Annotated in this window: 53 protein-coding genes (1 of these 53 running past the window's edge); 16 read left to right on the forward strand and 37 right to left on the reverse strand. The window is 56.7% G+C overall.

The genetic code is table 11. The features are described 5' to 3' along the window. The first annotated feature begins 96 nt into the window (after nt 1–96). Nucleotides 97–294, forward strand: a complete 198-nt coding sequence (locus tag BLT77_RS20100; RefSeq protein ID WP_143026679.1) for a hypothetical protein — start codon at nt 97–99, stop codon at nt 292–294. Nucleotides 295–372: 78 nt separating this feature from the next. Here BLT77_RS20100 and glmS read toward each other — a convergent pair whose 3' ends face one another. The 4 genes from glmS to BLT77_RS17945 form a co-directional block, all read right to left on the reverse strand. Continuing rightward, complete coding sequence (glmS, locus tag BLT77_RS17930) at nt 373–2,205, reverse strand: glutamine--fructose-6-phosphate transaminase (isomerizing) (RefSeq protein ID WP_090367969.1); 1,833 nt, start codon at nt 2,203–2,205, stop codon at nt 373–375. A 13-nt stretch (nt 2,206–2,218) separates the two neighbouring features. Beyond that, nucleotides 2,219–2,992 carry a DeoR/GlpR family DNA-binding transcription regulator gene (locus tag BLT77_RS17935; protein WP_090367971.1) on the reverse strand — a complete coding sequence of 258 codons (774 nt, stop codon included), beginning with the start codon at nt 2,990–2,992 and terminating at the stop codon, nt 2,219–2,221. 111 nt (nt 2,993–3,103) lie between these two features. Further along, complete coding sequence (gene glmU / locus BLT77_RS17940; RefSeq protein ID WP_090367973.1) at nt 3,104–4,465, reverse strand: bifunctional UDP-N-acetylglucosamine diphosphorylase/glucosamine-1-phosphate N-acetyltransferase GlmU; 1,362 nt, start codon at nt 4,463–4,465, stop codon at nt 3,104–3,106. A gap of 60 nt (nt 4,466–4,525) precedes the next feature. Continuing rightward, nucleotides 4,526–5,452 carry a LysR substrate-binding domain-containing protein gene (locus BLT77_RS17945; protein ID WP_090367975.1) on the reverse strand — a complete coding sequence of 309 codons (927 nt, stop codon included), beginning with the start codon at nt 5,450–5,452 and terminating at the stop codon, nt 4,526–4,528. A 134-nt stretch (nt 5,453–5,586) separates the two neighbouring features. Between BLT77_RS17945 and xapA the strand changes: the two genes are divergently transcribed. Then, on the forward strand, nt 5,587–6,411 hold the full coding sequence (gene xapA / locus BLT77_RS17950; protein WP_090367977.1) for a xanthosine phosphorylase: 825 nt from the start codon (nt 5,587–5,589) through the stop codon (nt 6,409–6,411). Between the two features lie 76 nt (nt 6,412–6,487). Then, nucleotides 6,488–7,372, forward strand: coding sequence for a DMT family transporter (locus BLT77_RS17955; protein ID WP_090367978.1), 885 nt, complete (start codon nt 6,488–6,490; stop codon nt 7,370–7,372). Nucleotides 7,373–7,434: 62 nt separating this feature from the next. Here BLT77_RS17955 and BLT77_RS17960 read toward each other — a convergent pair whose 3' ends face one another. The 19 genes from BLT77_RS17960 to rpmH all read right to left on the reverse strand — a co-directional run bounded on the left by BLT77_RS17960 (nt 7,435) and on the right by rpmH (nt 23,885). Continuing rightward, nucleotides 7,435–7,863 carry a F0F1 ATP synthase subunit epsilon gene (locus tag BLT77_RS17960; RefSeq protein ID WP_090367980.1) on the reverse strand — a complete coding sequence of 143 codons (429 nt, stop codon included), beginning with the start codon at nt 7,861–7,863 and terminating at the stop codon, nt 7,435–7,437. A gap of 21 nt (nt 7,864–7,884) precedes the next feature. After that, entirely contained in the window at nt 7,885–9,288 is a 1,404-nt protein-coding gene (gene atpD, locus BLT77_RS17965) for a F0F1 ATP synthase subunit beta (RefSeq protein WP_028113207.1), read from the reverse strand. Nucleotides 9,289–9,321: 33 nt separating this feature from the next. Further along, a complete protein-coding gene (gene atpG / locus BLT77_RS17970) occupies nt 9,322–10,182 on the reverse strand; it encodes a F0F1 ATP synthase subunit gamma (RefSeq protein WP_090367982.1) in 861 nt (286 codons plus the stop codon). Nucleotides 10,183–10,198: 16 nt separating this feature from the next. Next, nucleotides 10,199–11,740, reverse strand: coding sequence for a F0F1 ATP synthase subunit alpha (gene atpA, locus BLT77_RS17975; protein ID WP_090367985.1), 1,542 nt, complete (start codon nt 11,738–11,740; stop codon nt 10,199–10,201). Between the two features lie 13 nt (nt 11,741–11,753). After that, on the reverse strand, nt 11,754–12,287 hold the full coding sequence (gene atpH / locus BLT77_RS17980) for a F0F1 ATP synthase subunit delta (RefSeq protein ID WP_028113204.1): 534 nt from the start codon (nt 12,285–12,287) through the stop codon (nt 11,754–11,756). Nucleotides 12,288–12,302: 15 nt separating this feature from the next. Then, nucleotides 12,303–12,773 carry a F0F1 ATP synthase subunit B gene (atpF, locus tag BLT77_RS17985; protein WP_028113203.1) on the reverse strand — a complete coding sequence of 157 codons (471 nt, stop codon included), beginning with the start codon at nt 12,771–12,773 and terminating at the stop codon, nt 12,303–12,305. A 77-nt stretch (nt 12,774–12,850) separates the two neighbouring features. After that, entirely contained in the window at nt 12,851–13,072 is a 222-nt protein-coding gene (atpE, locus tag BLT77_RS17990) for a F0F1 ATP synthase subunit C (RefSeq protein ID WP_028110369.1), read from the reverse strand. Between the two features lie 42 nt (nt 13,073–13,114). After that, nucleotides 13,115–13,918 (reverse strand): F0F1 ATP synthase subunit A, encoded by an 804-nt coding sequence (gene atpB, locus BLT77_RS17995; RefSeq protein WP_090367987.1) that lies wholly within the window; start codon nt 13,916–13,918, stop codon nt 13,115–13,117. Nucleotides 13,919–13,921: 3 nt separating this feature from the next. Then, nucleotides 13,922–14,314, reverse strand: a complete 393-nt coding sequence (locus BLT77_RS18000; RefSeq protein WP_028113201.1) for an ATP synthase subunit I — start codon at nt 14,312–14,314, stop codon at nt 13,922–13,924. 422 nt (nt 14,315–14,736) lie between these two features. Further along, nucleotides 14,737–15,666: a ParB/RepB/Spo0J family partition protein gene (locus tag BLT77_RS18005; protein ID WP_090367990.1), complete on the reverse strand. Its 930-nt coding sequence runs from the start codon at nt 15,664–15,666 to the stop codon at nt 14,737–14,739. Between the two features lie 9 nt (nt 15,667–15,675). Continuing rightward, nucleotides 15,676–16,467 carry a ParA family protein gene (locus tag BLT77_RS18010; protein ID WP_090367992.1) on the reverse strand — a complete coding sequence of 264 codons (792 nt, stop codon included), beginning with the start codon at nt 16,465–16,467 and terminating at the stop codon, nt 15,676–15,678. A gap of 17 nt (nt 16,468–16,484) precedes the next feature. Further along, the gene (gene rsmG, locus BLT77_RS18015) at nt 16,485–17,108 is read right to left on the reverse strand and encodes a 16S rRNA (guanine(527)-N(7))-methyltransferase RsmG (RefSeq protein WP_090367994.1); all 624 of its coding nucleotides are present in this window, start codon (nt 17,106–17,108) and stop codon (nt 16,485–16,487) included. Nucleotides 17,109–17,192: 84 nt separating this feature from the next. Beyond that, complete coding sequence (mnmG, locus tag BLT77_RS18020) at nt 17,193–19,082, reverse strand: tRNA uridine-5-carboxymethylaminomethyl(34) synthesis enzyme MnmG (protein WP_090367996.1); 1,890 nt, start codon at nt 19,080–19,082, stop codon at nt 17,193–17,195. A gap of 421 nt (nt 19,083–19,503) precedes the next feature. Then, entirely contained in the window at nt 19,504–19,941 is a 438-nt protein-coding gene (gene mioC, locus BLT77_RS18025; RefSeq protein WP_090367998.1) for an FMN-binding protein MioC, read from the reverse strand. A gap of 115 nt (nt 19,942–20,056) precedes the next feature. Then, nucleotides 20,057–21,424 (reverse strand): tRNA uridine-5-carboxymethylaminomethyl(34) synthesis GTPase MnmE, encoded by a 1,368-nt coding sequence (mnmE, locus tag BLT77_RS18030; protein WP_090368000.1) that lies wholly within the window; start codon nt 21,422–21,424, stop codon nt 20,057–20,059. Between the two features lie 104 nt (nt 21,425–21,528). Then, nucleotides 21,529–23,145, reverse strand: a complete 1,617-nt coding sequence (gene yidC, locus BLT77_RS18035; RefSeq protein ID WP_090368002.1) for a membrane protein insertase YidC — start codon at nt 23,143–23,145, stop codon at nt 21,529–21,531. A gap of 18 nt (nt 23,146–23,163) precedes the next feature. Beyond that, the gene (gene yidD, locus BLT77_RS18040) at nt 23,164–23,382 is read right to left on the reverse strand and encodes a membrane protein insertion efficiency factor YidD (protein ID WP_084144436.1); all 219 of its coding nucleotides are present in this window, start codon (nt 23,380–23,382) and stop codon (nt 23,164–23,166) included. Continuing rightward, nucleotides 23,337–23,741 carry a ribonuclease P protein component gene (gene rnpA / locus BLT77_RS18045; RefSeq protein WP_090368004.1) on the reverse strand — a complete coding sequence of 135 codons (405 nt, stop codon included), beginning with the start codon at nt 23,739–23,741 and terminating at the stop codon, nt 23,337–23,339. The genes yidD and rnpA overlap by 46 nt, the downstream gene beginning before the upstream one ends. Nucleotides 23,742–23,750: 9 nt before the next feature. Continuing rightward, entirely contained in the window at nt 23,751–23,885 is a 135-nt protein-coding gene (rpmH, locus tag BLT77_RS18050) for a 50S ribosomal protein L34 (protein ID WP_084144434.1), read from the reverse strand. 415 nt (nt 23,886–24,300) lie between these two features. Between rpmH and dnaA the strand changes: the two genes are divergently transcribed. Genes dnaA through gyrB form a run of 4 tightly spaced genes read left to right on the forward strand, consistent with a single transcriptional unit; the run spans nt 24,301 to nt 30,293 of the window. Further along, nucleotides 24,301–25,680, forward strand: a complete 1,380-nt coding sequence (gene dnaA / locus BLT77_RS18055; protein WP_028113192.1) for a chromosomal replication initiator protein DnaA — start codon at nt 24,301–24,303, stop codon at nt 25,678–25,680. Between the two features lie 16 nt (nt 25,681–25,696). Next, nucleotides 25,697–26,797 (forward strand): DNA polymerase III subunit beta, encoded by a 1,101-nt coding sequence (gene dnaN / locus BLT77_RS18060; protein ID WP_090368006.1) that lies wholly within the window; start codon nt 25,697–25,699, stop codon nt 26,795–26,797. Continuing rightward, on the forward strand, nt 26,797–27,864 hold the full coding sequence (recF, locus tag BLT77_RS18065) for a DNA replication/repair protein RecF (protein WP_090368008.1): 1,068 nt from the start codon (nt 26,797–26,799) through the stop codon (nt 27,862–27,864). Before dnaN ends, recF begins: the two co-directional genes overlap by 1 nt. 14 nt (nt 27,865–27,878) lie before the next feature. Continuing rightward, nucleotides 27,879–30,293, forward strand: coding sequence for a DNA topoisomerase (ATP-hydrolyzing) subunit B (gyrB, locus tag BLT77_RS18070; protein ID WP_090368010.1), 2,415 nt, complete (start codon nt 27,879–27,881; stop codon nt 30,291–30,293). Between the two features lie 299 nt (nt 30,294–30,592). Here gyrB and BLT77_RS18075 read toward each other — a convergent pair whose 3' ends face one another. From BLT77_RS18075 to glyQ, 3 genes are all read right to left on the reverse strand, one after another. Next, complete coding sequence (locus tag BLT77_RS18075; RefSeq protein ID WP_090368012.1) at nt 30,593–31,630, reverse strand: GMP reductase; 1,038 nt, start codon at nt 31,628–31,630, stop codon at nt 30,593–30,595. A 229-nt stretch (nt 31,631–31,859) separates the two neighbouring features. Continuing rightward, nucleotides 31,860–33,932 (reverse strand): glycine--tRNA ligase subunit beta, encoded by a 2,073-nt coding sequence (gene glyS, locus BLT77_RS18080; RefSeq protein WP_090368013.1) that lies wholly within the window; start codon nt 33,930–33,932, stop codon nt 31,860–31,862. Between the two features lie 7 nt (nt 33,933–33,939). After that, nucleotides 33,940–34,851 carry a glycine--tRNA ligase subunit alpha gene (glyQ, locus tag BLT77_RS18085; RefSeq protein ID WP_090368015.1) on the reverse strand — a complete coding sequence of 304 codons (912 nt, stop codon included), beginning with the start codon at nt 34,849–34,851 and terminating at the stop codon, nt 33,940–33,942. 122 nt (nt 34,852–34,973) lie between these two features. Between glyQ and BLT77_RS18090 the strand changes: the two genes are divergently transcribed. Continuing rightward, nucleotides 34,974–35,552: a DNA-3-methyladenine glycosylase I gene (locus BLT77_RS18090; RefSeq protein WP_090368017.1), complete on the forward strand. Its 579-nt coding sequence runs from the start codon at nt 34,974–34,976 to the stop codon at nt 35,550–35,552. Between the two features lie 45 nt (nt 35,553–35,597). Here BLT77_RS18090 and BLT77_RS18095 read toward each other — a convergent pair whose 3' ends face one another. From BLT77_RS18095 to fadB, 4 genes are all read right to left on the reverse strand, one after another. After that, nucleotides 35,598–38,771 (reverse strand): amidohydrolase family protein, encoded by a 3,174-nt coding sequence (locus BLT77_RS18095; RefSeq protein ID WP_090368019.1) that lies wholly within the window; start codon nt 38,769–38,771, stop codon nt 35,598–35,600. A gap of 226 nt (nt 38,772–38,997) precedes the next feature. Beyond that, on the reverse strand, nt 38,998–39,243 hold the full coding sequence (gene tusA, locus BLT77_RS18100; protein WP_176819381.1) for a sulfurtransferase TusA: 246 nt from the start codon (nt 39,241–39,243) through the stop codon (nt 38,998–39,000). 152 nt (nt 39,244–39,395) lie between these two features. Beyond that, nucleotides 39,396–40,559 (reverse strand): acetyl-CoA C-acyltransferase FadA, encoded by a 1,164-nt coding sequence (gene fadA, locus BLT77_RS18105; RefSeq protein ID WP_090368021.1) that lies wholly within the window; start codon nt 40,557–40,559, stop codon nt 39,396–39,398. Between the two features lie 11 nt (nt 40,560–40,570). Continuing rightward, on the reverse strand, nt 40,571–42,724 hold the full coding sequence (gene fadB, locus BLT77_RS18110) for a fatty acid oxidation complex subunit alpha FadB (protein WP_090368023.1): 2,154 nt from the start codon (nt 42,722–42,724) through the stop codon (nt 40,571–40,573). A 197-nt stretch (nt 42,725–42,921) separates the two neighbouring features. Between fadB and pepQ the strand changes: the two genes are divergently transcribed. Genes pepQ through hemG (BLT77_RS18130) form a run of 4 tightly spaced genes read left to right on the forward strand, consistent with a single transcriptional unit; the run spans nt 42,922 to nt 46,880 of the window. Beyond that, nucleotides 42,922–44,241, forward strand: a complete 1,320-nt coding sequence (pepQ, locus tag BLT77_RS18115; RefSeq protein ID WP_090368025.1) for a Xaa-Pro dipeptidase — start codon at nt 42,922–42,924, stop codon at nt 44,239–44,241. Then, a complete protein-coding gene (locus BLT77_RS18120; protein ID WP_090368027.1) occupies nt 44,241–44,852 on the forward strand; it encodes a YigZ family protein in 612 nt (203 codons plus the stop codon). Before pepQ ends, BLT77_RS18120 begins: the two co-directional genes overlap by 1 nt. Nucleotides 44,853–44,887: 35 nt before the next feature. Beyond that, nucleotides 44,888–46,345 (forward strand): TrkH family potassium uptake protein, encoded by a 1,458-nt coding sequence (locus BLT77_RS18125; RefSeq protein WP_090368029.1) that lies wholly within the window; start codon nt 44,888–44,890, stop codon nt 46,343–46,345. A gap of 10 nt (nt 46,346–46,355) precedes the next feature. Next, the gene (gene hemG / locus BLT77_RS18130; protein ID WP_176819382.1) at nt 46,356–46,880 is read left to right on the forward strand and encodes a menaquinone-dependent protoporphyrinogen IX dehydrogenase; all 525 of its coding nucleotides are present in this window, start codon (nt 46,356–46,358) and stop codon (nt 46,878–46,880) included. 35 nt (nt 46,881–46,915) lie between these two features. Here hemG (BLT77_RS18130) and BLT77_RS18135 read toward each other — a convergent pair whose 3' ends face one another. Then, nucleotides 46,916–47,230 (reverse strand): ArsR/SmtB family transcription factor, encoded by a 315-nt coding sequence (locus tag BLT77_RS18135; RefSeq protein ID WP_176819383.1) that lies wholly within the window; start codon nt 47,228–47,230, stop codon nt 46,916–46,918. 182 nt (nt 47,231–47,412) lie between these two features. On the opposite strand from BLT77_RS18135, the gene hemG (BLT77_RS18140) reads away from it, so the two are divergent. After that, nucleotides 47,413–47,952 (forward strand): menaquinone-dependent protoporphyrinogen IX dehydrogenase, encoded by a 540-nt coding sequence (hemG, locus tag BLT77_RS18140; protein WP_090368033.1) that lies wholly within the window; start codon nt 47,413–47,415, stop codon nt 47,950–47,952. Nucleotides 47,953–48,017: 65 nt separating this feature from the next. On the opposite strand, the gene BLT77_RS18145 is transcribed toward hemG (BLT77_RS18140), so the two are convergent. From BLT77_RS18145 to def, 5 genes are read right to left on the reverse strand one after another with little or no spacing between them, the layout of a single operon-like run. After that, nucleotides 48,018–49,460, reverse strand: a complete 1,443-nt coding sequence (locus BLT77_RS18145) for a TrkH family potassium uptake protein (protein WP_090368035.1) — start codon at nt 49,458–49,460, stop codon at nt 48,018–48,020. Nucleotides 49,461–49,474: 14 nt separating this feature from the next. Continuing rightward, on the reverse strand, nt 49,475–50,875 hold the full coding sequence (trkA, locus tag BLT77_RS18150) for a Trk system potassium transporter TrkA (RefSeq protein WP_090368037.1): 1,401 nt from the start codon (nt 50,873–50,875) through the stop codon (nt 49,475–49,477). Between the two features lie 6 nt (nt 50,876–50,881). Continuing rightward, nucleotides 50,882–52,186 (reverse strand): 16S rRNA (cytosine(967)-C(5))-methyltransferase RsmB, encoded by a 1,305-nt coding sequence (rsmB, locus tag BLT77_RS18155; RefSeq protein WP_090368039.1) that lies wholly within the window; start codon nt 52,184–52,186, stop codon nt 50,882–50,884. Next, nucleotides 52,183–53,127 carry a methionyl-tRNA formyltransferase gene (gene fmt / locus BLT77_RS18160; RefSeq protein WP_090368041.1) on the reverse strand — a complete coding sequence of 315 codons (945 nt, stop codon included), beginning with the start codon at nt 53,125–53,127 and terminating at the stop codon, nt 52,183–52,185. The genes rsmB and fmt overlap by 4 nt, the downstream gene beginning before the upstream one ends. Nucleotides 53,128–53,136: 9 nt before the next feature. After that, nucleotides 53,137–53,649 carry a peptide deformylase gene (gene def / locus BLT77_RS18165; protein ID WP_090368043.1) on the reverse strand — a complete coding sequence of 171 codons (513 nt, stop codon included), beginning with the start codon at nt 53,647–53,649 and terminating at the stop codon, nt 53,137–53,139. A 134-nt stretch (nt 53,650–53,783) separates the two neighbouring features. Between def and BLT77_RS18170 the strand changes: the two genes are divergently transcribed. The 3 genes from BLT77_RS18170 to BLT77_RS18180 are packed head-to-tail and all read left to right on the forward strand — an operon-like array spanning nt 53,784 to nt 56,304. Then, complete coding sequence (locus BLT77_RS18170) at nt 53,784–54,770, forward strand: LysM peptidoglycan-binding domain-containing protein (protein WP_090368045.1); 987 nt, start codon at nt 53,784–53,786, stop codon at nt 54,768–54,770. Further along, entirely contained in the window at nt 54,751–55,827 is a 1,077-nt protein-coding gene (dprA, locus tag BLT77_RS18175) for a DNA-processing protein DprA (protein ID WP_090368046.1), read from the forward strand. Before BLT77_RS18170 ends, dprA begins: the two co-directional genes overlap by 20 nt. Before the next feature lie 3 nt (nt 55,828–55,830). Beyond that, complete coding sequence (locus BLT77_RS18180) at nt 55,831–56,304, forward strand: DUF494 family protein (protein WP_090368049.1); 474 nt, start codon at nt 55,831–55,833, stop codon at nt 56,302–56,304. A gap of 58 nt (nt 56,305–56,362) precedes the next feature. On the opposite strand, the gene BLT77_RS18185 is transcribed toward BLT77_RS18180, so the two are convergent. After that, on the reverse strand, nt 56,363–57,671 hold the 3' portion of the coding sequence (locus BLT77_RS18185; protein WP_245709993.1) for a collagenase. 446 nt of this gene lie beyond the right edge of the window; only the last 1,309 of its 1,755 coding nucleotides appear in the window; the start codon falls outside the window, past its right edge — the gene reads right to left on this strand; it ends in the stop codon at nt 56,363–56,365.

A 57,671-nucleotide genomic window follows, 5' to 3' on the forward strand; every position in this document is an offset into this window, starting at 1 on the left:
CTTTGGTTACCCTCACAGTCTCAACGGTAACACCGAAAACATGGTGGGGGTACAGGGCAGGGGGAGTTATTCCAGCCCCACCAGGCAGGATAAGTTTTGATCAGCGCCAGCATGACCAAATCCACTCCCGGCAGCAATCTGCGGAGACTCAATCTGGGGGCAGGGCAGGGGCAGGGGCAGGGGCAGGGGCAGGGGCAGGGGCAGGGGCAGGGGCAGGGGCAGGGGAGTAAAACGACTCTTTTCTATGGTCAGGACAAACATCCCTTATCGATGACCGGACATTGGCGAGAGTGAACCAAATAAGTTAAATATCAATAATTAAAAGCAAAAACGCCACCTGAACAGGTGGCGTCTTCGCAACTTCGACCGGCGTTATTCCACGGTCACGGACTTGGCCAGGTTACGAGGCTGGTCCACGTCGGTGCCTTTGATCAGCGCCACGTAGTAAGACAGCAGCTGCAGCGGCAGGGTGTAGATGATCGGCGCGATGAACTCGTCGCAGTGAGGGACCGGCACCACCTTCATGGTGTCGTCGGACTCAAACTGCGCATCGACATCGGCAAACACGTACATCAGACCGCCGCGGGCCCGCACCTCTTCCACATTGGACTTCAGCTTCTCCAGCAATTCATTGTTGGGTGCCACCACAATCACCGGCATGTCGGCATCAATCAGTGCCAGCGGGCCGTGCTTCAGCTCGCCGGAGGCATAGGCTTCGGCATGGATGTAGGAGATCTCTTTCAGCTTCAGAGCCCCCTCCATGGCGATGGGGTACTGATCGCCCCGGCCCAGAAACAGGGCGTGGTGCTTGTCGGCGAAATCCTCGGCCATCGCTTCGATGTCATCGTTCAGACTCAGTGCCTGCTCAATCTTGGCTGGCAGGGACTGCAGTCCCTGTACCAGAGAGGAGAGGCACTCTTGCGCCATGCCATTATGCTGACCGATGGCACCGGTCAGCATCAGCAGGGCCGCCAACTGTACGGTAAACGCCTTGGTGGAAGCTACGCCAATCTCGGCCCCGGCTTTCATCATGTAGGCCATGTCAGATTCGCGCACCAGAGAGGAGCCCGGTACGTTACAGATAGTCAGGCTGGAGTTGTAGCCCATCTCCTTGGCCAGACGCAGGGCGGCCAGGGTGTCAGCGGTTTCACCAGACTGAGAGATGGTGACCAGCAGGCTATCGGGGAACACATGGGATTTGCGGTAGCGGAACTCGGACGCAATCTCCACATTGCAGGACACGCCGGCGTGCTGCTCCAGCCAGTAGCGGGCCACCATGCCGGCGTGGTAGCTGGTACCACAGGCGATGATCTGCACATGTTTGACGCTCTTCAGCAGCTCCGCCGAGCCCTCACCAAAGGCATCATCGGCAATGCCACCGGCAAGCAAACGGCTTTCCAGTGTCCGCTGCAACGCCAGAGGTTGCTCGTGGATCTCTTTCATCATGTAGTGACGATACGGGCCTTTGTCGCTGGCTTCGTGGGACACTTCAGACTCTTTGACTTCGCGCTCAACGGCGTTGCCAGCACTGTCAAAGATGCGCACTTCGCGACGGGTCACCTCCGCCACGTCGCCCTCTTCCAGGAAGGCAAACTTGCGGGTCACCGGCAGCAACGCCAATTGATCGGAGGCAATGAAGTGCTCACCCACGCCGTAGCCGATCACCAGAGGACTGCCGGAACGAGCCACCACCACACGAGAGGGGTCACGACGGTCGGTAATCACGGTACCATAGGCCCCTTCCAGCTGCTTAACCGTGGCCTGAACCGCCGCCAGCAGGCTGTCGGCACTTTTCAGCTCATGGTGCACCAGATGACCGATCACCTCGGTGTCGGTGTCGGACTCAAACTGGTAACCCAAGCCCTTCAGCCGTTCACGCAGCGGGCCGTGGTTTTCGATAATGCCGTTGTGCACCACCGCGATGTCACCGCAGGACTGGTGGGGGTGGGCGTTACGCTCATTGGGTTCACCATGGGTGGCCCAGCGGGTGTGGGCGATGCCGGTGCCGCCACTGACCGGCTGCTCCGCCAGCGCGTTGGCCAGCTCCTGAACCTTACCGACCCGACGCAGACGCTGAAGGTTTTGGGCTTCATCGACAATGGCGATGCCCGCGGAATCGTAACCGCGATACTCCAGTCGCTTCAGGCCTTCCACCAGAATCTCTGCCACATCCCGTTGGGCAACCGCCCCTACAATGCCACACATAGTTTATTCTCCATCAATCTTTAAACGGTGCCCGGATAACCCGAACCCCATGAATCTCTATTTGCGACGCGGTGTCATCGGACAACTCATCATCGGTAATCAGATAGCGGACCTTGGCCCAGGGCAGCTCCAGATTGGGAATTTTTCGGCCAATCTTGCTGGACTCCACCATCACCACCACGTCGCGAGCCACATCGGCCATCACCTTGGATAAGCCTATCAGTTCATTAAATGTGGTCGTTCCACGTGAAACGTCGATGCCGTCGGCACCGATAAACAACAGGTCAAAATCGTACGAGCGCAGCACCTGCTCCGCCACCTGCCCCTGAAACGACTCGGAGTGGGGATCCCAGGTGCCGCCGGTCATCAATAAGGTCGGTTCGTTCTCCAGCTCCCGCAGGGCGTTGGCGCCATTGAGGGAGTTGGTCATCACCACCAAGCCACGCTTGTTGCCCAGTTCGGCAATCATCGCCGCGGTGGTGCGGCCGGAATCGATAATGATGCGCTGGTGATCGCCAATCAAGGCTGCCGCTGCCGCGCCGATGGCCTGCTTACGTCCAGACACCTTGTGGCCCGGGTCATCGGAGACAATCTCCTGCGGCACCGGTACCGCCCCACCATAGCGGCGCAGCAACAACCCACTGGCCTCCAGGGTGGCCAGATCTTTTCGAATGGTGACTTCCGAAGTCTGAAACTCCCGCGCCAGATGGTCCACACTCACTTCCCCCTGCTGGGTCAGCAAAGCCATGATGGTGTGGCGGCGTTGTTGGGTATTTCGTTTCGACATGATGCCCTAAGTTTCGTTTCGAAAGTTATGAAGTATAAAATCAAAACTCATTGATGCAAGAAAAAGTCATAAAAAAAGCGGCCATCAGGCCGCTTTCTCTGTGCTATCGGTCTATTTCGGCGCCTTTACCGGCCGCTGCCAGCCGGTGATGTGGCGCTGCTTGCTGCGGGTCAGCACCAGCTCGCCATCGCCCACCTCTTTGGTTACCGTGGACCCGGCCGCCACCGTCGCCCCTTCACCAATAGTGACCGGCGCCACCAGCTGGCTATCGGAACCGATAAAGGCGTTGTCCTTAATCACCGTCAGGTGCTTATTGGCACCGTCGTAGTTACAGGTGATGGTGCCGGCACCAATGTTGACCTTTTCCCCCACCTCGGCATCACCGATGTACGCCAGGTGGTTGGCCTTGGAGCCTTTACCCAGGCGGGCCTTCTTCATTTCGACAAAGTTACCGATGTGGCTATCGTGCACCAGTTCAGCGCCGGGACGCAGACGGGCAAACGGACCGGCGGTGCAGATCTCACCCACGGTGGCGTTTTCCACCAGGGTATAGGGCTTGAGCACACTGCCATCGCCGATACGACAATCCTTGAGCACACAGCCGGCACCGATGGTGACGTTGTTGCCAATGCTGACCTGTCCTTCAATCACCACATTGACGTCGATAAACACATCCTCACCGACGCTCAGATCTCCACGCACGTCAAACCGGGCCGGGTCCGCCAGGGTGGCGCCGCTGAGCATCGCCTGTTCCGCCGCCCGCGCCTGGAAGGCCCGTTCCAACGCCGCCAGTTGAACCCGGTTGTTAGCGCCCTCCACCTCGATGGCGGTCTGAGGCTGGGCCGTAGCCACACCGCCTTCGGCCGCCGCCATGGCAATCACATCGGTCAGGTAGTATTCACCCTGAGCATTGTCATTGGACAGGTTCGCCAACCAGCGCTTCAGTGCCTTACCCGGTGCCACCAGAATGCCAGTGTTCACCTCGTTAATGGCCCGCTGCGCCTCGCTGGCATCTTTGTGTTCCACAATGGCGGTCACGGTGCCGTTATCACGAACGATGCGGCCATAGCCACTGGGATCGTCCAGATTCACGGTCAACAGGCCGATGCCATTGTCTGGCTGTACCGCCAGCAACCGTTGCAGGGTCTCGGTCTGAATCAGCGGCACGTCACCGTAAAGCACCATCACCTGGCTGTCGTCGCTCCAGTCTGCCGACGCCTGATCCACCGCATGACCAGTTCCCAACTGGTCCGCCTGCAGGGCCCAATTTACCGAATTATGAGCCAGCGCCGTCTGCAATTGCTCGCCACCATGGCCGTACACCAGATGAGTGCGCACCGGCCGCAAAGCTGAGGCAGCATCAATGACGTGCTGCACCATGGGTTTACCGGCGATACCATGAAGCACCTTCGGCAGGGCGGAACGCATACGGGTGCCTTTACCCGCAGCCAAGATGACGATTTCCAAACTCATGCTGATCCATTGATAGTTAGTCGTTAAGGCGCAAAAGTATACCCAGTCTGGGCCGTAAAATCAGCCGTCAGTGCAGTTTCCAATCGTTAACAGGGTGTCGATAAAGGTCGCTACCAGCCGGTGGGACTGGCGCGAGTCGTGCACCACGCACAGATCCGCGGCCAACGGATCCTGCAGGGGAACAAAGCGAACCTTGTGCCATTGCTGGCGCCGAAAACACTCGGGCACCAGTGCCAGAGCCTGATTGGCCGACACAAACGCCATCATGGTTTGCGGCTCCACCACCTGGTGGCGAACCCGGGGCACAAAGCCCAGTTGGCGACAATGGTCCTGCACCATGGCGGCGCTTCCGGAACGCTTAGGATCAAACATCACCCAGTCCTGATGCTGCAGTTGCCGCAGCGACAGTACCGGCTCCAAAGCCAATGGGTGCCGCTCCGACAGCACCACCCACATCGACTCCGATTTAACCCGTTGCACCGAAAAGGGCGCCATCGCCTGGCGGTCACCATCGCGACACAACCCCACATCGATGCGTTGCTCCCTCAACGCCTGCCGTTGCTCCGACGGCGCCAATTCGATGAAGTTGACCGCCACCTGGGGCCGCTGGGCTCGAAAGGACTCGATGGCAGAAAACAGTCCATCCCAGACTGCCGAGCTGATCAGGCCGATGTTGAGCGTCTGGCTTTGACTGCGCCCGACCTGCAGCACTCGGTTCAGCGACTGTTCCATGGCCGCCAGCAACTGCTCACACTCCAGTTTCATCACTGCCCCCGCCGCCGTCAGTGTCACCCGCTTGTGGCTGCGGTCCAGCAAACTCAGTCCCAATACCGACTCCAGTTCTCGCACCTGGGTGCTGAGTGCCGATTTAGAGATGCACAGATCCGATGCCGCCAGACCAAAGTGCAGGCGCTGTGCGACTGCCGCAAAATAACGAAGCATTTTCATACTGATGCGGCCACTATCCAGCAGATGATTCACCGTCACCTCTCGATCATCGTTTTACCAATGGCGCCATTATCGTTCTGATTCACCAAACAAACGAGCAAAAAATCGTCCTTCCTTCATGGCCAGCGGCTCCCCTATAGTGGCCGGGTCTTTATCAACCGAGCGAACCGATTATGATCCACGACGCCCCTCACCGCGCCCTAGCCACCATCTTGTCCCATAAACCCGATTTCGCCCCCCGCTGCGCCTTTATTCTCGGATCCGGACTCGGCGTACTGGCCGACCAGATGCAGGACAAGGTGATAATCCCCTACGAACAACTGACGGGGTTTCCGGCCAGCGGCGTCGCCGGCCACAGTGGCGAACTGGTACTGGGAAAGATGCATGGCATCGACGTGGTGTGCATGAAGGGGCGCGGTCATTTCTATGAAGGTCAGGGCATGACCGTGATGACCTCCCCGGTACGCACTTTCAAGCTGCTGGGGTGTGAAATGCTGTTTGTCACCAACGCCGCCGGCTCTCTGCGGCCGGAGCGCATCGATGTCGGCTCGCTGGTGGTGTTTAACGATCACATCAACACCATGCCTGGCACCCCAATGGTCGGGCCCAATGACGACTTCTATGGCGATCGTTTTTTCAGTCTGGCCAACGCCTACGACGCCAGCCTCAGGCAGCAATTGAAAGCCGTCGCCGCCGACCGCAACATTCATCTCAACGAAGGGGTCTTTGTTTCCTACCCCGGCCCCTGCTTTGAAACCGCCGCCGAGATTCGAATGATGCAGACCATCGGCGGAGACGTGGTCGGCATGAGCGTGGTACCCGAGGTAATCAGTGCCGCCCACTGCGGCCTGCCGGTACTGGCGGTGTGTGCCATCACCAACCTGGCGGAGGGGCTGGGAGAGACGGCCCTGTCCCATCAGCAGACCCTGAACTGTGCCAAGCTGGCAGAGCAGGACTTTATTCAATTGATTGAAGCCTTTGTCCGCCACCACTTCTGACGCTCAGGCCGGAACGTGCTATAACTCCCTCAGGGTGGAAACGCCACCCTGACTGATTACCACCTGCGGACCCACTATGAAACACCAACCCGTTGTCAGAGCCCATCTGGGACTGCTGCTGTATGCGGTGCTGATCAGCACCTCGTTTCCCATCGCCAGCTTTATGGGCAGCAGCTACTCTCCGCTGTGGGCCACCTGGGGCCGCTTTACCATCGCCGCCGCCGGCTTTGTGCTGCTGATGCATCACCGGCGCCAGCTACGCTGGCCAGGCTGGGCCAATGTCGGGCGTTACAGTCTGATCAGTTTGCCGTTAACCGGCTTCTTCCTGCTGATGTTTATGGCCGGTAAAACCGCCACCTCTCTGGCCATGGGCAGTCTGTCGACGCTGATTCCCTTGTGCAGCTGCCTGTTTGCCTGGCTGTTTTGGCGTCAGGTTCCACAGCGGTTGCGACTGCTGGCACTGTGTTGTGGGGTCGCCGGCGCCCTGTGGGTGCTGACCGGAGGACAGCTGCACCAGCTGGGGCAGGGCGGATGGCCGCCGGGAAACAGCTTGTTTGTGGTGGCGTGTTTGTTGATGGGAGCCTACCCGCTGGTATTGAAATCCCTGCACCGGGGCGAGCCGATGTTAACGGTCACCGGTTGGTCACTGATCACCGGCTGCCTGTGGCTGAGTCTGGCGCTGGCACTGCTGCAGCCTCAGTGGGCCATACCAACGGCACCTCAATTGGCAGCCATCTTGTGGCTGGCAACCGCCACCACCATGTTGACCTTTTTCCTGTTTCAGTCCGCCAGTCTGGTGGTCGGCGGCAGCTCCGCCAACGCTTACAGCCTGCTGACGCCGGCGTTGGTGCTGGTCATCAATCTGCTGGAGGGGAAACCGTTGCCGTCGCTGTGGGTGCTGCCCGGAGTCGGGCTGATCGTCATGACCCTGTTGGTGCTGTTGAAACTGGACAGCGACTGAGCAGATAAAAGAGGCAATAAAAAAGGCGGCCCATGGCCGCCTTTTTGATGAGGTCTCCAGGCTTACTTGCCCAGGCCTCTTCGGATGGTATCAACAACGCGAAGTTGTGCCATCGCTTTCGCCAGTTCGATTACGGCTGCTTCGTAGTCCATGTCCACAGAGGCGGTTGCCATCTGCTCTTCGGCTGCGCGCTTGGCTGCTTCTGCAGCCTCCACATCGATATCTTCACCACGTACGGCTACATCGGCCAGCACGGAGACATTATCGGGTTGAACCTCGAGAATGCCGCCTGACAGGTAGATTACCTCTTCACTGTCGTCCTGCTTTTTGATGCGAACCATGCCTGGCTTGATGGCGGTGAGCAATGGAGTGTGGCCATGCATAATACCCAGTTCACCCTCGGTACCTGTTACTTGCAGGTACTGAGCACGACCAGAATAAATGCTTTCTTCCGCACTGACTACATCCAAATGAAGTGTCATAGCTGCCATCTCATCCTCCCCGAAGCCGGGTTATACAGTCTTCGCTTTCTCGACTGCTTCGTCGATGCCACCAACCATGTAGAACGCCTGCTCAGGCAGTTCATCGTACTCGCCGGACAAAATGCCCTTAAAGCCTGCGATGGTGTCTTTCAGCGACACGTACTTACCAGGTGCACCGGTAAATACTTCGGCTACGAAGAATGGCTGAGACAGGAATCGCTCAATCTTACGAGCACGGGCAACGGTCTGCTTATCTTCTTCAGACAGTTCGTCCATACCCAGAATCGCGATGATGTCTTTCAGCTCTTTGTAGCGCTGCAGTACAGTCTGTACGCCACGGGCAGCTTCGTAGTGCTCCTGACCGATGACCAGAGGATCCAGCTGACGAGAGGTGGAATCCAGTGGGTCAATCGCAGGGTAAATACCACGAGCGGCGATGTCACGGCTCAGTACAACGGTCGCATCCAAGTGAGCGAAGGTGGTAGCTGGAGACGGGTCAGTCAAGTCATCCGCAGGTACGTATACCGCCTGTACAGAAGTAATGGAGCCTGTCTTGGTGGAGGTAATACGCTCCTGCAGAACACCCATCTCTTCAGCCAGAGTCGGCTGGTAACCTACCGCTGAAGGCATACGGCCCAGCAGTGCGGATACCTCGGTACCGGCCAGGGTGTAACGGTAGATGTTGTCCACGAACAACAGTACGTCACGACCCTCGTCACGGAACTTCTCGGCCATGGTCAGGCCGGTCAGAGCTACGCGCAGACGGTTTCCTGGTGGCTCGTTCATCTGACCGTAAACCATGGCTACTTTAGACTGTACTTTGTCATCCAGGTTTACAACGCCGGATTCAGCCATTTCGTAGTAGAAGTCGTTACCTTCACGGGTACGCTCACCAACACCAGCGAATACAGACAGACCGGAGTGTGCCTTCGCGATGTTGTTGATCAACTCCATCATGTTTACGGTTTTACCTACACCCGCACCACCGAACAGACCAATTTTACCACCCTTAGCGAATGGGCAAACCAGGTCGATTACCTTGATGCCGGTTTCCAGCAGTTCAGTCGCGCTGGACTGATCTTCGTAGCTAGGTGCTTCGCGGTGGATTTCCCACTGCTCTTCCTCACCGATAGAGCCACACTCATCGATAGGGTCACCCAGCACGTTCATAATACGACCCAGGGTCGCAGTACCTACTGGAACTTTAATTGCGCTACCAGTGTTGGTAGCTACCAGTCCGCGACGCAGACCTTCTGACGCACCCATCGCAATAGTACGAACAACACCGCCACCAAGCTGCTGCTGAACTTCCAGCACCAGCTTGCCACCGTCATTGTCGATATTCAGGGCGTCGTATACCTTCGGTACGGAATCTTGTGGAAACTCCACGTCAACAACCGCACCAATCACTTGAACGACAGTACCTGTGCTCATGATTAATCCTCTGATTATCTCGTTTCCGCTGCCTTAAACTGCCGCAGCACCGGCACAAATCTCAGACAGTTCCTGCGTAATCGCAGCCTGACGAGCCTTGTTGTATACCAGTTCCAGGTCATTGATCAGGTCACCTGCGTTATCGGTTGCAGATTTCATTGCAACCATACGGGCGGCCTGTTCAGACGCGACATTCTCTACAACACCTTGGTAAACCTGAGATTCGACGTAGCGAACCAGCAGTTTATCCAACAAAGCTTTCGGATCGGGCTCATAAATGTAGTCCCAAGCGTGGCTTCGTTGTTCAGTGTCGTCTTTCGGCAACGGCAGAAGCTGATCGATCACTGGGTCCTGCTTCATGGTGTTCACAAACTTGTTGTACACCAGATACAGGCGGTCCAGCTTGCCCTCGTTGTAGGCATCCAGCATCACCTTAACGGAACCAATCAGGTCCGTCAGGGATGGCGCATCACCCAGGCCAGAGGCCTGTGCAGCAACGTCGCCACCAAAGCTCTGGAAGAATCCTGCGCCTTTGGAACCGATGGCGGCATAAGAGACGTTAATGCCCTTTTGCTTCCATTCGGTGGTTGCCTGAGCAACCTGCTTGAACAAGTTAATGTTCAAACCACCACACAGACCACGGTCAGTAGAGATGACGATGTAACCGACATTCTTTACTTCACGCTCTTCCAGGTAGGGATGCTTATACTCCAGAGAGCCCTGCGCTACGTGACCAATCACCTTACGCATGTTCTCTGCGTATGGACGGCTGGCGTGCATGCGATCCTGCGCTCTGCGCATTTTCGATGCCGCTACCATTTCCATGGCAGAGGTGATCTTCTGAGTGTTTTTTACACTCCCGATCTTGGTACGGATCTCTTTAGCGCCGGCCATCTTCTATCTCCCCCTGTTACCAGGTTTGAGTCGCAACGAACTTGTCCATAGCCGCTTGCAGCTGAGATTCGATGTCGGAGTTGTAGTCTCCAGTCTCGTTGATCAGCTTCAGCAGGTCAGCGTGTTCGGCGTTCATGTAGGAGAGCAGAGACGCTTCGAAGTCACCAATCTTGTTTACTGCGATTGCGGACAGGAAGCCTTTTTCTGCTGCGAAGATGACAACGGCTTGATCAGCAACGCTCATTGGGGCGTACTGCTTCTGTTTCATCAGTTCGGTTACACGCTCACCATGCTCCAGCTGGGCACGGGTGGCGTCGTCCAAATCGGATGAGAACTGAGCGAAGGCCGCCAATTCACGGTACTGTGCCAGAGCGGTACGAATACCACCGGACAGCTTCTTGATGATCTTGGTCTGAGCCGAACCACCTACACGAGATACCGAAATACCTGGGTTAACCGCAGGGCGCAGGCCCGCGTTAAACAGGTCGGTTTCCAGGAAGATCTGACCGTCGGTAATGGAGATTACGTTGGTCGGTACGAACGCAGATACGTCACCAGCCTGGGTTTCAATGATTGGCAGAGCGGTCAAAGAACCGGTCTGACCCTTCACTTCACCGTTAGTGAAACGCTCAACGTAGTCGGCGTTAACACGTGCTGCACGTTCCAGCAGGCGGGAGTGGAGGTAGAAAACATCACCAGGGTAAGCTTCACGGCCCGGAGGACGCTTCAGCAGCAGTGAGATCTGACGGTAAGCAACGGCTTGCTTGGACAGGTCATCATAGATGATCAGGGAGTCTTCACCGCGGTCGCGGAAATACTCACCCATAGAACAACCAGAGTAAGGAGCCAGGTACTGCAGGGCAGCAGCTTCAGAAGCGGAGGCGACAACCACGATGGTGTTCTTCAGCGCATCGTGCTCTTCCAGCTTGCGTACCACGTTGGCGATGGTAGAGGCCTTCTGGCCAATCGCAACGTACACACACTTAATGCCGGAATCTTTCTGGTTGATGATGGCGTCAATGGCCATCGCAGTCTTACCAGTCTGACGGTCACCAATCACAAGTTCACGCTGGCCACGACCAATTGGGATCATGGAGTCAACGGACTTATAACCGGTTTGTACAGGCTGAGATACAGACTGACGGTCAATAACACCCGGTGCGATAACTTCTACAGGAGAGAAGCCGTCGTTTTCGATTGGGCCTTTGCCATCAATCGGCTCACCCAGGGTGTTAACCACACGGCCCAGCAGACCGCGGCCAACTGGCACTTCAAGAATACGGCCAGTGGACTTAACTTTTACGCCCTCTGCCAGATCGGCATATGGGCCCATTACTACGGCACCAACGGAGTCACGCTCCAGGTTCAGTGCGATAGCGAAACGGTTGCCAGGAAGCTCAATCATCTCACCCTGCATCACGTCGGCCAGGCCGTGGATGCGGATAATACCGTCGCTTACAGATACGATGGTACCTTCGTTGCGAGCTTCGTTGACAACATTGAACTGCTCAATTCTCTGTTTGATCAGTTCACTGATTTCAGTTGAATTCAGTTGCATGCTTAAATCCCCGTTAGGATTGCAGCGTATCGGCCATGCGGTTTAATTTACCGCGTACCGAGCCATCAATGACCAAGTCACCAGCGTTAATTACAACACCGGCAATAAGCTGCGGGTCAACACTGCAGATCAGTTTCACCTTACGCGCCAGTTTTTGTTCCAGCGATTCGGCGATCTTCTGCTGCTGTTGTTCGCTAAGTTCTGTTGCTGAAACCACGTGGGCTTCAACCAGTTTTGCCTGTTCGTCAGCAAACTCTTTGTACAGAGTTGCCACTTGAGGCAGCACCGCCAGACGTCCGTTTTCAGCCATCACCTTAATCAGGTTCTGACCGTGGTCGTTCAACTTGCCTTCACAGATCTTCAGGAAGATCTCAGCCAGTTGTTCCACCCCTACGGCGCCGGATAACAGATCCGCAATGGCGTCGTTTTGCGCTACGGCGGCAGCAAAATCCAGTTGGTTTTGCCACTCGTCAATAGCCTGACGCTCAACCGCAAACTCAAATGCAGCTTTGGCATAGGGGCGCGCAACGGTAGTCAGTTCAGACATATGCCCTCTCCCCTATTAAAGCTCCGCGGCCAATTTTTCAACGATGTCGCTGTGGGCGTCAACGTCGATGGTACGCTCAATGATCTTCTCAGCACCGGCGACGGCCAGGATAGCCACCTGCTTACGCAGGGCTTCTTTGGCGCGGTTACGCTCGGCTTCAATTTCCGCCTGGCCTTGAGCAATGATTTTCGCTCGCTCGGCTTCAGCTTCTTCTTTCGCTTCGTCGACAATTTGCGCTTTACGCTTGTTTGCCTGCTCAATGATCGCACCGGCTTGTACTTTGGCTTCTTTCAGCTGTTCGCCGACGTTCGCCTGAGCCAGTTCAAGATCTTTTGATGCACGGTCAGCGTTTGCCAGTCCATCCGCAATTGTCTTCTGTCTGGCTTCGATGGCGCCCATCAATGGGGGCCACACATATTTCATGCAGAACCAAACAAAAACAATAAAGGCGATAGTCTGACCAATAAAAGTCGCGTTGATATTCACAACGGCTCCTCCTCAAAACCCATTCAAAGTCGGTCCCGGGTTAGCGGAACACAAAGACATTGGATTAAAGGGTCGCCTTAAACACCAACAACGAACAGGATGTACAGGCCGATACCTACACCAATCATTGGAACGGCATCCAGCAGACCCGCCATAATGAACATTTTGGTTTGCAGTGCAGGAGTCATCTCAGGCTGACGACCAACACTTTCCAGGAATTTACCGCCCAGCAGACCGAAACCAATGGCAGTACCCAGAGCACCCAGGCCAATCAACAGAGCAACAGCAATAGCAGTCATCGTTTTCTCCAGTTTCTAAAAAATGTTACTTAATCTTAAAAATTAATGATCTTCATGAGCCATGCTGAGATAAACAATCGTCAGCATCATGAAGATAAACGCCTGCAGTGTAATCACCAGAATGTGGAAAATGGCCCACGCAACTTGAGCAACGCCGCCCATGGCGCCAATTGCTGCATTACCGGTGTACATAAGAGCAATAAGAATAAAGATCAGTTCACCCGCATACATGTTGCCAAACAGTCGAAGGCCCAGGGATACAGGTTTAGAGATCAGTCCTACCATCTCAAGCAGGAAGTTAAAAGGAATCATTAACTTGTTGTTAAACGGCTGGAGCGTCAACTCCTTAACGAACCCAGATACGCCTTTAACCTTGATGCTGTAGAACAACATCAGGAAGAAGACGCTGAAGCTCATCGCCAGGGTAATGTTCAAATCGGTAGAAGGTACAACCTTCAGATAAGGAACGCCCGCAGCGGCGGCAGCACCAGGTAGCCAATCGACCGGAATCAGATCCATCAGGTTCATCAGGAAAACCCAGACGAAGATGGTCAGAGCCAAAGGTGCGATAAGCTTATTCTTGCCATGGAAGGATTCTTTAACGCTGGTATCAACAAACTCAACCAGCATCTCGATAAAGCATTGCAGCTTTCCGGGAACACCAGTAGTCGCCTTCACACCAACACGGCGGAATAACCAAAGGAAGAAAACGCCGAGTCCAACCGAAAACAGCAACGAATCAACGTTCCAAGTCCAAAAACAGTACCCATCAGCCGGGCAGCTAGACGCCCGATACTGTAAGTTCTGCAAGTGGTGCAGAATATACTCCTGCGGATTTGCAGCCATGATTCATCCCAAATGTTTTCGTTGAAACAACAAAGGTGCCATCCATAACACCATCAGCGCTGAGATGTAGCAGCCAAACACGGCCCTAGGGTCAGATTTAACTACTGCAAATGCCAGCACAAAGAGAGTTACGGTTAGCATCAGCTTAATCGCTTCCCCGCGGTAAAAGGCATTCACCACATTACCGGTTACTTTTTCCCACTTGTGAGAGAAAGTCAGAGTCGCGAAAACGAAGTTGGGGATTACTGCCACACTGCCACCCATCAGGGCCGACAACGCCAACTGCTCTCCCCATAATACGAAACAAAACGTACTGATCAGAGCTACCACTATGGCTTGTGAAGCGACCAACCTAAATGCGGTCAATCGGCCTTTTCGCTTCGGGTCTCGTTTCAACGCTTTGGCTCCGTAAGTTTTCCAAATTGATGGGTCAATCGACCCATAATCTGCCTAAAAGCAAGCGAAAGTATACCTACTTACCTTAGCGATGCAACCAAGTGGAGGTTGGGAAACTGTGATCTCGAGCCATAGCAGCAGAGGATAGAGGTGGAGCCACCTCACAGCCAGTCAGTCATATTTGTTATTGATCAACAAGAGCTGATTATAACCTGTCAAAAACGGCGGATATTGAGCACTTATCCACCGAGGTTGATTTGTTTTAACGATTCATAAATACAGTTTAAACGGATTTCTTATCAGAATTAATTGATAAAACCGAGGCCCGGAGCATTTATTCCCCCCCGCCTGCCGGATAAAAAAAACGAAGTTTGTGGTAAGGATCACAAGCACAAAAAAACCTCCCGAAGGAGGTCTTTATGTTAATCAGTGATTACGCGACTTATGATCCCATCCAGCTGGTCCAGACTGTCGTAATTAATCACCAAACGGCCCTTGCCTTTGCTGCCTTGCTGGATCGCCACCTGGGCTCCCAGTCGCTCTGTCAGCTGATTGATCAGCCGGGTCACATCGGGATCAACCACCTTGACCGGCTTTTCAGGCTTAGGCTGCAGTTGGTTAGCCACCAGTTTTTCGGTGTCCCGGACCGTCAGGCCCTTAGCCACAACCACCCGGGCCGACAGTGTCTGGGCATCGCCGTCCAACCCCAGCAAGGCTCGAGCATGACCCATCTCCAGATCACCATGCTCCAGCAGGGTCTTAACCTCGTCGTTAAGGTTATTCAGACGCAACAGGTTGGTCACCGTGGCTCTGGACTTACCCACCGCCTTGGCCACGTCGGCATGAGTCATCTCAAACTCATCCGCCAGTCGCTGCAGGGCGATAGCCTCCTCCATGGCGTTGAGGTTTTCACGCTGAATATTTTCAATCAGGGCGATGGCCACCGCCGCTTCGTCGGCGACGTCTTTGACAATACAGGGAACGGTCTCCAGACCGGCCATCTGTGATGCCCGCCAGCGACGCTCTCCAGCCAGAATCTCATACTGTCCCTGCTGCAGGGGGCGAACCACGATGGGTTGCAGAATGCCCTGGCTGCGAATGGAATCCGCCAACTCTTCCAGGGCTTCGGTGGACATGTCCCGACGCGGTTGATACTCGCCACGCTGCAACAACTCCAGCCGCAAGTGCACCAAGCCATCCTGAGATTGTGCCGATGCCGCGACTTCAACGGCGGTGGGGGCAGGGGACGGCTCCGGGGCCGATGCCATCTGCTCCCGTCGATCCATTACCGACTTGCTGGTTCCCAGAAGGGCATCCAAGCCTTTTCCTAAACCGCGTTTTTTCGCTGACATGATTTCCCCTTATGCCTGTTCGGTCTCTGGCTCGCTGCGCTCGGCGCGGCGTAACATCTCACCCGCCAAAGCCAGATAAGCCTTAGCGCCAGCACTGCTTTTGTCGTAATAGATGGCCGGTGATCCAAAACTGGGCGCCTCAGCCAGGCGGACATTGCGCGGAATCACCGTCCGGTAGACTTTGTCACCGAAGTGTTGTTTTAGCTGATCGGACACATCATTGGCCAACCGGTTACGGGGGTCGTACATGGTCCGGAGGATGCCCTCGATACCGAGATCCGGATTAACCACCGCCGCCAGTTTGCTGATGGTGTCGATCAACGCGGTCAGCCCCTCCAGGGCGTAGTATTCGCACTGCATGGGAACCAGCACCGAGTCGGCGGCGCCCATGGCGTTAACCGTCAGCATATTCAGGGCCGGCGGACAATCAATAAAGATGAAGTCGTACTGGTCTTTGATCGGCTCCAGCGCATTACGCAACCGCAGTTCGCGGGCAAAGAACTCCATCAGCTTAATCTCCGCCGCGGTCACATCGCCGTTGGCCGAAATCAGGTCGTATTTACCGTTGGTGTCTTTGATGATCACCTGCTCGGCCGGTACTTCATCCACCAGCAGATCGTAAGCGGTATGCTCCACTTCGTATTTGTCGACGCCACTGCCCATGGTGGCATTCCCTTGCGGGTCGAGATCGATAACCAGCACCCGACGTCGGGTAGCGGCCAAAGATGCGGCCAGATTGACACAGGTGGTGGTCTTACCGACCCCACCTTTCTGGTTGGCTACTGCTATCACTCTTGCCATCAATAAGTCCCCAAAAACTATGACACTTTTCGAACGTTGACCAGATGCCGCTGGGCATCCAGTTCTGGCACCAGCAGCGGTTGCTGGCCAATCACTTCGAATCCCGACGGGATGTCGGCCAGCTCCTGCGGATCCAGTTGCCCCTTCAGGGCATAAAACTGCCCATGTTCGGCTGGCAGGTGATGGCACCATTGCAGCATATCAGACAATGAGGCAAAGGCGCGGCTCAGTACGCCGTCAAACCCCACCTCGGGTTGATAAGCTTCTACCCGGCTCTGAACCGGCGTGACGTTCTTCAGGCCCAGGGTGTGCACCACAGTAGTAATAAAACGGATGCGCTTCCCCAGACTGTCCAGCAGTACAAAGGATTTATCAGGATTACAGATAGCCAGCGGCAACCCGGGCAATCCCGGACCGGTTCCTACATCAATGAAACGGCTACCCTGAAGGTGAGGGCCGACCACCACGCTGTCGAGAATGTGGCGAACCAGCATCTCCTTGGGGTCGCGGACCGAGGTCAGGTTATAGGCCTTGTTCCATTTGTTAAGCAGCTCAACCAGTTGAACCAGTTGTTGCTGTTGCAGGTCGGTAAGGTGCAGATCGGTTTGCGCGATCAAATCGGCAAGCCTGGTGGCTAACACGTGTTGATATCCTTCGTCTGAGAAAAATGACAATTGGGTATTATGCGGGGATGAGCGGGGCTTGGAAAGCCCCGCGTGCGGTGGTTAAGCGGTTTTTCGCAGCAGACCGTGTTTTTTCAGGTAGACCAGCAGCAAAGAGATGGCGGCTGGAGTAATACCAGAGATGCGGGAAGCCGCTCCCAGAGTTTCCGGCCGGTGCTCCTTGAGTTTGGCCACCACTTCGTTAGACAAGCCGGACACCTGCTCGAAATCGATGTTGTCAGGCAATAGGGTCTGCTCGTTGCGCAGGGTCTTGGCGATCTCCTCTTTCTGCCGCTCGATGTACCCCGCGTACTTAATCTGGATCTCGACCTGCTCGGCGGCACGGCGATCCGACAGCCCGGGGCCGAGATCGGTGACCTGCATCAGGGTCTGATAGGTGAGTTCCGGTCGACGAATCAGCTCTTCCAGGTTCGCTTCCCGCGACAACGGCGTCTTCAGCTGCGGGTTCAACTCCTCGGCCTGGGTACCGGTTTTCTGCACATAGGTACTGCGCAGACGCTGGCGTTCCTGCTCAATGGCTTCCACCTTGTCATTGAACGCCGCCCAGCGGTGATCATCCACCAGCCCCAGCTCCCGCCCCTCAGCGGTCAAGCGCATGTCGGCGTTGTCTTCACGCAGCAACAGGCGGTATTCCGCTCTGGAGGTAAACATTCGGTAGGGTTCTTTGGTTCCCAGGGTCGACAGGTCGTCCACCAGAACCCCCAAATAGGCCTGATCGCGCTTAGGCGCCCAGGCCTCCAGCTCCTTGACCCGGCGTGCGGCATTGAGGCCTGCCAGCAGCCCCTGGGCACCGGCTTCTTCATAGCCTGTGGTGCCATTGATCTGGCCGGCAAAGAACAGCCCGTCGATAAACCGGGTTTCCAGGCTGGATTTCAGGTCCCGGGGATCAAAGAAATCGTACTCGATGGCGTAACCAGGACGCAGAATCTGCGCCTGTTCAAATCCGGTAATGGATCGAATCAGTTTCAGCTGCACATCAAAGGGCAGGGAGGTAGAGATGCCATTGGGGTAGATCTCGATACTGTTCAACCCTTCCGGCTCAACAAAGATCTGATGGCTGTTCTTGTCGGCGAAACGCATCACCTTGTCTTCGATGGACGGGCAGTAACGCGGTCCCACTCCCTCGATAACCCCGGCGTACATCGGGCTGCGATCCAGGTTGGCACGAATGATTTCGTGAGTACGCTCATTGGTGTGAGTGATGTAACAGGGGATCTGTTGTGGGTGATCCGACGCTTTACCGATGAAGGAGATGGTTGGAATCGGCGTATCTCCGGGCTGCGCCTGCATCACCGAGTAATCCAGGGTACGGGTATCCAGCCGTGCCGGAGTACCAGTCTTGAGTCGGTCAACCCGGAAAGGCAGTTCACGCAGACGACGAGCCAGTGCATTGGATGGCGGATCGCCGGCACGGCCTCCCTGGTAATGATCCAGACCGATATGAATCTGGCCGCCGAGGAAAGTGCCGACAGTCAGTACCACCGTAGCCGCATCAAAACGCACACCGGCCTGAGTGATCACCCCGACGACTTTGTCCTGTTCGACCACCAGATCGTCCACCGCCTGCTGGAAGACCGTCAGATTTGGCTGAGCAAACAGAATGGATTGAATCGCCTGCCGGTACAGGGCGCGATCGGTCTGAGCCCGGGTAGCGCGTACCGCAGGTCCTTTAGAGGCATTCAGAGTACGGAACTGAATGCCTGCCCGATCGGTTGCCAATGCCATGGCACCACCAAGGGCATCGATCTCTTTAACCAGGTGGCCCTTGCCGATCCCACCGATCGCCGGGTTGCAGGACATCTGACCCAGAGTATCTAGGTTGTGAGTCAGCAACAGGGTGTTGACCCCCATACGTGCACTGGCTAGTGCTGCTTCGGTACCCGCATGGCCACCTCCCACAACAATAACGTCATAACGATCCTGTGCCTGCATCAGATAGTCACCCCTTCATCGATCGGTCTGAAAAAAAGCGCGCCATTCTATCACTGGATCGCCAAGAGTTAAATGGTCATTTTTTAAGCTCGGCGATCCGATTCCAGACTAATAGATCTTAAGATCTTTATATAAAGATCTTTATTATATTTACTCTTAGGGATCGCGATCTCTGTGGTTAAGTCGTTTTTCATCTTAACGATCATGATCTTAAGTGCGATCGATCCCTGTGGGTAGAGGGCGATCTAATGGCGTACAGGGTGGGGGTAGATCGCCCTTTTATACACAGGCCTCGATCCCGTTGATCCGGGGCGTGGATTAATCCCTAAGTTGATCCCAGTTTGATCCAATGTTACCCACAGATCCCTGTGAATTAAGATCTAATCTGTGAGTAACTTTGTGGGCCTTGTGCATAAGGATCTCAGTTAAGGATCGTGATCAGCTCGTCGATCCACTCCAAAGCCCGATCCTCTGGTAGATCGACGGCCTGCACATCGATCTCGATCTTATTCACAAGGGCATGGGCGCCGGCCTGTTGAAGAAGTCGATTCAGGGTTCGGGCGGCGCCACAGAATGTGTCGTAACTGCTGTCGCCTATGCCGCAAATCGCAAATTGAGTGCCGGATAATTGGGCAGATTCCAGGCTATTGGCCAGGGGAAGTAGGTTATCTGGAAGATCGCCGGCACCGTGAGTGGAGGTAACAACCAGCCAGTGGGAGAAGTTTGTCAGCTGTTCCAGTGTCGGATCCAGGAATTGATGGCACTGGATCTGATGCTGAGCCAGCTTCTCTGCCAGCTCGTCTGCCACGGCCTCGGCACCGCCCATGGTGGTACCGACAATAACGGCAAGTTGGGTCATAGATAGGGTCCTGTGTTTGAATGTGACGCCATTATGGCAACTTCCCGGACGGTCACAACAGGGATTTCAGGCATTAAAAAGCCCGCACAATGGCGGGCCTGGTATTGGGGGTGGGTTATTTGCCGATGCAGAAGGAGGAGAAGATGCGCCCGAGCAGATCGTCAGAGCTGAACTCGCCGGTGATCTCGGTTAATGCCTGCTGAGCCAGTCTCAGCTCCTCTGCCAGCAGTTCTCCTGCCTGAAACACCTCCAACTGTTCCCGTCCCATCAACAGGTGTTCATCGGCCCGTGCCAGGGCTTCCAGGTGTCGGCCCCGGGCCATAAAGCCGCCTTCAGCGCTGCCCTGGTAGCCCATACAGGCTTTCAGGTGCTGTTTTAACGGTTCCAAGCCATCTCCGGTCTTGGCTGACAGCTTAAATAGCGGGTAACGATGATCGTCGTCGGTCAGCTGGGCTTCGCCGGTGAGATCGACCTTGTTGCGAATGATGGTCAAGCCCATGTCGCTCGGCAGCCGCTCAATAAACTCTGGCCAGATCTGCTCCGGTTGGGTTTCACTGGTTTCGGTACCGTCCACCATCAGCAGAACCCGATCCGCCTGATGGATCTCCTCCCAGGCGCGCTCGATACCGATGCGCTCCACTTCGTCACTGGCTTCACGCAATCCGGCGGTATCGATGATGTGCAGAGGCATACCATCGATGTGAATGTGCTCGCGCAGGACATCTCGGGTGGTGCCGGCGATGTCGGTGACGATGGCGGATTCACGCCCGGCGAGGGCATTGAGCAGGCTGGATTTTCCGGCATTGGGGCGGCCGGCTATCACGACCTTCATCCCTTCACGCATCAAGGCCCCCTGACGGGCACTGGCGCGCACGTCCGCCAGTTGATCCTGAACGTTTTGCAGGTCGGCAGAGATCTTACCGTCGGACAGGAAATCCACCTCTTCATCGGGGAAGTCGATAGCGGCTTCGACGTAGATGCGCAGCACTGTCAACTGCTCCACCAGCTCGGTCACTTTGCCGGAGAACTCCCCTTGTAGGGATTTCAGGGCGCTGCGAGCGGCCTGTTCCGAGGAGGCTTCAATCAGATCGGCGATGGCTTCGGCCTGGGCCAGGTCCAGCTTGTCATTGAGGAAGGCTCGTTCCGAAAATTCACCGGGACGGGCGCTTCGGGCCAGTCCGGTGGCGATGATAGCCCGTTGCAGCATATCCAGAACCACTGGACCGCCGTGGCCCTGCAGTTCCAGTACATCCTCGCCGGTAAACGAGTTGGGGGCTTTGAACAGCAGCGCAATGCCCTGATCCAGCTCCATACCCTGATGATCCTTAAAAGGCAGGTATTCGGCATAGCGGGTGCGGGGAATCCGGCCGAGCAGAGTCTGGGCCAGGGCCTCGGTGTTAGGCCCCGAGATGCGAACGATGCCGACGCCACCGCGACCGGTGGCCGTCGCCTGGGCGACGATGGTGTCTGTTGTGGTAGTCATGAGAATCTGTGGGTTGCCGTAGTAAAAGCCAGTATATCAATCCTGAGCTTGGGAGCGGACATAAAAAAGGCGGCATCGCTGCCGCCTTTCGAGTGGGGTCAGGGTTATTTCAGACCCTGTTTCGCCAGTGAGCGGTAGATAAACCACTGCTGGGTAATCGCCACCAGGTTACCGAACAGCCAGTACAGAACCAGGCCGGAAGGGAACCACAGGAAGAACACGGTAAAGATGACCGGCATGTACTGCATCATCTTTTGCTGCATGGGATCCATGCCCGGTGCGACCGGCTGCATCCGCTGCATGACGAACATGGACAGGCCCATCAGCAGTGGCAGGATGTAGTAGGGGTCTTTCACCGACAGATCGGTAATCCACAGCGCGAACGGTGCATGACGCAGTTCGACGCTTTCCAGCAGTACCCAGTAGAAGGCGATGAAGATAGGGAATTGAAGCAACATCGGCAGACAACCGCCCATGGGGTTCACTTTCTCTTTCTGGTACAGCTCCATCATGCCCTGGCTCAGGCGTTGACGGTCGTCACCAAACTTCTTCTTCAGCTCTTCCATCTTAGGCTGCAGGTTACGCATCTTCGCCATGGAGGTGTACTGGGCCTTGGTCAGCGGGTACAGGGCACCACGAACCAGCAGGGTCATGCCGATGATGGCCACACCCCAGTTGACGACCAGAGATTGCAGCATGGTCAGCAACCAGTGCAGTGGCTGGGCGATGAACCACAACCAGCCGTAATCAACCACCAGGTTGAGGGAGTCGGACAGGGCCGACAGGGCTTCCTGGTTTTTAGGACCGATGTACAGTTCGCTGGCGAAGGTAGCGCTGCTACCGGCGGCCACGGTGGTCACCGGTTGTTTAACGCCGATGGCGCCTTCGGTTCCGTTGCTGTACACCTTGGAGTACAGGGCGTTTTGTTGCTCCGCACCAGGTACCCAGGCGGTCACAAAATAGTGCTGCAGCATGGCAACCCAACCGCCCTGAGTCGGCTTGTTGAGTGCGGCGTCTTTCATGTCATCGAAGTCGTACTTCTTATAACGTGTGTCGGCCGTGCTGTAGGCACCCCCACGGTAGGTGGGCATCATCATGTTGCTTTCGTCGGCGGTAATGCTTTGACGCAGTTCGCCAAACATCTGCATTGAGGCGTTGTTGGCAGACTGGTTGTTCACCACATACTCCACCCGGACATCGTATTTGCCCTTGGTGAACACGAAGCGCTTTTCAAACTGAATGCCATTGGCATCCACAAAGCTCATGGGCACCACCAGGTGATCCTGGCTGCCCATGTCGTAGCTGTTGCTGGCAACTTGGAATGTCGGACGCTCAGCTGCTGAATCTGGGCCTTGGGCACCGATCAGTCCGCTGCGGGCGACGTAGTTGTAGCCGTTGTGGCGTTGCAGCAGTTTCAGCGGCTCAGGTTGATCCTGTTCCAGCGGGAACTGCAGCAGCGAAGATTCGATAATGTCACCACCTTGAGTGTCGATCACCAGCTTCAGGGTGTCGGTGGTAACGGTGACCAGTTTGCCACCGGTGGCGGCTTGCTCCGGCAGGGTGTCCTGGGAGACGGCACTATGAGGGACGTCGTTAGACACCTGGGTGGCTGTAGTTTGAACAGCTTCAGGTTGAGGATTCTGGTCTAATTGCCATTGTTGCCACAGCAAGTAGCTGACGAACAATAGGCCTACCAGAAGTAGATTACGTTGAGATTCCATGGCCGGTTAAGCTCTACCTTATTTAGATGGAGGTACGGGATCACGTCCACCCGGGTGCAAAGGGTGGCACTTTACTATGCGTCTTAATGCTAACCAACTTCCTTTCAAACAGCCATGCACAGTGATGGCCTCAATCGCATAATGCGAGCAAGTTGGCTGAAATCGGCAATTTGGCCCCAAAAGCGGGCTAATCAACCTTTGGTAGAGTCGGATGAATCCGATGAGTAACTTTTGCATCGTTTCGTCAGCTTTCGAAAAAGCTTCTCTACCAATTTATGAAGTGTGGCATTGTCCAGTTCATCTACGCCTCGTTTTGCAATGGCGACAATGTCGACTGCGGGGAGATCGTGTTGATGGCGGCGGAAGTCGTCTCGAACGATACGTTTGATGCGATTTCGCTGACAGGCCTTTTTGACATGCTTTTTCGCCACCGTCAATCCTAAACGGGGATGTGACAGTTCATTGGGAATGGCGAGAAGGGTCAAGTGGGGATGTGCTGCCCGGACGGGATTAGCAAAGACAGATTTGAATTGGGCGGGAGTTAACAGACGTAACTCCCGCTCAAAGGTATAACGCACCGTTGATGCGCTGTGCATAATCAATGATTAAGCAGACAGGCGGCTACGGCCTTTGGCACGACGACGTGCCAGGATTTGACGACCAGCTTTAGTGGCCATGCGAGCACGGAAGCCGTGGTTACGCTTACGCTTCAGTACGCTCGGTTGAAAAGTACGTTTCATAGCTTCTTTACCGTTAGTTAAGCTTCGACTCCCGCGACATGCGGTGGAATCGGTTCAAAAAAGAGGCCGAATTTTACTAAAAGTCGACCTGCATAGTCAATCTGAGGATGAGGTTTTTTCAATAAAGTTCCTCACCCCCCATTTCTTGTGGATAACACTGTGTGTTGACCCCAAGATATAGACAGCGCGATCGCGATCGGATCCCGCGGATGCGAAGTATAGAGACTTTTTTGATCCCTTTCCAGTCCTTGTGACATCTGGGATTCGCCCGGGATCGCAACGATCCTTTTGGGCCGATCAGTGCGGCCAGGATCTCTGATCTAAATTGGGGATAACTTCGGTAAATGGCTGGCTATCGACCAGTTTGAGGAGTAGAATTACGCCTTTGGGTGATCTTTATTTCGGAGTATTTACGGTGACTTTGTCTGTTTGGCAGCAATGCATAGCAACCCTGCAGGAAGAGCTGCCGGCTCAGCAATTCAGTATGTGGATTCGACCCCTTCAAGCTGAGTTCGACAACCAAACTCTCACCTTATACGCCCCTAACCGGTTTGTGCTGGATTGGGTCCGGGATAAGTACCTGGATCAAATTAATCGCTATTTCCAGGGGGTTATGGGAGATCAGGCTCCGATCCTGAAATTCGACATCGGCAGCCGCCCGGTGGCGGCGCCTGCGGCTCAGCCTCGTCCTGCTCAAACCGTATCGGCCCCGGAGCCGGTTCCACCTATGGGCAGCGTCGAGCCACCACCGGTGAGCCCCAATGCCGCCAATACCCGCAGCAACATCAATCGCACCTATCAGTTCGACAACTTTGTTGAGGGTAAGTCCAACCAGTTGGCCCGCGCGGCCGCAACCCAGGTTTCGGACAACCCCGGCGGCGCCTATAACCCCCTGTTTCTGTATGGCGGAACCGGCCTGGGTAAGACCCACCTGTTGCATGCGGTGGGCAACGGCATCCTGAAGAACAACCCCAATGCCAAGATTGTTTATATGCACTCTGAGCGGTTTGTTCAGGATATGGTGCGGGCGTTGCAGAACAACGCCATCGCTGAATTCAAACGTTACTATCGCAGTGTTGATGCCCTGCTGATCGATGACATCCAGTTTTTTGCCAATAAAGACCGGTCCCAGGAAGAGTTCTTCCATACCTTTAATGCTCTGCTGGAAGGCAACCACCAGATCATTTTGACGTCGGATCGCTACCCGAAGGAGATCGACGGGGTGGAAGACCGGCTGAAGTCCCGCTTTGGCTGGGGACTGACCGTGGCCATTGAGCCACCGGAGCTGGAAACCCGGGTCGCCATCCTGATGCGCAAGGCTGAGGAGAGTAAGATACATCTGCCCGATGAAGTTGCTTTTTTCATTGCCAAGCGGTTACGTTCTAATGTTCGAGAGTTGGAAGGGGCGCTTAACCGGGTTATCGCCAATGCCAACTTTACCGGACGGCCAATCACCATTGACTTCGTTCGTGAAGCGCTGCGGGACTTGCTGGCTCTGCAGGAAAAGTTGGTGACCATCGACAACATCCAAAAGACGGTTGCCGAGTACTACAAGATTAAGGTGGCAGATATTCTGTCCAAACGTCGTTCCCGTTCCGTTGCTCGGCCGCGACAGGTGGCCATGGCGCTGGCGAAAGAACTGACTAACCACAGCTTACCCGAGATTGGCGATGCCTTTGGCGGCCGCGACCACACGACGGTGCTGCATGCTTGTCGTAAGATCGAACAGTTGCGGGAAGAGAGTCACGATATCAAAGAAGACTACGCGAATCTGATTCGGACCCTTTCCTCCTAAATTCTGAGAATTGACGATGAAATTTACCATCAATCGCGAAGCATTACTGAAACCACTGCAGTTGGTTTCCGGTGCCGTAGAACGTCGCCATAACCTGCCAATCCTGTCAAACGTGCTGCTGGAAGTAAGTGATCACTTACTTAAGCTGACCGGTACCGACCTGGAGGTGGAGCTGGTGGGCCAGTCGCCGCTGGAGGGGAATGTCGTGCCAGGGCGCACCACCGTGCCGGCTCGAAAGTTTCTCGACATCTGTCGCAGTCTGCCGGATCTGGTCGATATCCAGATTGAGCAGCAGGACAATCGGCTGATGATTCGTTCCGGCCGCAGCCGGTTTAACCTGACCACCTTGCCCGCCGAAGATTACCCCAACATGGGTGACTGGCAGGAGGAGGTGCAGTTCACTCTTAAGCAAGGGGTACTGAAACAGCTGATCGAAGCCACTCAGTTCTCCATGGCTAACCAGGATGTGCGTTACTACCTCAACGGCATGCTGTTTGAGACCGATAATAACGTACTGCGGACGGTATCCACCGATGGTCACCGCCTGGCGGTCAGCTACCGCACCATCGAGGCGCAGTTGCCGGAGAAGCAGGTGATTGTGCCTCGCAAAGGGGTGGTGGAGCTGGTGCGCCTGTTCGGTGAGGAAGACGCCGACATTACCCTGTGCATCGGTAACGGCAGCATTCGGGCCATTACCGAAGACGCCATCTTTACTTCCAAGCTGGTGGACGGACGCTTCCCCGACTATCGTCGGGTGTTGCCGCAAGGCGGCGACAAGGTGTTGATTGCGGATCGAGAGGTGCTGCGCAACTCCTTTGCCCGAGCGGCAATTCTGTCCAACGAAAAGTTCCGTGGCGTGCGGCTTAACCTCGCTGAGAATGAACTCAAGATCACCGCCAACAATCCGGAGCAGGAGGAGGCGGTGGAGATGCTCGATGTGGAGTTTCCCCATGGCGAGCTGGAGATCGGCTTTAATGTTAGTTATGTGCTGGACGTGCTCAATGCCTTGAAGCGGGATCAGGTTAAACTGATCATGAGTGACGCCAATAACAGTGCCCTGTTTGAAAATGTGGAAGACGACGAGGCACTGTACGTAGTGATGCCGATGCGCTTGTAATGGCCATTCAACAGCTGTCGCTGACTCACTTCAGAAACATCAAGGCCGCCGACATTCGCCCTGCCGGCGGCCTTAATCTTATCCACGGCGCCAATGGCAGTGGCAAAACCAGCGTATTGGAAGCTATCTGGTTTTTGAGCCTTGGGCGGTCGTTTCGCAGTCACCAGTCGCAACGGGTTATTCAGTACGAGCAGGAGGCTTTTACCCTGTTCGCCCGGATGGGAGACGAAGAACGGCTGGGTTTCAGGCGCAATCGCCAGGGTGAGGTCGAGGCCAGAATCAATGGTGAGCGTCCGGAAAAGCTGGCCCAGTTGGCGAAGTTGTTGCCGCTGCAGTTGATCACCCCGGAGAGTTTTGCCTTGCTGCTCGACGGACCCAAGGCCCGGCGGGAGTACATCGATTGGGGGGCATTTCACAGTGACCCTCAGTTCCACCTGATCTGGGCTCGTTGCCGACGTTTGCTTAAGCAGCGGAATCAATTGTTACGAAGCCAGGCGGACGATCGGCAGATTGCCATCTGGGACAAACAATTGGCCCATTATAGCAATGAATTAACCCTGAGACGGCGAGCGTGGGTAGACTCGTTAAATGGCGTATTGAAGGGTATAATAGGGACGTTTTTACCCAACGTTCCGGTACGGGTATCGTTCAGTCAGGGCTGGGACTCAAAGACCCCGATAGAACAGATACTGGAGTCACAGCTCCACCGTGATAAGCAATTAGGCTACACAGTATCCGGACCACATAAAGCCGATCTGAGACTGAGGGTTAATAACATACCCGTTCAGGATGTGTTATCCCGTGGCCAGCTGAAGTTGCTGGTGTGCGCCCTCAAGATCGCCCAAGGAGTGTTGCTGAGTGAGCAACACCAGAAACAGTGCATTTATTTAGTTGATGACTTGGCATCAGAGTTGGATTCGGAGAAACGGACTCAGCTGTTGAGTCAACTGGAGCAAACCGGCAGTCAGGTTTTTGTGACTGCCATTGATCCAGAACAGTTGGCAATGATGAGTTGGCAGCGAGTGTTCCACGTGGAGCATGGCCAGGTCACCACAAAGGATAGTTAACCAGAGACAAGCGTATGTCAGAACAAAGCTATGGATCCTCAAGTATTAAGGTCCTGAAAGGTCTGGACGCAGTGCGTAAGCGTCCAGGTATGTATATTGGCGACACCGACGATGGCACCGGCCTGCACCACATGGTGTTCGAGGTGGTCGATAACTCCATTGATGAGGCATTGGCGGGTCACTGTAATGACATCATTGTCACCATCCACCTCGATGGTTCTGTGTCGGTACAGGACGACGGTCGCGGCATTCCCGTCGACATTCACCCGGAAGAGGGGGTCTCCGCTGCAGAAGTGATCATGACCGTGCTGCACGCCGGCGGTAAGTTCGATGACAACTCCTATAAGGTGTCTGGTGGCTTGCACGGTGTGGGTGTGTCAGTGGTGAACGCCTTGTCCGATAAGCTGGAACTGACCATTCGTCGTCAGGGTAAAGTGCATCAGCAGATCTATCGCCTTGGCGAGCCAGAATCGCCGGTGGCGGCAGTGGGCGATACCGATAAGACCGGTACCGCCATTCGCTTCTGGCCGAGTCCGGGCACGTTCTCTAACATTGAGTTTCACTACGAGATTCTGGCCAAGCGCCTGCGTGAACTGTCGTTCCTGAACTCCGGTGTGTCCATTAAACTGTTGGATGAGCGCGACGGTAAGAACGACCACTTCTGCTATGAAGGCGGTATCCAGGCGTTCGTTGAATACCTGAACCAGAACAAAACCCCGATTCATCCCATGGCCTTCAGCTTCAACCTGGAGCGGGAAGACGGCATCGCGGTGGAAGTCTCCATGCAGTGGAACGATGGTTTCCAAGAGAGCATCTACTGCTTTACCAACAACATTCCACAGCGCGACGGTGGTACTCACCTGGCCGGTTTCCGGGCGGCATTGACCCGGACCCTGAACTCCTACATGGAGAAAGAGGGCTTCAACAAGAAGAACAAGACCAGCGCCACCGGTGACGATGCCCGCGAAGGTCTGACTGCGGTTATCTCGGTCAAGGTACCGGATCCCAAGTTCTCATCTCAGACTAAAGATAAGTTGGTGTCTTCGGAAGTGAAGACCGCCGTTGAGCAGGCGATGGGCGAAAAGCTGTCTGACTACCTGCTGGAAAATCCCAATGATGCCAAGTCGGTGGTGAACAAGATCATCGATGCCGCTCGAGCTCGGGAAGCCGCACGCAAGGCGCGGGAGATGACCCGCCGTAAAGGGGCGATGGATCTGGCCGGGTTACCCGGCAAACTGGCGGACTGCCAGGAAAAGGACCCGGCCCTGTCTGAAATCTACATTGTGGAGGGTGACTCGGCCGGCGGTTCCGCCAAGCAGGGTCGTAACCGTAAGACTCAGGCCATTCTGCCGTTGAAGGGTAAAATCCTCAACGTTGAGAAGGCCCGCTTCGATAAGATGCTCTCTTCTCAGGAGGTCGCCACGCTGATTACTGCCCTGGGGTGTGGCATCGGTCGTGACGATTATGACCCGGAGAAGACCCGTTACCACAACATCATCATCATGACCGATGCGGATGTCGACGGCTCGCACATTCGTACGCTGCTGTTGACCTTCTTCTATCGCCAGATGCCTGAACTGATCGAGCGGGGTTATATCTACATCGCTCAACCACCATTGTATAAGGTGAAGAAGGGTAAGCAGGAGCGCTACATCAAAGACGATGAGTCGTTGACCGAGTACCTGACCACTCTGGCACTGGAGAAGTCGGCGCTGCACGTTAACGCCGAGGCGCCGGGTATCAGCGATACCGGTCTCGAGTCGCTGGTGAACCAGTTCCGCAGCGTTGAATCGGTTATCGATCGTCAGAGCCGCCGCTTCCCCCGTAACCTGGTGAAGGCGTTGATCTATGCCGGCGGTTTGAGTGATGAAGCCATTAAGTCTGAGTCGACGGTGCTGGATTGGGCGGAAGCCTTTGCCAATGATGTGACCGAAACTGAAGGCGACGGTTCCTACTATCGCGCCGAGGTGGAGTTTGATGCCGAACGTGGGGTGTACGTGCCGAAGTTGATTCTGCGTCAACATGGTATCGACCACGAGTATCTGCTGACTTATGACTTTCTGCAGTCCCCGGATTACAAAGCCATTGTTGCCCTGGGCGAGCAGGTGGCGGATCTGATCGAAGAGGGCGGCTACATCAGTCGTGGCGAGCGACGTTTCCCGATCACTACCTTTGAGCAGGGCCTCAACTGGTTGATGAACGAGTCCAAACGCGGTCTGTACATTCAGCGCTATAAAGGACTGGGTGAGATGAACCCGGAGCAGTTGTGGGAAACCACCATGGATCCGGAAGCTCGTCGCATGTTGAAGGTAACCATCGAAGACGCCATCGCCTGTGACCAGCTGTTTACCACCCTGATGGGTGACCAGGTCGAGCCGCGTCGTGACTTCATTGAGCAGAACGCTCTGCTGGCCAACCTGGACGTCTAGTCCGGGTTTGCGAGCACGAACAGGGGCCCACATCGGGCCCCTTTTTTTGTCTTCACCTCAAGGGCTGGGTTTGTTTTAGCCCGCAGGATGGTGCGATACGGTTCAGCATGTCACCGTTGGTGACATGTCCTGGCATGGGATGGGTCGCCGAAAGAGACAGTCGTGTGATGAGTGGGCCATCGCTGTCGTCAATGTTCCACGTGAAACATAGACGGTTGATCTGGATAACCTACACAACAAAAAGGGGACCGCCGTTACCGGCGATGCCCCTAAACTCAACCGCTGTTCCACGTGGAACATCAGTTAAAGACGCGGTTTTCCTGCTCCTGAACCCGAATGAAGGTGGTGCGCTTGGTCAGCTCCTTTAGCTTGGCGGCCCCCACATAGGTGCAGGTGGAGCGTACGCCTCCCAGGATGTCTTGCACGGTAAACTCGACGTCACCGCGGTAGGGCACCATAACGGTCTTACCTTCCGACGCACGGTAGTTGGCCACTCCGCCGGAGTATTTATCCATGGCGGTGGAGGAACTCATGCCATAAAAGGCGCGGTAGGCTTTGCCATCCTTGTCGATGGTTTCACCGCCGCTTTGATCGTGGCCGGCAAACATACCGCCGATCATTACAAAGTCGGCGCCGCCACCAAAGGCTTTGGACACGTCGCCGGCGCAACTGCATCCGCCATCACTGATGATCTGGCCACCGAGGCCATGGGCGGCATCAGCGCACTCGATAACGGCGGACAACTGGGGGTAACCCACCCCGGTCTTGACTCGAGTGGTGCACACTGAGCCGGGACCGATGCCCACTTTGACGATGTCGGCGCCGCTGATCAGCAACTCCTCCACCATCTCGCCGGTGACCACATTACCGGCGACGATCACCTGATCCGGGTAATTAGCTCGTACTCGGCGGACGAAGTCGACAAAACTCTGTTGATAGCCGTTGGCGACGTCGATGCAGATGAACCTCAGGCGTGAGTCCAGCGCCATAACCTGCCCCAGCTTGATAAAGTCATTGTCGGACACGCCGGTGGACACCATGATGCGCTCGAAGAAATCGGCGTCTTTATCCTGCAGCCATTGCTGCCATTGGTCAACGCTGTAGTGCTTGTGTACGGCGGTCAGCATGCCATGTACGGCCAGGGCTTCGGCCATCTCGAAGGTGCCGACGGTATCCATATTGGCGGCGATAACCGGCACGCCAGTCCAGCACTCTTTGGCGTGCTTGAACAGGAAGGTACGACGAATATCAACTTGTGAACGGCTGGCCAGGGTGGAGCGCTTGGGCCGGAACAGGACGTCTTTAAAACCCAGTTTGATGTCAGCTTCAATATGCATGATCGATTCCCGAATACTACGAAATAGGGGGGCTCAGGAATCGGCACTTCTGGAAGGGATGCACCGATGCACTGAGACCATAAAAGTGGTCGTACGCACCGGTTTTCGACATTCTATGTTGAAAACGCCAGAAGGCAATTAAAATCACAAAAACGCTTTGTTCTTATTTATGAACAATAAAAAGCCGCCCTGGAAAGGGCGGCTTTTTCAGCCACGTGGCAAGGGTGACTTACTGTTGCAGCAGCGAGATGTCGGCCACCTGCAGGAACAAGCCCCGCAGTTGATTCAGCATCGCCAGGCGGTTGGCTTTCAGAGCCGGGTCGTCGGCGTTGACCATCACCTCTTCAAAGAAGTTGTCGATGGTTGCTCTCAGGCTGGCCAGTTGGCTCAGGCCGTCGCTGTAGTTGCCTTCGGCAAACAGGGGCAGCACTCTGTCCTGGGCGTCCAGAATCGCCTCTGCCAGAGCCTTCTCGGCGCTCTCTTGCAGCAGGCTGGCGTCGATGGCATCTGCCAGTGGGGCATCCGATTTGGCCAGAATGTTACCCACGCGCTTGTTGGCGGCCGCCAGGGCTTGGGCGGCGTCCAGGGAGCGGAAGCTCTGAACGGCCTTAACGCGGCGATCGAAGTCGACCGGGCGAGTGGGGCGCAGAGCCAGTACCGCCTGAATGACGTCGACCGGGTAACCCTCATCCTGATACCAGGCGCGGAAGCGGCCCAGCATGAACTCGATGACGTCTTCGCAGACGGTATTATTGGTCAGCTTGTCACCAAACAGAGACTGGGCCTTGGCGGTCAGGTCTACCAGGTCCAGGACCAGCCCTTTCTCGACGATGATCCGCAGCGCACCGATGGCCGCCCGGCGCAGGGCGAACGGATCAGCGGCGCCCTTGGGAGCCTGACCAATTCCGAAGATGCCCACCAGGGTATCCAGCTTGTCGGCCAGTGCCAGGGCTTGTGCTACGCCGGAATGCGGCAGGTCGTCACCGCTGTAACGGGGCATATACTGCTCGTTCAGCGCTACGGCGACCTCTTCGGCTTCTCCATCATGGCGGGCGTAATGCATGCCCATGATGCCCTGGGTGTCGGTGAACTCGAACACCATGGAGGTCATCAGGTCACACTTACACAGCAGGCCGGCACGTGAGGCGTGGGTGGTATCGGCGCCGATACCGGCAGCGATGTACTCTGCCAGTGCCTGAATCCGGTCGGTTTTGTCTTTCAGTGTGCCAAGCTGCTTCTGGAACAGTACGCTGTCCAGCTTCGGCAGCTGCTCAACCAGCTTCTGCTTTTTATCGGTATTGAAGAAGAACTCGGCGTCGGCCAGGCGGGGACGAACCACCTTTTCGTTACCATCAATAACCTGGGCAGGATCCTTGGATTCGACGTTGGCAACGAAGATGAACTTGGGCATCAGCTCGCCGGCCTGGTCGTAGACCGGGAAGTACTTCTGGTCGCCCTTCATGGTGTACACCAGTGCTTCTGCCGGTACCTTGAGGAACTCCGGTTCGAAAGAGGCGATCATGACCACCGGCCATTCCACCAGCGAGGTGACCTCTTCCAGCAGTTCGTCATCCAGATCGGCATTGCCGCCAATCTGTTGCGCCGCGGCTTCGATGTCGGCCTTGATGGTGGCTTTACGTTGCTCGTAATCGGCCACGACTTTGCCGGTTTCCAGCAGCCGCTGTGGGTAGTCTTCGGCGTGATCCAGCGTCAGTTCCTGGGCGCCCATAAAGCGGTGACCCTTGATGGTCAGGCCGCTGCGGATGCCCAGGATTTCGGCATCCAGACTGGTGCTGCCCAACAGCAGCGTCAGGGTGTGGACCGGTCGGATAAATTGAATGTCGCTGGAGCCCCAACGCATCGCCTTGGGAATTGGCAGCTTGGACAGGGCGTCGGCCACCAGGGCGGGCAGCAGTTCGGCTGCCGGTTTGCCCTTAACCTCGGCGCGATGCAGCAGCCATTCGCCTTTGTCGGTGACCAGGCGTTCGGCCTGATCGACGCTGATGCCGTTGCCCCGGGCCCAGCCTTGGGCCGCCTTGGTGGGGTTGCCGTCGGCGTCGAAGGCCGACTTGATGGCCGGGCCACGCTTCTCCACCACTTTGTCTTGCTGTGCGTCGGTCATGGCGGCAATCTTAACGGCCATGCGGCGGGGAGCGGCAAACCACTCAACCTCGCCGTGGCTCAGCTCAGCCTTGGCCAGGGCATCAACCAGGTTGTCGCGAAACGCTTCACCCAGCGTTCGCAGGGCTTTCGGTGGCAACTCTTCGGTGCCCAGTTCTACCAGAAAGGTTTCAGTAGCCATAATTCTATCACTGCTCCTTTTGACACATTGGGAAGCCCAGGGCTTCACGGGAAGCGTAATAGGCTTCGGCTACGGCTTTGGTCAGGGTGCGAATCCGCAGAATGTAGCGCTGACGCTCGGTGACTGAGATCGCCTTGCGGGCATCCAGCAGGTTGAAGGCGTGACCAGCCTTGAGGATGCGCTCGTACGCCGCCAGCGGCAGCGGCTTTTCAAGATCCAGCAAATGGCGCGCTTCCTTCTCACACTGGTCGAAGAAGGTAAACAGGAAGTCGACGTCGGCGTGCTCGAAGTTGTAGGTGGATTGTTCCACTTCGTTTTGATGGAACACATCACCGTAACTGGTGATGCCCAGCGGGCCGTCGGACCACACCAGATCGTAAACGTTGTCCACGCCCTGAATGTACATCGCCAGACGCTCGAGGCCGTAGGTGATCTCACCGGTGACCGGCTTGCAATCGAGGCCGCCCACTTGCTGGAAGTAGGTAAACTGGGTTACCTCCATGCCGTTGAGCCAAACCTCCCAGCCCAGACCCCAGGCACCCAGAGTCGGGTTTTCCCAGTTGTCTTCAACGAAGCGGATGTCGTGGATATCGGTATCGATGCCCAGCTCACGCAGAGACTCCAGATACAGCTCCTGAATCTCGGCCGGTGACGGCTTGATGATCACCTGAAACTGGTAGAAGTGCTGCAGACGGTTCGGGTTCTCACCGTAGCGACCGTCGGTAGGACGACGGGAAGGCTGCACATAAGCAGCGGCAAACGGCTCAGGGCCGATGGCACGAAGGCACGTAATGGGGTGGGACGTGCCCGCTCCCACTTCAATGTCCAGTGGCTGCACCACGGTACAGCCCTGGCGAGCCCAGAAGTCCTGCAGTTGCAGGATCAGACCCTGGAAGGTCTTGACGTCAAACTTTTGCATGGGGTATCACCTGGATACGTCTAAATGGCGTGAAACTTGCGCGAAATGCTGGTTAGTATACCTTCTGAGAGGGCTGGTATGTAGGCTAATTTTTGTCGTGTTAATAAAGGTATGGCCAATAGATGGATAAACAACGTTGTTCATGGTGTGGAACCGATCCGCAATACGTCGAATACCACGATACCCAGTGGGGACGGCCGGTGCGGGATAATCGGGAGCTGTTTGCCAAGCTGTGCCTTGATGGCCAGCAAGCCGGGCTGTCCTGGTTGATCATTTTGCGTAAGACCGGCCACTACTTCGAAGTGTTTGAGCAGTTTGATCCCGTCAGGATTATCGAGTTTGATGAGGCCCGGGTCGAACAGTTGCTGCTGGACCCCGGCATCGTCCGCAACCGGCTCAAGGTCAACTCGATCATTAAAAACGCCAAAGCCTATATGGCGCTGCAGCAGCAGGGCTTCGATTTCTCTGATTATCTATGGTCCTTTGTCGGCGGTCAGCCCATCGACAACGCCCTTAAGCCCGGTGATGACTTCCCCACTCGAAGCGCCGAGTCCGATGCCATGAGCAAGGCGCTGAAGAAGGCCGGTTTCAGCTTTGTGGGTACCACCATCTGTTACGCCTTTATGCAGGCCGTTGGCATGATCAATGACCATCTGGTGACCTGCCCGAGTTATCAGGAGTGCCGGCAACTGAGCCAGTAAAAAGGGCCGCCATGACGGGCGGCCCTGAAATGCGACTGACGGGGGTTACTCGAAGTAGAACGGTGCCCGCTGGCGCCGTTTCCCGTTCAACTCATTCATGGTGTCGGCGTCGTACAGCCGGCCACCCACCATGGTGTAGTGAACCCTGTCGGAGTCACGAATGTTGCGGAGTGGGTCGCCGTCGATGACGATCAGATCCGCCAGCTTACCGGTTTCGATGCTGCCAATCTGATGATCCATGGCAAAGTGGCGGGCCGGATTAATGGTGGCGGTCTTCAGTGCCTCCAGGTTGCTCATGCCCCCCTGGGCAAACATCCACATCTCCCAGTGGGCCCCTAGGCTTTCCCGCTGGCCGTGGGCGCCGATGTTGCTGGGGATCCCCAGCTGTCTGAGTTCATTGGCGACCCTGGCCACATTAAAATGGTTGTAGTGCTCGTCTGGCGCGGTGGTGCGACGCATTGCCCGTGGGCGCAAAATCTCCTGAGGCACGTACTTGGACAGGCGAGGGTGCTTCCACACCTCGGTTTTGTCGTACCAGTAGTTTTCACCCCAGATGCCACCGTAGGCCACCACCAGGGTTGGAGTGTAGCCGACGTCGGTCTGGCGCCAGAATTGCTTAATGTCATCGTAGATATTGGCCACCGGAATGGCGTGTTCAATGCCGGTGTGGCCGTCGGCGATCATGGTCAGGTTGTGCTGCAACAGACTGCCCCCTTCGGGCACCACCATCATCTCCAGCTCACGAGCGGCAGCGATGATCTGTTGGCGCTGATTCCGCCTTGGTTGGTTGTAGCTCTTGACCGAGAAGGCGCCCACCTTCTTCAGCCTCTCCAGGTGGAATTTGGCGTCTTCCAGGCTGTCGACATGGGCGGTGTAGCCGGGACCGTTGGCGCCATACAGGATGGTGCCGGTGGAGAAAATTCTCGGCCCGACGATGTCACCGGATTTTTGCAACTCACTGGCAGCAAACACCTCGGTGGTATCGTTGGAGGGATCGTGAATGCTGGTGACACCGAGCGCCAGGCTGGCGTAGTTGATGCGATTCTGCTCGGGAATGATCTCATTGTTTCCCTGGCTGCCGTGGGCATGCGCATCAAACAGGCCGGGCATCAGGGTTTTCCCTTTGATGTTGATGGTGCGGGTGCCCGCGGGAATGCTGATCTGATCATTGCTACCGACGGCGGTGATGCGGTTGCCCTCGACGATGACCACGCCGTCCTGAATGATTCGGTCACCCTGCATGGTGATCACCTGGCCACCGACAAAGGCGATGGTTTCACGTGGAACATAGGTGTTGGCCTTAAAGCCGATGTCGGTGACCGATGCCGGTTTGACCTCGGGCTGGCCGGGATCAAACAGCTGCTCGATATTGGCCTGATACAGTTCCGGCCCTAAAGACCAGTACAGGCCGGTGGCGGCCGGGTTCCAGCTGAGGTTTTCGCCCGCCCGCTGTGACAGCTGCTTCACCGGCAGGCCTCCGCCATTGGGTCCGATGTGCTGAGTTTCGCCGTGGCTGGCAAAGGGGGTCAGGAACACTTTGAAGCGCTCGGCGAAGGCCAGCTTGCGACCGTCAGGTGCCACATGAAACTCGGTGGCGTGATCCGAGGTAAAGTGTACCCGCTTATCAAACCCATCCAGATTCACACTGGCCAGCGCCGGCTTGTCGTCGGAGCGGGTGGTCAGGAACAGGCGGTCATTGCGGTTGCCGAAATGGGGCATGCTGCCCCAGTCACTGATCATCAATGGTGTGCCACCTTTGGCATCAACCCGATAGATGCCCGGATCGGTGTTCCAGGTTGTTGGGGTGATGTAGCCGCCGTTAATCTTGCGGTACACCACGGTGCGACCGTCGGGGCTGAAGGTGGGTTCGACGTATTTGCCCGGCTGGGTGGTCAGGGTGGTGACTTTGCCGCGTTTCAGGTTCATCACCTTGATGGCGCCCTGCTGGTCGTCGTGCCAGCTGGCGAAGACCAGCTGCTTGCCATCGCGGGAGAATTGCGGGAACAGTTCGAACCCTTGCTGGCTGGTAGTGACTCGCTGGGGTTTGCCACCGCTCACCGGCCGCTGCCACAGCTTGCCCAACGCCTCAAACACCACGGTCTTGCCATCGGGTGACACCTGCACCTGGCGCAACATCTTGACGTCAAACTGATCCGGATCCAGCTGTTGGCTGAAGCGCACCGCCGGTTGAACCTGTTTGTTGGTCGCCACATGGAACGGGACCAGTTGTGACTCGCCGGATTGCACATTGAGCTTGTGAATCTGACCGCCTGCCCAGAACAGCAGTTGGTTGTTGTCAGGGGTCCAGGCGAGGGTCGGGTAGACCCCGTGTATGGCCCAGGTCTCCTGCATGTCCCTATCCAGGCGGTCGTAGATTTTTCGTTTCTGTCCTGACTGCAGGTCATACAGGTACAGGCTGGTCTGGAAGCCATCACGGCTGATGTAGGCAAGGGTTTTTCCATCCGGGCTGGGAGTGGGGCGGATGGCGCCGCCGGTGCCGCTGAGCAACACATCGATGTCACCACTGTGGCGGTCATAGCGCTTGATCTTATAGATTCCCTGCACCGAATCCTTGGAGTAGTGGAAGGTCTTTCCCGGGGTGGCATCCTGAGAAAAGTACAGGTAACGGCCGTCGGGAGAAAAGGCCGGTTCGCCGAGATCCTTCTGGTCATTGGGGCGCTCGGTGAGCTGAATGCCGTCGCCGCCCTGGATGTGGTACATCCACACCTCGCCGGCCCCCAGGCTGCGCTGGGCGGTGTAGTGCTTACGGCCCACCAGGTACTGGCTATCCGGACTCCAGGTCGGACTGTTCAGCAGGCGGAAGTTTTCCGACGATACCGGGCGTGGTTCGCTGCCATCGGCATTCATGATCCAGATGTTATCGCCGCCATCCTGATCGGAGGTAAAGGCGATGTACTTGCCGTCTGGGCTGAATCTGGGTTGCATGTGCCAGGCAATGCCTTTTATCAGCGGCGTCGCTTCGCCGCCATCAATAGGCATCTGGTAGATGTCGCCGAGCAGATCGAACACCAGGGTGCTGCCGTCCGGGCTGATGTCGACGTTCATCCAGGTGCCCTGGGTGACGTCGATATTGATGGATTTCAGAGGCCCTTGAGGCTGATTGACGCTCCAGCCGGGGGCGTCGGTGGCGAACAGAGGGTTGCTCAAAAGCAACCCTGCGGTCAGCAAGCTGACTCTTAAGGGGAATAAGGCTGACATAGGACTCCCTGTCGTTGTTCTGGTTTTGTGGAATTGCGACGAGTCTACTGAAAGGGCGGAATATTGAATACAGAACACTCAGGAGTGAATCAGCGGCTTATGCTGTTCATGCTTGGAATGGGGGTAGGCTGTCCGGCGGATTGGGGTTGGGGTTGCATTTACGGGCACAGAGACAAAAAAAGCCGCGATAAACGGCTTTTTTGCAACGACATGTGTGTGTTGCCGTTCAGTTGCCTTTTTGAATCAGGTACTGGTAGGGCGCATTGTCCACCTGGCTGGCCAGCAGGGTGTGATCCATAAAGCGACAAAAGCTGGGAATGTCGCGGGTAGTGGAGGGATCATCAGCGGTAATCAGCAGGGTGTCGCCCTGTTCCATTTTTCGCACCGTTTTACGCACCATCATCACCGGCTCTGGGCAACGCAGGCCGATGGCGTCGAGGGTGTGGGTGGCATCGGTAAAGCTGTGTGACATCAGGGGAGCCCATTCTCTAAAACTGGGCGGATATGATACGCCGCTGGGTCGGTGACGCAAGCCATGACGATGGTTTGAACACTATTTAACCTACCCGATCACAAAAAAAGGGAAGCCGAGGCTTCCCTTTTGCGTGGCGGCTGCAGCGCCGCTTATACGCGCTCAAAGACGGTGGCAATGCCCTGACCCAGGCCGATGCACATGGTAGCCAGTCCCAACTCGACGTCGCGATGCTCCATCAGGTTGATCAGCGTGGTAGAGATGCGGGCTCCGGAGCAGCCCAAGGGGTGACCCAGGGCGATGGCGCCGCCGTTGAGGTTAACCATCTCATCCATTTTATCCAGCAGTCCCAGATCCTTGGCACAAGGCAGGGATTGGGCGGCAAAGGCTTCATTCAACTCAACCTGTTGAATATCGGCCATGGTCAGGCCGGCCCGCTTAAGAGCTTTGTGGGTGGCCGGTACCGGGCCATAGCCCATGATGGAGGGGTCGCAACCGGCGATGGCCATGGAGCGGATTCTGGCGCGAATTGGCAAGCCCAGAGCCTTGGCTTTGTCTTCACTCATCAACAGCATGGCAGAGGCGCCGTCGGACAGCGCCGACGAGGTTCCGGCGGTGACGGTGCCATTGACCGGATCGAATACCGGGCGCAGGGCGCCAAGGCTTTCGACGGTGGTTTCAGGGCGAATCACCTCATCCTGGGTAACCCGGATCAGGGCGCCATCGGCATCGTGGCCTTCGATGGCGACGAGTTCGTTATTGAAGCGCCCTTCGAGGGTGGCGTGGTGGGCACGCTGATGAGAGCGGGCACCAAACTCGTCCTGAGCCTGGCGACTGATGCCGTGCATCTTACCCAGCATCTCGGCGGTCAATCCCATCATGCCGGCGGCCTTGGCAACGTTGTTGGCCAGACCGGGGTGGAAATCGACACCATGGTTCATGGGCACGTGGCCCATGTGCTCGACGCCACCGACGATAAAGATGTCGCCTTCGTCCAGCATGATGGCCCGGGAGGCGTCGTGTATCGCCTGCATCGATGAGCCACACAAGCGGTTAACGGTCACGCCACCGACGGACTTGGGCAATCCGGCCAGCAGGGCGGCGTTACGGCCCACATTGAAGCCCTGTTCCAGGGTTTGCTGTACACACCCCCAGATCACATCTTCTATCTCTTCCGGATCCACCTGAGGGTTGCGAAGCAGCAACTGTTTCATCAGTTGTGCTGATAGGGTCTCAGCACGAACGTTGCGGAATACCCCACCCTTGGAACGGCCCATAGGGGTGCGGATGCAATCTACGACTACCGCGTGTTTCATTGCCAATCTCCTTATTTCGCTGAATAGAAACGGTCGCCATTGGCGGCCATTTCACGCAATTTGTCGGTAACCTGGTACATCTCGCCCAGGTGTGCAAAGCGGTCGGCCATGGCCACGTACTGCTTCAGCCCCAGCGTATCCAGGTAGCGGAATACACCGCCCCGGAACGGAGGGAAGCCGATGCCGTACACCAACGCCATGTCCGCTTCCGCCGGAGTGGCAACGATGCCTTCTTCCAGGCAGCGTACGGTTTCGTTGATCATGGGAATCATGGTGCGAGCGATGATCTCGTCCGCCTCGAATGGCTTGCTGTCGCCGTAGGCGCCTTTCAGTACCGCCAGGGTAAACTCATCGACGCTCTTCTTCGGTTTGCCTTTGCGATCGGGTGCGTACTGGTAGAAGCCCTTGCCGTTCTTCTGACCGTAACGTTCGGCTTCAAACAGAATGTCGACCGCGTCGCGGAAGGTTTTGCTCATACGGGTCGGGAAGCCTTCGGCCATCACGGCAACCGCGTGGTGGGCGGTATCGATGCCGACAACGTCCAGCAGGTAAGCCGGTCCCATGGGCCAGCCAAATTGCTTGCTCATTACCTTGTCGATCTGCTGGAAGTCGGCGCCATCGCGCAGCAGCAGGTTGAAACCAAAGAAGTAGGGGAACAGCACGCGGTTGACAAAAAAGCCGGGGCAATCGTTCACGACGATGGGGGTCTTGCCCATCTTGGCAGCGTAGGCGACCACGGTGGAGATGGTCTCTTCGCTGCTGTTTTCTCCGCGAATGATCTCGACCAAAGGCATTCGGTGTACCGGGTTGAAAAAATGCATGCCGCAGAAGTTCTCTGGCCGTTTCAGGCTTTTAGCCAGTGCATTGATGGAGATGGTCGAGGTGTTGGAGGTCAGGACGGCGTCGTCGCGCAGGGTCTGTTCCACTTCCGCGAGGACAATGGATTTCACCTTGGGGTTCTCTACCACCGCTTCGACCACCACGTCGGCGTCTTTGATGGCGGAGTAGTCCAGTGACGGCACGATGTTATTCAGTACCTTGGCCATGGCGGCGGGTTTCATCCGGCCCCGTTCAACCTGTTTGGCCAGCAACTTGGCAGCTTCATTCAGACCCAGGTCTAACGCCGGCTGGGCGATGTCTTTCATCACTGCGGGTACGCCTTTGCGCGCCGACTGGTAGGCGATGCCGCCCCCCATGATGCCTGCGCCGATCACTGCGGCGCTATTGAACTCGCGGGCTTGCTTGCCGGCCTTTTTAGCCTTGCCTTTGACGAACTGGTCGTTGAGGAAGATGCCGACCAGCGCCTGTGCGACGTCGCCTTTCGCCAGCTTGATGAAGGCGGCGGCCTCGGCGTTCAGGGCTTCGGTACGGCCACAACCGGCGGCGGTTTCCAGTAAGCGTACCGCAGCGTGGGGGGCCGGGTAGTGCGGGCCGGCCTTCATCGCCACCATGCCTTTGGCGGTATTGAATGACATGGCCGCTTCAATCTGGGACAGGTTCAGCGGGCTCAGTTTGCGTTGACGACGGGCCTGCCAGTCAATCTCTTTGGTGATGGCTTGCTTCAGCATCTTGATGGCCGCGTCCATCAGTTTGCCGTCGGCGGCAACCGCATCCAGGGCGCCTACAGCCAGGGCGGCGTCGGCGCGATTTTCCTGACCGGTGGTGATCCACTCCATGGCGTTGTCGGCCCCAATGACCCGTGGCAGGCGAACGGTGCCCCCGAAGCCGGGAATGATCCCCAGCTTGGTCTCTGGCAGGCCGATGCGGGCGGTGGTATCACCGACGCGCAGATCACAGGCAAGAATGGCTTCGCAGCCGCCACCCAGGGCATAGCCACGCACGGCGGCGATGGTGGGGACCGGCAGGTCTTCCAGCTTATTGAAGACCGCATTGGCCTCCACCACCCAGTTATTCAGGGTCTGCTCCGGCTCGGCGAACAGGCCCAAAAATTCGGTGATGTCAGCGCCAACGATGAAGGCATCTTTCCCACTGCTGACCACCACCCCTTTGAGGTCATTTTCCTGGGCCAGGGCGGTCAGAGCCTGATCGAAATCGTTCAGAGTGGACTGGTCAAACTTATTGACTGAACCGGCCGAGTCAAAGCACAGATTGGCGATACCGGGTTCCAGCCAGCTGACCACAATGGAGCTGCTTTGAAAAATCATGCTTGGTTTCCTTTTTACCGCGGGGGGTCACGTCCAATTAGTGACCGATTACTCAAAGTGTGTCCTGCGTCACAATAAATTGCAACACCTATTTAAAACACCTGTTTAACATCGGCTGAATGAGCTAGGGATTGTCGGCGGAGTGACTGTGTTACACTGGCGGCCAATTCGACACCCGTTATTAAGAAGAGATGGTCATGGAACGTTTAGCGCCTCTTTATCAGGCTCACATTGCAGAATTGTCGCAACGCAGTGACACCATATTGGCCCAACAGGGGTTGGATGGCATGGTGATTCACTCCGGGCAACCGCAGCGGATCTTCCTCGATGATATGGACTACCCGTTCAAACCCAATCCTCACTTTAAACATTGGCTTCCGGTCATCGACAATCCGCACTGTGTCCTGCTGATTCGTCCCGGCCATAAACCGGCACTGCTGTTTTATCGCCCGGTGGATTTCTGGCACAAGGTGCCGCCACTTCCGACCGATTTCTGGACCGAGTTTGTCGACCTTCAGGTCATAGAGAAACCCGAGCAGGCACGGGCGTTGCTGCCGGCCTCGCTGGCCAATTTTGCCTACATTGGTGAGCACCCTGAGCAGGCGTCCGAGTGGGGGTTGACTCGGATCAACCCCAAGCCGGTGATGGACTTCCTGCACTATCACCGCGCCTATAAGACCGACTATGAGCTGGCGTGCATGCGTATTGCCAGTGAAGTGGCGGTCTGTGGTCATGAGGCGGCCCGGGATGCGTTCTTCGGTCAGAAGAGTGAGTTTGATATTCAACTGGCCTATCTCTGCGCCACTCAGCACGGCGAGAATGACGTGCCTTACGGCAACATCGTGGCCCTTAATGAAAACAGCGCCATTTTGCACTACACCAAGTTGCAGAAAACCGCGCCCGAACAACTGCGCAGCTTCCTGCTGGATGCCGGTGCCAGTTTTCATGGTTATGCCTCAGACATCACTCGGACTTATGCGTTTGACCCGCAGTCAAAGTTTGCCGAGTTGGTGGCGACCATGGATAGCCACCAGCAGGCTCTGATCGACACCATTACACCTGGAATGCGTTATACCGATCTGCATCTGGCGATGCACCAGCGGGTGGCCCAGATGCTGCGTCAATTTGATCTGGCGGCGGGATCCGATGAGGCATTGATTGCCAACGGGGTAACGGCGGCCTTCTTCCCCCATGGACTGGGCCATCAGATCGGTTTGCAGGTTCATGATGTCGGTGGCTTTATGCAGGATCCGCAAGGGACACACCTGGCCGCACCTGATGAGCATCCGGCATTGCGCTGCACCCGCCTGATTGAGCCAGGCATGGTAGTGACCATTGAGCCTGGCCTGTACATCATCGACTCCCTGCTTAACAACCTTAAAGGGGAAGCGAGCTCAATGCTGAACCAGGCGGGCATCGATGCCCTGCGCCCTTACGGCGGTGTTCGCATTGAGGATGACATTGTGATTCATTCGGACAGAGTCGAGAACCTGACCCGGGATCTAGGCCTGGCCTGATGTCTGGCAGTTTTCTCGTTCCCTGCGGTCACTATGAGGTAGAAGAGGTGATCAAGCGCAGTCGCTTTATCACCTGGATTGCCCCGGTGACCGAGGGCAAACAGGCGCGGGCGTTGCAGCAACTGGCTCGCCAGCAACACCCGGAAGCCAGCCATCACTGTCTGGCGTTTAATGCTGGTCCCCCCGGAGACACTCGGGACATCGGTGCCAGCGATGATGGCGAACCGGCGGGATCCGCCGGCAGGCCAATGCTCAATGTGGTGTTGGGGGCGGACGTCGGTCAGCTGGCTGCCGTGGTGATTCGCTATTACGGTGGCACCAAACTGGGGGTTGGCGGGTTAGTGCGCGCTTACTCTTCAGGGGTGAAGCTGGCACTGCAAACCCTGCCCACCGAGCCTTTTGTCCCCTTGATTGAGGGCCGCATTCAGGTCAGCTATGCCGATCAGCCAAACCTGGAACACTGGCTGTCGCAGTTTGATGGCAAAATAGTTTCCCAGTCCTTTGAACAACAAGTAAGTTATAGGCTGGCTTTGCCATTGGAACACAAACACAACTTCACTCTGCAATTGGCTCAAAGCAGTCAGGGACGGTTGCAGGTAGAGTGGGATTAAATGCAGTACGCCAACAATAGAAATCAAAAACTCTGATGCAATATCGTTCGATTGTTCGCATTATCGGCCTGCTGGTGATGCTGTTTAGCCTGACCATGGTGCCTCCGGCATTGATTGCCGTGATCTATAAGGATGGCGAAGGGTCTACCTTTATGCAGGCGCTGGTGATCAGCCTGATCATCGGCTTGCTGGCCTGGTACCCTAACCGCAACACCAAAGAGGAGTTGAAAGCCCGGGAAGGGTTTCTGATTGTGGTGTTGTTCTGGACGGTGCTGGGATCCATCGGTGCCATTCCGTTTCTGCTCTCATCCGAACCGGCGCTGTCCACCAGCGATGCCTTCTTTGAGTCGTTTTCGGCCCTGACCACCACAGGGGCGACGGTGATCACCGGGCTGGATCACCTGCCTAAAGCGGTGTTGTTCTATCGGCACCTGCTGCAATGGCTGGGTGGGATGGGGATCATTGTCTTGGCGGTGGCCGTCCTGCCGATGCTCGGCATTGGTGGAATGCAGTTGTACCGCTGTGAGACCCCCGGGCCGGTCAAAGACAACAAGATGACTCCCCGCATCGCGGAAACGGCCAAGGCGTTGTGGTACATCTACCTGGCGCTGACCATTGCTTGTGCCAGTGCCTATTGGCTGGCGGGCATGAGTACCTTTGATGCCATCGGCCATGCCTTTTCCACCGTATCTATCGGTGGTTTTTCCAGTTACGACGAATCCATGGGGGCGTTTAACAGCCAGATGATCAACACCATCTGCGTGGTGTTCCTGTTGATTGCCGGTGTCAATTTCAGCCTTCATTTCGGTGCCTTCAGCCGTCGGGGGCTGAACCTGCGTAACTATTGGCGCGATGCCGAAGTGCGGGTGTTTCTCCTGTTTCAGCTGGCGCTAACCCTGTTGTGTTTCCTGGTGCTGCTGGACAGCGGCATCTACGATTCGCCGGAGTCGACACTGGACTATGCCCTGTTCCAGGCGGTGTCCATCTCCACTACCGCCGGCTTCGGTACCCACAGTTTTTCTGAGTGGCCGTTGTTCCTGCCCGTGCTGTTGATTCTGTCCAGCTTCGTGGGCGGCTGTGCCGGATCCACCGGTGGTGGTATGAAGGTCGTGCGTTTCGTGTTGCTGCTGTTGCAGGGGGGCCGGGAGCTGAAGCGGTTGGTGCACCCACGCGCGATGTTCTCCATTCGACTCAATAACAAAGCGGTGCCTGATCGAGTGATCGATGCGGTGTGGGGTTTCTTTGCCGCGTACGCTCTGGTGTTTGCCCTGTGCCTGGTGGCGTTGCTGGCCACCGGCATGGATGACATCTCGGCCTTCAGTGCCACGGCCGCCTGCCTGAATAACCTGGGACCCGGCCTGGGCCAGGTCGCCTCCCACTATGGTGACATCGGTGACGTCTCCAAGTGGATTCTGGTGCTGGCGATGTTGTTTGGCCGTCTCGAGATTTTTACCCTGTTGGTGCTGTTTACACCGGCGTTCTGGAAGAGCTGAGGACAAGACTGTGAGACGGATTGTGGTGCTGTACTCCACTGTAGATGGCCAAACCCGAAAAATCGCGCAGCGATTGCAAGCGAGGCTGCAGGCAACGGAAAACCAGGTGCAGGTGGCCGATATCGAGACCCCGAACCTGGATCTTAACAGTTTCGATACCGTGGTCATTGGTGCCAGTATTCGTTACGGCAAGTACCGGCCGGCGGTAATCCAGTTTGTGGAACAGCATCTGGGCTTGCTGAGCCGCAAGCGCAGCGCTTTCTTTTCGGTGAACCTGGTGGCCAGAAAGCCGCTTAAAAACACCGCCGAGACCAATATGTACGTGGCCAAGTTCCTGAAGCAGGTTAGCTGGAAACCTCAGTTGTTGGATGTGTTTGCCGGCGCCATTAACTACCCGTCGTTGAGCTTTTGGGACCGCAATATTATTCGTTTTATTATGTGGATGACCAAGGGGCCGACGGCTGCGGATACGGTAATGGAATACACCGACTGGGGGCGTGTCGAAGCCTTCGCCGATCGACTGAGCAGCGAATAGGGGTGTCTAAGGGCTTCCTGCCTGTATAGAAGGGATTACTGGCCTTTGCCGCAGTACAGATCGTAAAGCAGATTAATGACGGCTTCGACTTCCGGACTGTCCAGTTGATACCAAACTTGTTGCGCCTCTTTGCGGGTCGAGACCAGACCTTCGTTGCGCAGTACTGCAAGGTGCTGGGACAGCGCCGACTGGCTTAATGGAACCTGTTCGTTAAGCTCACCGACGGTTAGCTCCTGCTTGCCAATCAGGCACAACAGCATCAACCGATGGGGGTTGGCGATGGTCTTTAGCAATTTCGACGCTTGCTGAGCATTTCCTGTCATGGTTTCCAGGTCGATTGTGAGTGCCATAGTGTTCCTCAGAATTTAGCAATAACTAATATTAAGCCCATTACGTCGTTTTGTTAAGCGGTGCGAGATCCCGATTCTGAAGTAATCTGACTATTTTGCTAGTAAAAATGTGATCTTTTGCCATACCTAACGGCATGAATTGCCCCATATTATGAGGTGATACTGAATTTTCTGGAGGTTTTGTGAAACGCTTACTTGTTCTGTATATGAGTCGAGGGGGCCATACCGCCCGAGTGGCACGGGTGATCATGGAATCCGTGCGGGCCGAAGGCCACGAGTGCGACATGATGGACATCAACGAAGCGGTTCATGAATCGGTGGATTGGGACAGATACGACCTGGTTGCCCTGGGGGCGCCGGTATTGTACGGAACCTATGACAAAGGCTTCTTCAAGTTTATCGATGATCATGCGACTCAGATTGAGGCTAAGCCCAACAGCTTCTTCAACCTGTCGGTGGTGGCGCGCACACCGGAGAAGGCCACGGTGGAAGGCAACCGCTACATGCAGAAGTTCCTGGAACTGTCTCCCTGGAAGCCCAAAGACATGAAGGTGATTGCCGGCAAGGTGAATTACCCCGCCTGGGGCTGGCTAGACACCCTGGCGATTCAGATGATCATGAAGATGACCAACGGCCCCACGGATAAGAATTCGGTTATCGATTACACCGACTGGGAGGACGTGAAGGCTTACGGCCGTCACTTAATCACCCTGGCGAAGTGAGCCCCTTGGGGCGATTGACCTTTGGCAGAGATTAGCGCAAAAAAATCCCCAATGGCCAACACTCCCTAGTAGCGCCAGAAGGTCGGCAGGAGCAGTACCGCCACGGTAATGATCTCCAGCCGGCCCAGTAACATGCCCAGGCTGAGTGCCCACTTGGCCGCGTCCGGCAGGCTGGCAAAGTTTCCTGCCGGCCCGATCACCTCTCCCAGTCCCGGCCCCACATTGGTTACTGCAGTGACCGCGCCGGTGAGGCTGGAGACGGGATCCACCCCGACCAACACCAAAAACAGCGCCAGCAGCACGATGGTGGCGATAAACAGCATGCTGAAACTCACTAGAGAGCGCACGATGTCCTCACTGATGGTGCGCCGGTTGTAGCGCTGTGGAAACTGGGCCGACGGGTGAATCTGTTGTCTGAGGGCCTTGTGTAGCACGGCGCCGGCCAACTGAAAGCGGAATATCTTGATGGCGCCGGAGGTGGAGCCGGAGCAGGCGCCGACAAACATCAGGAAGAAGAATATGATGCTGGCGGCCGGGCCCCAGGCGCTGTAGTCGGTGGAGGCAAAGCCGGTGGTGGTCACCACCGAGATCAGGTTGAAGGTGGCCAGGGTCAGTGCCGGAAAGAACTCCATCTGCTGCTCCCGGCTCAGCCACCACCCCAGCGTCAGTGACGCAGCGATGACAAAGGCCAGGTAGCCTTTCACCTGCTGGTCATTCCATACCCGCACCGAGCGCATGTGCATCATCTGGACGAAGATCAGCATCGGCAGTCCGCCGAGAAACATAAACAAGCTGCCATTCCAGTGGGCCAGGCTACTGAAATGGGTCATGGAGCTGTCGGTGGTGGAGTAGCCACCGGTAGACAGGGTGGTCATGGCGTGGTTGATGGCTTCGAACGGCGTCATACCTGCCGCCAGATAGCCGAGGCAGCACAGGACCGTCAGTAGCAGGTACACCTTAACCAGACTGCGACCAATAAGCTGGGTACGCGGCATCCATTTATCAGACCAGTCCGATGACTCGGTGCGGAACAGGCGCATGCCACCGACGTTGAGCATGGGGAAGATGGCCACCCCCATAACGATGAAGCCGATGCCGCCGAGCCACTGCAGCAGCGAACGCCAGATCAGTATCGACCAGGCGGTGTCGTCCAGTCCCGACAGTACCGTTGATCCTGTGGTGGTGATGCCGGACATGGTTTCAAAGAAGGCATCGGTATAGCTGATGTGGTGATAGAAGGTAAACGGCAGTGCCGCAAACAGCGATACCACCACCCAGGTGAGGGTGGTAAACAGATACAGGTCCCGGGTGCTGAGGGTTAATCGACTGCGAAACCCGGTGCTCGCCGCCATCATGGCGGCGATAAAGGTGATCATCGACGATTTGAAAAATTCTCCGGCCAGTCCTTCGGCGTGGTACAGGGAGACCCCCGCGGGGATCAGCATCAATCCGGCGACGACCGCCAGAAACAGCCCCAACAGGAAAGAGAGTGGCCTGATATTAATCATGATGGTAACTGGGGCTAGATAAACAGCGCACTGGGCTGGAACAGCTTTTCGACCTCGGTAATGTACTTCTTGTCCACCAGGAACATGATCACATGGTCGTCGGCTTCGATAACGGTGCGGTCGTGGGCAATCAACACCTGATCTTTACGTACCACGGCACCGATGGTGGTTCCGGGCGGCAGGCGAATGTCCTGAATCTGCTTGCCCACCACCTTGGAGGTCGTTTCATCGCCATGGGCAACCGCTTCGATGGCCTCGGTGGCCCCGTCACGCAATGAGTACACGTTGGTGATGTCGCCCTGACGTACGTGGGTAAGCAGCGATGAGATGGTGGCCTGCTGTGGCGAGATGGCGATGTCGATGTTGGCGTCTTTGACCAGATCGACGTACGCCTCGCGCTGAATCAGCACCATCACCTTCTTGGCTCCCAGGCGCTTGGCCAGCAGTGCCGACATGATGTTGGCTTCGTCATCGTTGGTGACCGCGATAAAGACATCGGTCTGGTTGATCTGCTCCTCATTGAGCAGCTCTTGATCCGAGGCGTCACCGTGGAACACCGTGGTGGAATCCAGCCACTCGGACAGGGCCGCCGCCCGCTGGGGGTTGCGTTCGATCAGCTTAACGTCGTGGTAGGGCTCCAGTGCCTTGGCCAGGCCAAAACCGATGTTGCCGCCGCCAGCGATCATGATGTGGCGGTAGTTGGACTCCAACTCCTGCATCTCACTCATCACCGCGCGAATGTGTTTGGAGTCGGCAACGAAGAACACCTCGTCATCGGCTTCGATCACCGTGGTTCCCCGGGGCAGAATTGGCCGCCCCTGACGGAAGATGGCAGCCACCCGGGTATCGATATTGGGCATGTGCTCCCGCAGTGCCGACAGGGCGTTACCTACCAGGGGGCCACCATAATAGGCTTTCACCGCCACCAGGCTGACCCGGCCTTCGGCAAATTCCACCACCTTGAGGGCGCCGGGGTATTCGATCAGCCGTCGAATGTAGTGGGTAACCAGCTGCTCCGGCGCGATCAACTCATCGATAAAAAACCGGCCGCGGCAGTCACTGTTGTGGCCGCCACTCTGAAACAGCACATCCCGGCGGGCCATAAATTGCTCGGAACGGATACGGGCAATTTTGGTGGGGGTGCCATACAGGGTGTACGCCAGATGGCAGGCCACCATGTTGGTTTCATCTGAGTTGGTGACCGCGATCAGCATGTCGGCGTCTTCGGCGCCGGCTTCCTGCAACACCCCAGGGTGGGCCGCATGGCCGTGTACCACCCTCAGGTCATACTTGTCCTGCAGGCTGCGCAGGGTGTCCTGATGGTTGTCGACAATGGTGATGTCGTTATTTTCGCCGACCAGGTTCTCTGCCAGCGTGCCGCCGACCTGGCCGGCTCCGAGAATGATGATTTTCATCGCAACTTATTGTCTTTTCTTCAACCTGGCGTAGTAAAAGCCGTCACCGCCTTCCACCTGTGGCAGTAACTGCCAGCCCGGTTTTTCCTGTGAGTCGTCCGGATTGATGTTAAGCAGCATAGCATCCGGTACCTGCTGAAGAAATGTCTTGATCTGGTTCACATTTTCTTCTGGAAGTATCGAGCAGGTGGCGTACACCAGGGTGCCCCCCGGTTTCAGCATTTTCCAGTTGGCATGCAGAATACGCTGCTGCAGTTGCGCCAGAGTGTCGATGTCGTCATTGCGACGCAGCCACTTGCTGTCCGGGTTGCGGCGAATGACGCCGGTGGCGGAGCAGGGGGCATCCAGCAGGATGCGGTCAAAGGGTACTCCGTCCCACCAGGATTGCGGATCGGCGGCATCGCCAGCCACCAACTGGGCCTGCTGGCCGAGGCGATCCAGGTTTTGCTGGACCCGGGCCAGGCGGCGGTCATCGATGTCCAGTGCCACCAGGTGTTGCAGTTCGGGCTGGCGCTCCTGCAGGTGGCAGGTTTTGCCTCCCGGGGCGGCGCAGGCATCCAGAATGCGCTCGCCGGGTTGGGGATCCAGCAGGTAAGCGGCCCACTGGGCCGACTGGTCCTGCACCGACAGGCCCCCCTCGGCAAAGCCGGGAAGCTTGGTGACGTCGGTGGCCTTGAGCAGGCGCAGGGCGTTGTCACTGTCACCGGCAACGGCGTCGATGCCTTGCTCTGCCAGTTGTGCCAGGTAGGCCTCCCGGCTTTGGTGACGGACGTTGTTGCGCAGCCATAATGGCGGATGCTGGTTGTTGGCGTGCAGAATCTGTTGCCACTGATGCGGGTAGGCGGCTTTTACCCGTTCGATGAACCAGCGGGAGTGCAGGTGCGTGCGGGCGTCGTCCTCAAACTGCGCCGCCAGCAGGCTGTCCAGCTCACGACAGAAGCGACGCATGATGCCGTTCACCAGCCCTGACATGCCGGAGGCTTTAAGCTGGCGGGTGGCCTCGACGGTTTCGGTCACGGCCGCATGCTGTTTTACGCGCATGTGCTTGAGCTGGTACAACCCGGCCAGCAGCAGGCAGTGAATGATGCGCTTTTTGCCCTTCAGGGGTTTCTCAAGGCAGTTGAGTACCTGGCTGTCGAGCACCGGCAGTTGGCGCATGACCCCATAGCAGATCTCCGCCAGAAGTCCCTTGTCCTTGGGGTTGCTCAGCAGGCTCTGGGCCTGAGGCAGGCAGGTGGCCAGAGACTGGCCCTTATCGATGACCTGCTCGATGACCCAGGCGGCCTGGGCGCGGACGTTGCGTTTACTCATTGCAGTTGTGACCCTGTGTCGAACCACTCTTTGCGGGCGTTCAGAACCTCGGTGGCGGACATCGCCTTCTTGCCCGGGATCTGAATGGTGTCCAGTTTCAGTGCCTGGTCGCCACAGGCGATAACCAGTCCCTGCTTGTCGGCCTGCAGGACAGTGCCGGGAGCGGCGTCGCCGTCGTAGCGGCTCACCGAGGATTGCCACAGTTTGATGCTGTGCCCGGCGGCCTCAAAATGGCTGATTGGCCAAGGGTTAAAAGCGCGGACGCAGCGTTCAATAAATGCAGCGGGCTGGCTCCAGTCGATGCGGGCCTCCTCCTTGGACAGCTTATCGGCGTAGTTGGCCTGAGTGTCGTCCTGAACCTCGGCATGGGCGGTACCGGTGGCGATGCTCTCCAGTGCCTGCAGCAGTCCGCGTGGGCCCAGCTCGGCCAGTTTGTCGTACAGACGGGCGGAGGTGTCGTCGGCGTCGATGGCCAACTCCACCTTATGCAGCATGGCGCCGGTGTCCAGACCTTCATCCATCTGCATGATGGTGACACCGGTGTGCTGGTCGCCAGCCCAGATGGAACGCTGAATCGGGGCGGCGCCCCGCCAGCGCGGCAGCAGGCTGCCGTGGACATTGATGCAGCCCAGTCTTGGGGTGTCCAGCACTACCTTGGGCAGGATCAGCCCGTAGGCGACCACGACCATGATGTCAAAATCCAGCCCGGCCAGTTGCTGCTGAGCTTCTGGTTGGCGCAGAGACTTAGGCTGCAGTACCGGAATGTCGTGGCTCAGGGCCAATGTCTTTACCGGGCTGGCGGTGAGTTTTTTGCCGCGGCCTGCCGGGCGATCCGGCTGGGAATAGACGGCCACCAGTTGATGATCACTGTCAATCAGGGCTTGCAGATGGCGAGCGGCAAAATCCGGAGTACCGGCAAAAACAATTTTTAATGGGGTCAAGGCCTTCTCCTAGGCGTGTTTGGCGTCGAGGCGCGCCTGCTTTTCCAGCTTCTGACGAATGCGCTGGCGCTTCAGTGGCGACAGATAATCGACAAACAACTTGCCTGCCAGGTGATCCATTTCATGCTGAATGCAGATGGACAACAGCTCTTCGGCGTCCTGGGTAAAGGTGTCGCCGTTACGATCCTGAGCGGTAATGGTCACGGTTTCATGGCGATCCACTTTGGCATAGATGCCGGGTACCGACAGGCAACCCTCTTCATTGCTGAAGTTGCCTTGTTGGTTGGACAGGGTCGGGTTGATGAAGACCACCGGCCTGGATTTGTCTTCGGAATGATCCATCACGATCACCTGAACGTGGCGGTCCACCTGAGTGGCGGCCAGGCCAATGCCTTTCTCTTCATACATGGTGTCCAGCATGTCATCGATCAGTTGCTGCAGGTTGTCATCAAATTCGGTTACCGGTTTGGCAACGGTGCGCAGGCGCTCGTCTGGGAAACGCAGGACTTCCATAATGGCCATGGTTTATCTCATCTTCAAAATCGTAAAAACACTCAACCTGTCTATATTTAGGTTGTCATTGGCCTAATTTTAACTGTTTGGCGGCGCCTTTAACAGGCACAGTCCGAGTGGTTAATGATCGACAAGGATGTTCGATGCCCCAATTGCTGCTGATGTTGCTGTTGTTGTTCTCGCCACCTGGCTGTTCTCAGGAGCTTTTTTTACGCTCCGACTCTCCAAAGAGTTACACCGTTATGCGGGGGGATACCCTGTGGGACATTGCCGGCCTCTATCTGGAGGATTCCTGGCGGTGGCCGCAGTTATGGCAAATCAACCCCGCTATCGCCAATCCCCACCTGATCTACCCCGGAGATCGGCTGACCATGACGCTGGTCAATGGCCAGCCCCGGCTGAGTCTGAGCAGGGGGCGGTCGTTGCAGCCTCACCCCATTGAACTGCTCCCTTTTTCCCGGTTACGGCCATTTATGCAACGGGTCACAGTCGTCGATGCCGCGTCGCTGGCCCACCACAGCCGGGTGGTGGGTGCCAGCCGTGAGGCGTTGCGCCATGTCCAGGGAGACACGCTGTACAGCTCTGGCCCCCTGGTGGCCGGGCAAAGTTATGGGGTCTATCTGCAGAGGCAGCCTCTGCGGGATCCACAGTCCGGGGAGGTATTGGGCACCGAGCTGGTGCTGGCGGCCTCAGGTGTGGCCCAAGCTGACGGTCTGGGGGTGACCCTGACCCACAGTCGGCTCGAAACCGCCCTTCAGGCGCCACTGCTTGCGCTGAACACCCAGTTGGAGGCGCCTCTGTTTTTCCACCTTGATGCGGCGCCAACGACGCTGGAGGCTCAGATTATGGCCAGCCCGCAGCAGATGCGGGAGGTGGGGCCCGGAGAGTTGCTCTACCTCAACAAGGGAACCCAGGACGGGGTTCGGCCTGGCCAGGTGCTGTTTGCTTATCACCGCCGTCCGATTCCGGGCCAGCAAACGGCCATGGTGTATCGGGGTAGGGTGGTGGTGGCTCAGTGCTTTGAGCGGGTGAGTCTGGCGGTAGTGACATCGGCCCGGCACCCACTTCGACTGGCCGACTGGCTGTTACCGCCACCGCCGGAGTCCGGTTATGCCAGGCACTCTGACTGATTGGGCGGCGCTGATGATGGCGCCGCGACTGGGGTTAATGAAGGCGCTGTCGTTGCTGCAGCTGGCATCGCCATCGGTATTGCGCCAATGGGCGCTGGCCGGGGATCTGCCCGGGGTCAGCCCCGCCACAGCCCAATGGCTTGCGTACCCGGATATGGCCAGGATCGATGCCTTACTGGCGTGGGCAGAACAACCTGGGCAACAGATAGTGACCCTGGATCATCCGGATTACCCTCAAGCGTTGAGGCAGATTGCCGATCCGCCTTTGATGCTGTTTGTCCAGGGGCGGGTGGCGGCATTGCAGGGACCGGCACTGGCGATGGTGGGCAGTCGTCGGGCGACGGTGGCGGCCAGAGAGCGCACGGCACAATGGGCGGATCAGCTGGCCTCGCTGGGGTGGGTGATCGTCAGCGGCCTGGCGGAAGGTGTGGATGCGCAGGCACATCGGGGCGCCTTGCGGGGCGGGCTCACGGTGGCGGTGGTGGGATCTGGTCTGAATCACTGCTACCCCCGTATTCATATTGCATTGGCCGAACAGATTCGCCATCAGGGAGCCATGGTGTCGTCGTTCTTGCCCTGGCAGCGTCCCCGGCGGGAGTTTTTTCCGCAGCGCAATCGTGTGGTCAGTGGCCTCAGTTATGGCACCGTGGTGATGGAGGCGGGCATCAAATCAGGGTCGCTGATCACCGCCAGAATCGCCGCTGAACAGGGGCGGGAGGTCTTCGCGGTACCGGGATCGGTCGACAACCCAGGCTGCGAAGGGTGTCATTTTTTGATAAAGCAGGGTGCCAAACTGGCGGTTGATCCGGTCGATATCTATGAAGAGTTGCTGCCCATGGGGGCGATACGCCTGGCCAAGCCCGAGGCGAAGGCGGTTTCCGAGTTGCCTTTGCCGAAGTTGTTGGATAGTGTGGGTTATGAGGCCACTCCGGTAGATGTTGTGGTTGCTCGGAGCGATTTACCAGTAGATATTGTGCTTGAACAGCTGTTAATGCTGGAGTTAGAAGGTCGGATAGCGCAAGTGTCCGGCGGTTACATCCGACTTAGGGGAGGGTAACGCATGTTTGACATACTGATGTACCTATTTGAGACCTATGTCCAAAGCGATGTTGAGCTGTTATTGGATCGTGAAGAGTTAACAGAGGAGCTAAGCAGAGCGGGCTTCAGAACCGAGGAGATTGGCAAGGCCCTGGTGTGGATTGAGAAGCTGGCGGATCTGCAGGACGGTGCTGACAAGCCCTACCTGTACACCACCCCGGTGCGCAGTGTGCGAGTTTACACCGACGCCGAGCAGCGGCAACTGGATACCGGCTGTCGCGGGTTCCTGTTGTTCCTGGAGCAGGTGCAGGTGCTCAGCGGTGAGACCCGGGAGATGGTCATCGATCGAGTGATGGAGCTCGAAGGGGAGCCACTGAGCCTGGATGACCTGAAGTGGGTGGTGTTGATGGTGTTGTTCAATGCCCCGGGCAATGACGATGCCTACCGGCAGATGGAAGATCTGGTGTTTGAGCAACCGGATGGTCTGATTCACTGACCGCCTTTTATTAGCGTTACTCGAGAAGGGCAGCCGAGGCTGCCCTTTTTCATGCCGGTTAGATGTGCAGGCGGCTGTCGCCCAACGCCAGATGCTCGGGCTTAAGGTAGTCGCGATAGGCGTAACGATTCTGTTTGCGGGGCGTCGGCCCCATCGTCCCCACGGGGAGGGTCTCCTGGGGCAGGTCATCGACTAGGGCTTGCAACCAGTGGTTGTAGGCCGCCTGGTGCTTGGCCGCCAAAGCCGCTAACCCCTGTAGATAGCCGTCAAAGTCATCGCTTTTCAGCGCCTGGCCCAACTGTTGCAGTCCGGCGCGGTCGTATTCACACAGGTAACGCACCACCAGGTAGCTCCAGCGGTAGGTCATGTCCAGGCCGTCGTGGTACTCGGCGTTGAAGATGGCTTCCAGGCTGGGCCAGCTGTCGCTGCCGTAATCCCGGGCCAGTGTCAGCGCCTTGTCGTTATCGTGGCCTTTGGAGACGTATTCTGCCATCCCTTCCGCCCACCACACCTGTTGGCTGTCGAAGTGACCGAAGTCGCCGTACTTTACGTAGCGCCCGTCGAGGTAGTGAACGTATTCATGGTTGAGATTCCAGACCTTGAATTCGGACGTCAGCCACCAGGCCCGATAGGCGTAAAATGTGGCCTGATTGCCGGGCATCTGGGAGTTGCCCTCGATGTACATGCCGCCATTGTCGGTTCCGATATCGTATAACAGCTGTCCGTAAGCGTTGTATTGGCTCCAGTTCTTAAACACCACCACTTTGAGGGCCTGGTTCTGATCGCCGGGTACCGGCTCACGCATGGTGGCCAGCAGCTCATGAAACTCGGATTCCTGAGAAGTGAGTCGATTGCAGGTTTGGGCCAGTTCCCGTGGCGTCAGATCCTGGGTGCGGATGAACAGGCTGTCGGAGCACTGGTGCTCGATGGGCAGGATTTCAGATTCGTCCGGCAGGTGGCACAGGTCAGCAAACTGGCCGGTACAGCCCTCCATTCCGTAGAAAGCGTTCACCAGAAAGCCCAGGGTAAAGGCGTCTTTACCGGCGTCGCCGCGGTGGTTGACGTCGGACACGGCGATTTGGGTAACGGCCTGCTCCAGCTGTGGCCAGTTTGCCTCGGGTTGATTCAGTTGCCACTGAGCCAGCGCCCAGTAGGCATTTTTCAACGGCCAGTCGCCGGAGGGGCGCCGGGCGCCGTCGCTGGCGGCAAACTGCAACAACGCCTGATCCAGGCCGGTGGCCAGCAGGGCTTGTTTCAGTGGGCTGTCAGGGAATTCACGTCGAACCGAATCCAGCAACAGACCGGCGCTGCGAAGCAACTCCCATAAGGCGTAGTCTTGTACCACGGAGCGGCTGCCGATCTGTTCA

The organism is Ferrimonas sediminum, assembly GCF_900100175.1.
In the GTDB taxonomy this organism is placed as follows: domain Bacteria; phylum Pseudomonadota; class Gammaproteobacteria; order Enterobacterales; family Shewanellaceae; genus Ferrimonas; species Ferrimonas sediminum.

Bases quoted from the DNA above. Each gene is read 5' to 3' on its own strand.
- pepQ (WP_090368025.1), top strand. From the start codon at position 42,922: ATGGAACGTTTAGCGCCTCTTTATCAGGCTCACATTGCAGAATTGTCG.
- BLT77_RS17955 (WP_090367978.1), top strand. From the start codon at position 6,488: ATGAAACACCAACCCGTTGTCAGAGCCCATCTGGGACTGCTGCTGTAT.
- rnpA (WP_090368004.1), bottom strand. From the start codon at position 23,741: ATGCACAGCGCATCAACGGTGCGTTATACCTTTGAGCGGGAGTTACGT.
- BLT77_RS18135 (WP_176819383.1), bottom strand. From the start codon at position 47,230: ATGGCACTCACAATCGACCTGGAAACCATGACAGGAAATGCTCAGCAA.
- atpA (WP_090367985.1), bottom strand. From the start codon at position 11,740: ATGCAACTGAATTCAACTGAAATCAGTGAACTGATCAAACAGAGAATT.
- yidD (WP_084144436.1), bottom strand. From the start codon at position 23,382: ATGCAAAAGTTACTCATCGGATTCATCCGACTCTACCAAAGGTTGATT.
- BLT77_RS17935 (WP_090367971.1), bottom strand. From the start codon at position 2,992: ATGTCGAAACGAAATACCCAACAACGCCGCCACACCATCATGGCTTTG.
- fadB (WP_090368023.1), bottom strand. From the start codon at position 42,724: ATGATTTTTCAAAGCAGCTCCATTGTGGTCAGCTGGCTGGAACCCGGT.
- BLT77_RS18170 (WP_090368045.1), top strand. From the start codon at position 53,784: ATGCCCCAATTGCTGCTGATGTTGCTGTTGTTGTTCTCGCCACCTGGC.
- BLT77_RS18145 (WP_090368035.1), bottom strand. From the start codon at position 49,460: ATGATTAATATCAGGCCACTCTCTTTCCTGTTGGGGCTGTTTCTGGCG.
- BLT77_RS18120 (WP_090368027.1), top strand. From the start codon at position 44,241: ATGTCTGGCAGTTTTCTCGTTCCCTGCGGTCACTATGAGGTAGAAGAG.
- gyrB (WP_090368010.1), top strand. From the start codon at position 27,879: ATGTCAGAACAAAGCTATGGATCCTCAAGTATTAAGGTCCTGAAAGGT.
- BLT77_RS18075 (WP_090368012.1), bottom strand. From the start codon at position 31,630: ATGCATATTGAAGCTGACATCAAACTGGGTTTTAAAGACGTCCTGTTC.
- atpB (WP_090367987.1), bottom strand. From the start codon at position 13,918: ATGGCTGCAAATCCGCAGGAGTATATTCTGCACCACTTGCAGAACTTA.
- dnaN (WP_090368006.1), top strand. From the start codon at position 25,697: ATGAAATTTACCATCAATCGCGAAGCATTACTGAAACCACTGCAGTTG.
- xapA (WP_090367977.1), top strand. From the start codon at position 5,587: ATGATCCACGACGCCCCTCACCGCGCCCTAGCCACCATCTTGTCCCAT.
- recF (WP_090368008.1), top strand. From the start codon at position 26,797: ATGGCCATTCAACAGCTGTCGCTGACTCACTTCAGAAACATCAAGGCC.
- mioC (WP_090367998.1), bottom strand. From the start codon at position 19,941: ATGACCCAACTTGCCGTTATTGTCGGTACCACCATGGGCGGTGCCGAG.
- BLT77_RS18005 (WP_090367990.1), bottom strand. From the start codon at position 15,666: ATGTCAGCGAAAAAACGCGGTTTAGGAAAAGGCTTGGATGCCCTTCTG.
- def (WP_090368043.1), bottom strand. From the start codon at position 53,649: ATGGCCATTATGGAAGTCCTGCGTTTCCCAGACGAGCGCCTGCGCACC.
- glmS (WP_090367969.1), bottom strand. From the start codon at position 2,205: ATGTGTGGCATTGTAGGGGCGGTTGCCCAACGGGATGTGGCAGAGATT.
- BLT77_RS18090 (WP_090368017.1), top strand. From the start codon at position 34,974: ATGGATAAACAACGTTGTTCATGGTGTGGAACCGATCCGCAATACGTC.
- BLT77_RS18095 (WP_090368019.1), bottom strand. From the start codon at position 38,771: ATGTCAGCCTTATTCCCCTTAAGAGTCAGCTTGCTGACCGCAGGGTTG.
- tusA (WP_176819381.1), bottom strand. From the start codon at position 39,243: ATGTCACACAGCTTTACCGATGCCACCCACACCCTCGACGCCATCGGC.
- atpD (WP_028113207.1), bottom strand. From the start codon at position 9,288: ATGAGCACAGGTACTGTCGTTCAAGTGATTGGTGCGGTTGTTGACGTG.
- glmU (WP_090367973.1), bottom strand. From the start codon at position 4,465: ATGAGTTTGGAAATCGTCATCTTGGCTGCGGGTAAAGGCACCCGTATG.
- mnmG (WP_090367996.1), bottom strand. From the start codon at position 19,082: ATGCAGGCACAGGATCGTTATGACGTTATTGTTGTGGGAGGTGGCCAT.
- yidC (WP_090368002.1), bottom strand. From the start codon at position 23,145: ATGGAATCTCAACGTAATCTACTTCTGGTAGGCCTATTGTTCGTCAGC.
- dprA (WP_090368046.1), top strand. From the start codon at position 54,751: ATGCCAGGCACTCTGACTGATTGGGCGGCGCTGATGATGGCGCCGCGA.
- rsmB (WP_090368039.1), bottom strand. From the start codon at position 52,186: ATGAGTAAACGCAACGTCCGCGCCCAGGCCGCCTGGGTCATCGAGCAG.
- BLT77_RS17960 (WP_090367980.1), bottom strand. From the start codon at position 7,863: ATGGCAGCTATGACACTTCATTTGGATGTAGTCAGTGCGGAAGAAAGC.
- BLT77_RS18010 (WP_090367992.1), bottom strand. From the start codon at position 16,467: ATGGCAAGAGTGATAGCAGTAGCCAACCAGAAAGGTGGGGTCGGTAAG.
- trkA (WP_090368037.1), bottom strand. From the start codon at position 50,875: ATGAAAATCATCATTCTCGGAGCCGGCCAGGTCGGCGGCACGCTGGCA.
- BLT77_RS18180 (WP_090368049.1), top strand. From the start codon at position 55,831: ATGTTTGACATACTGATGTACCTATTTGAGACCTATGTCCAAAGCGAT.
- rpmH (WP_084144434.1), bottom strand. From the start codon at position 23,885: ATGAAACGTACTTTTCAACCGAGCGTACTGAAGCGTAAGCGTAACCAC.
- atpE (WP_028110369.1), bottom strand. From the start codon at position 13,072: ATGACTGCTATTGCTGTTGCTCTGTTGATTGGCCTGGGTGCTCTGGGT.
- fadA (WP_090368021.1), bottom strand. From the start codon at position 40,559: ATGAAACACGCGGTAGTCGTAGATTGCATCCGCACCCCTATGGGCCGT.
- atpH (WP_028113204.1), bottom strand. From the start codon at position 12,287: ATGTCTGAACTGACTACCGTTGCGCGCCCCTATGCCAAAGCTGCATTT.
- mnmE (WP_090368000.1), bottom strand. From the start codon at position 21,424: ATGACTACCACAACAGACACCATCGTCGCCCAGGCGACGGCCACCGGT.
- glyQ (WP_090368015.1), bottom strand. From the start codon at position 34,851: ATGCAAAAGTTTGACGTCAAGACCTTCCAGGGTCTGATCCTGCAACTG.
- atpG (WP_090367982.1), bottom strand. From the start codon at position 10,182: ATGGCCGGCGCTAAAGAGATCCGTACCAAGATCGGGAGTGTAAAAAAC.
- BLT77_RS18125 (WP_090368029.1), top strand. From the start codon at position 44,888: ATGCAATATCGTTCGATTGTTCGCATTATCGGCCTGCTGGTGATGCTG.
- glyS (WP_090368013.1), bottom strand. From the start codon at position 33,932: ATGGCTACTGAAACCTTTCTGGTAGAACTGGGCACCGAAGAGTTGCCA.